The organism is Streptomyces sp. NPDC101178 (assembly GCF_044767965.1).
In the GTDB taxonomy this organism is placed as follows: Bacteria; Actinomycetota; Actinomycetes; order Streptomycetales; family Streptomycetaceae; genus Streptomyces.
Window position 1 is genome coordinate 223,814 of record NZ_JBIWOZ010000001.1, and the last position, 57,671, is coordinate 281,484.

The 57,671-nt window shown below is 71.5% G+C and carries 41 protein-coding genes and 2 pseudogenes (2 of these 43 running past the window's edge); 20 read left to right on the forward strand and 23 right to left on the reverse strand.

From position 1 onward, the window contains the following. From ACIRR8_RS01020 to fabF, 5 genes are all read left to right on the forward strand, one after another. On the forward strand, positions 1 to 784 hold the 3' portion of the coding sequence (locus tag ACIRR8_RS01020) for a helix-turn-helix domain-containing protein (protein WP_356169500.1). The gene continues 416 nt to the left of window position 1, outside the view; the window shows 784 of its 1,200 coding nt (coding positions 417-1,200); the start codon falls outside the window, past its left edge; the stop codon is at positions 782 to 784. 89 nt (positions 785 to 873) lie between these two features. Then, on the forward strand, positions 874 to 1,791 hold the full coding sequence (locus ACIRR8_RS01025; RefSeq protein ID WP_404058669.1) for an ACP S-malonyltransferase: 918 nt from the start codon (positions 874 to 876) through the stop codon (positions 1,789 to 1,791). An 11-nt stretch (positions 1,792 to 1,802) separates the two neighbouring features. Then, positions 1,803 to 2,834: a ketoacyl-ACP synthase III gene (locus ACIRR8_RS01030; RefSeq protein ID WP_404057593.1), complete on the forward strand. Its 1,032-nt coding sequence runs from the start codon at positions 1,803 to 1,805 to the stop codon at positions 2,832 to 2,834. Between the two features lie 63 nt (positions 2,835 to 2,897). Then, positions 2,898 to 3,146 (forward strand): acyl carrier protein, encoded by a 249-nt coding sequence (locus tag ACIRR8_RS01035; protein ID WP_014045780.1) that lies wholly within the window; start codon positions 2,898 to 2,900, stop codon positions 3,144 to 3,146. Positions 3,147 to 3,222: 76 nt separating this feature from the next. After that, positions 3,223 to 4,485: a beta-ketoacyl-ACP synthase II gene (gene fabF, locus ACIRR8_RS01040; RefSeq protein WP_404057595.1), complete on the forward strand. Its 1,263-nt coding sequence runs from the start codon at positions 3,223 to 3,225 to the stop codon at positions 4,483 to 4,485. Between the two features lie 113 nt (positions 4,486 to 4,598). Here the strand turns inward: fabF and ACIRR8_RS01045 are convergent, their stop codons facing one another. After that, on the reverse strand, positions 4,599 to 5,093 hold the full coding sequence (locus ACIRR8_RS01045) for a DUF3145 domain-containing protein (RefSeq protein ID WP_084745747.1): 495 nt from the start codon (positions 5,091 to 5,093) through the stop codon (positions 4,599 to 4,601). 387 nt (positions 5,094 to 5,480) lie between these two features. On the opposite strand from ACIRR8_RS01045, the gene ACIRR8_RS01050 reads away from it, so the two are divergent. Next, positions 5,481 to 6,422: an SGNH/GDSL hydrolase family protein gene (locus ACIRR8_RS01050; protein WP_404057598.1), complete on the forward strand. Its 942-nt coding sequence runs from the start codon at positions 5,481 to 5,483 to the stop codon at positions 6,420 to 6,422. Between the two features lie 28 nt (positions 6,423 to 6,450). Next, a pseudogene (locus tag ACIRR8_RS01055) lies at positions 6,451 to 6,759 on the forward strand (amidinotransferase); the annotation flags it as partial. 19 nt (positions 6,760 to 6,778) lie between these two features. Here the strand turns inward: ACIRR8_RS01055 and ACIRR8_RS01060 are convergent. Beyond that, a complete protein-coding gene (locus tag ACIRR8_RS01060) occupies positions 6,779 to 9,259 on the reverse strand; it encodes a glycoside hydrolase family 3 protein (protein ID WP_404057600.1) in 2,481 nt (826 codons plus the stop codon). Between the two features lie 171 nt (positions 9,260 to 9,430). Between ACIRR8_RS01060 and ACIRR8_RS01065 the strand changes: the two genes are divergently transcribed. Then, a complete protein-coding gene (locus ACIRR8_RS01065; RefSeq protein ID WP_404057602.1) occupies positions 9,431 to 10,009 on the forward strand; it encodes a TetR/AcrR family transcriptional regulator in 579 nt (192 codons plus the stop codon). Between the two features lie 39 nt (positions 10,010 to 10,048). On the opposite strand, the gene ACIRR8_RS01070 is transcribed toward ACIRR8_RS01065, so the two are convergent. The 4 genes from ACIRR8_RS01070 to ACIRR8_RS01085 all read right to left on the reverse strand — a co-directional run bounded on the left by ACIRR8_RS01070 (position 10,049) and on the right by ACIRR8_RS01085 (position 13,093). After that, positions 10,049 to 10,657, reverse strand: a complete 609-nt coding sequence (locus tag ACIRR8_RS01070) for a LysE family translocator (protein ID WP_404057604.1) — start codon at positions 10,655 to 10,657, stop codon at positions 10,049 to 10,051. Next, positions 10,654 to 11,430, reverse strand: a complete 777-nt coding sequence (locus ACIRR8_RS01075) for an EI24 domain-containing protein (protein WP_404057606.1) — start codon at positions 11,428 to 11,430, stop codon at positions 10,654 to 10,656. Before ACIRR8_RS01075 ends, ACIRR8_RS01070 begins: the two co-directional genes overlap by 4 nt. A 92-nt stretch (positions 11,431 to 11,522) precedes the next feature. Next, the gene (locus ACIRR8_RS01080) at positions 11,523 to 11,951 is read right to left on the reverse strand and encodes an organic hydroperoxide resistance protein (protein WP_404057608.1); all 429 of its coding nucleotides are present in this window, start codon (positions 11,949 to 11,951) and stop codon (positions 11,523 to 11,525) included. Positions 11,952 to 12,073: 122 nt separating this feature from the next. Then, positions 12,074 to 13,093 carry an NADP-dependent oxidoreductase gene (locus ACIRR8_RS01085; protein WP_404057610.1) on the reverse strand — a complete coding sequence of 340 codons (1,020 nt, stop codon included), beginning with the start codon at positions 13,091 to 13,093 and terminating at the stop codon, positions 12,074 to 12,076. Positions 13,094 to 13,210: 117 nt separating this feature from the next. Between ACIRR8_RS01085 and ACIRR8_RS01090 the strand changes: the two genes are divergently transcribed. The 4 genes from ACIRR8_RS01090 (at position 13,211) to ACIRR8_RS01105 (ending at position 17,066) form a co-directional block, all read left to right on the forward strand. Next, the gene (locus ACIRR8_RS01090) at positions 13,211 to 13,636 is read left to right on the forward strand and encodes a MarR family winged helix-turn-helix transcriptional regulator (protein ID WP_404057612.1); all 426 of its coding nucleotides are present in this window, start codon (positions 13,211 to 13,213) and stop codon (positions 13,634 to 13,636) included. Positions 13,637 to 13,832: 196 nt separating this feature from the next. Beyond that, positions 13,833 to 14,399 (forward strand): hypothetical protein, encoded by a 567-nt coding sequence (locus ACIRR8_RS01095; protein ID WP_404057614.1) that lies wholly within the window; start codon positions 13,833 to 13,835, stop codon positions 14,397 to 14,399. A gap of 141 nt (positions 14,400 to 14,540) precedes the next feature. Beyond that, positions 14,541 to 15,578: a rod shape-determining protein gene (locus ACIRR8_RS01100; RefSeq protein WP_404057616.1), complete on the forward strand. Its 1,038-nt coding sequence runs from the start codon at positions 14,541 to 14,543 to the stop codon at positions 15,576 to 15,578. 27 nt (positions 15,579 to 15,605) lie between these two features. Continuing rightward, positions 15,606 to 17,066, forward strand: a complete 1,461-nt coding sequence (locus ACIRR8_RS01105; RefSeq protein WP_404058671.1) for a GAF domain-containing protein — start codon at positions 15,606 to 15,608, stop codon at positions 17,064 to 17,066. A 73-nt stretch (positions 17,067 to 17,139) separates the two neighbouring features. Here the strand turns inward: ACIRR8_RS01105 and ACIRR8_RS01110 are convergent, their stop codons facing one another. Next, positions 17,140 to 17,571: an Lrp/AsnC family transcriptional regulator gene (locus ACIRR8_RS01110; protein WP_404057618.1), complete on the reverse strand. Its 432-nt coding sequence runs from the start codon at positions 17,569 to 17,571 to the stop codon at positions 17,140 to 17,142. Positions 17,572 to 17,699: 128 nt separating this feature from the next. Between ACIRR8_RS01110 and ACIRR8_RS01115 the strand changes: the two genes are divergently transcribed. Beyond that, the gene (locus tag ACIRR8_RS01115; protein ID WP_404057620.1) at positions 17,700 to 18,929 is read left to right on the forward strand and encodes a nitrate/nitrite transporter; all 1,230 of its coding nucleotides are present in this window, start codon (positions 17,700 to 17,702) and stop codon (positions 18,927 to 18,929) included. A 66-nt stretch (positions 18,930 to 18,995) separates the two neighbouring features. On the opposite strand, the gene ACIRR8_RS01120 is transcribed toward ACIRR8_RS01115, so the two are convergent. Then, positions 18,996 to 21,152, reverse strand: coding sequence for a ThuA domain-containing protein (locus tag ACIRR8_RS01120; protein WP_404057622.1), 2,157 nt, complete (start codon positions 21,150 to 21,152; stop codon positions 18,996 to 18,998). Beyond that, positions 21,149 to 23,635: a PQQ-dependent sugar dehydrogenase gene (locus ACIRR8_RS01125; protein WP_404057624.1), complete on the reverse strand. Its 2,487-nt coding sequence runs from the start codon at positions 23,633 to 23,635 to the stop codon at positions 21,149 to 21,151. Before ACIRR8_RS01125 ends, ACIRR8_RS01120 begins: the two co-directional genes overlap by 4 nt. Positions 23,636 to 24,006: 371 nt before the next feature. Here ACIRR8_RS01125 and ACIRR8_RS01130 point away from each other — a divergent pair, with 371 nt between their 5' ends. Together ACIRR8_RS01130 and ACIRR8_RS01135 are read left to right on the forward strand one after the other, a co-directional pair. Then, on the forward strand, positions 24,007 to 25,482 hold the full coding sequence (locus tag ACIRR8_RS01130) for an acyl-CoA synthetase (RefSeq protein WP_404057626.1): 1,476 nt from the start codon (positions 24,007 to 24,009) through the stop codon (positions 25,480 to 25,482). Next, positions 25,472 to 26,899: a carboxyl transferase domain-containing protein gene (locus tag ACIRR8_RS01135; protein WP_404057628.1), complete on the forward strand. Its 1,428-nt coding sequence runs from the start codon at positions 25,472 to 25,474 to the stop codon at positions 26,897 to 26,899. The genes ACIRR8_RS01130 and ACIRR8_RS01135 overlap by 11 nt, the downstream gene beginning before the upstream one ends. 13 nt (positions 26,900 to 26,912) lie before the next feature. Here ACIRR8_RS01135 and ACIRR8_RS01140 read toward each other — a convergent pair whose 3' ends face one another. The 7 genes from ACIRR8_RS01140 to ACIRR8_RS01170 form a co-directional block, all read right to left on the reverse strand. After that, positions 26,913 to 28,196: an MFS transporter gene (locus ACIRR8_RS01140; RefSeq protein WP_404057630.1), complete on the reverse strand. Its 1,284-nt coding sequence runs from the start codon at positions 28,194 to 28,196 to the stop codon at positions 26,913 to 26,915. Positions 28,197 to 28,260: 64 nt separating this feature from the next. Continuing rightward, positions 28,261 to 29,853, reverse strand: a complete 1,593-nt coding sequence (locus ACIRR8_RS01145) for a hypothetical protein (protein ID WP_404057632.1) — start codon at positions 29,851 to 29,853, stop codon at positions 28,261 to 28,263. Between the two features lie 200 nt (positions 29,854 to 30,053). Beyond that, on the reverse strand, positions 30,054 to 31,574 hold the full coding sequence (locus ACIRR8_RS01150; RefSeq protein WP_404057634.1) for an AMP-binding protein: 1,521 nt from the start codon (positions 31,572 to 31,574) through the stop codon (positions 30,054 to 30,056). Beyond that, entirely contained in the window at positions 31,571 to 31,867 is a 297-nt protein-coding gene (locus ACIRR8_RS01155; RefSeq protein ID WP_404057636.1) for a phosphopantetheine-binding protein, read from the reverse strand. The genes ACIRR8_RS01150 and ACIRR8_RS01155 overlap by 4 nt, the downstream gene beginning before the upstream one ends. Positions 31,868 to 31,928: 61 nt before the next feature. After that, positions 31,929 to 32,957 (reverse strand): 3-oxoacyl-ACP synthase III family protein, encoded by a 1,029-nt coding sequence (locus tag ACIRR8_RS01160; protein WP_404057638.1) that lies wholly within the window; start codon positions 32,955 to 32,957, stop codon positions 31,929 to 31,931. 10 nt (positions 32,958 to 32,967) lie between these two features. Further along, entirely contained in the window at positions 32,968 to 34,296 is a 1,329-nt protein-coding gene (locus ACIRR8_RS01165; protein WP_404057640.1) for an amidase, read from the reverse strand. Between the two features lie 59 nt (positions 34,297 to 34,355). Continuing rightward, positions 34,356 to 35,747, reverse strand: coding sequence for an MFS transporter (locus ACIRR8_RS01170; protein ID WP_404057642.1), 1,392 nt, complete (start codon positions 35,745 to 35,747; stop codon positions 34,356 to 34,358). A 1,342-nt stretch (positions 35,748 to 37,089) separates the two neighbouring features. On the opposite strand from ACIRR8_RS01170, the gene ACIRR8_RS01175 reads away from it, so the two are divergent. Continuing rightward, on the forward strand, positions 37,090 to 38,490 hold the full coding sequence (locus ACIRR8_RS01175) for a helix-turn-helix domain-containing protein (protein ID WP_404057644.1): 1,401 nt from the start codon (positions 37,090 to 37,092) through the stop codon (positions 38,488 to 38,490). A 25-nt stretch (positions 38,491 to 38,515) separates the two neighbouring features. On the opposite strand, the gene ACIRR8_RS01180 is transcribed toward ACIRR8_RS01175, so the two are convergent. Both ACIRR8_RS01180 and ACIRR8_RS01185 read right to left on the reverse strand, forming a co-directional pair. Beyond that, positions 38,516 to 40,264 (reverse strand): acyl-CoA dehydrogenase family protein, encoded by a 1,749-nt coding sequence (locus ACIRR8_RS01180; RefSeq protein ID WP_404057646.1) that lies wholly within the window; start codon positions 40,262 to 40,264, stop codon positions 38,516 to 38,518. Beyond that, entirely contained in the window at positions 40,261 to 40,605 is a 345-nt protein-coding gene (locus ACIRR8_RS01185; RefSeq protein WP_350675230.1) for an acyl carrier protein, read from the reverse strand. The genes ACIRR8_RS01180 and ACIRR8_RS01185 overlap by 4 nt, the downstream gene beginning before the upstream one ends. A 253-nt stretch (positions 40,606 to 40,858) precedes the next feature. On the opposite strand from ACIRR8_RS01185, the pseudogene ACIRR8_RS01190 reads away from it, so the two are divergent. Beyond that, positions 40,859 to 41,536 (forward strand): annotated as a pseudogene (locus ACIRR8_RS01190) (thioesterase II family protein); the annotation flags it as partial. On the opposite strand, the gene ACIRR8_RS01195 reads toward ACIRR8_RS01190, so the two are convergent. From ACIRR8_RS01195 to ACIRR8_RS01215, 5 genes are all read right to left on the reverse strand, one after another. After that, entirely contained in the window at positions 41,493 to 42,836 is a 1,344-nt protein-coding gene (locus tag ACIRR8_RS01195; protein ID WP_404057649.1) for a cytochrome P450, read from the reverse strand. The pseudogene ACIRR8_RS01190 and the gene ACIRR8_RS01195 sit on opposite strands and share 44 nt — an antisense overlap. An 83-nt stretch (positions 42,837 to 42,919) precedes the next feature. Beyond that, a complete protein-coding gene (locus ACIRR8_RS01200; protein ID WP_404057651.1) occupies positions 42,920 to 43,690 on the reverse strand; it encodes an SDR family NAD(P)-dependent oxidoreductase in 771 nt (256 codons plus the stop codon). A 32-nt stretch (positions 43,691 to 43,722) separates the two neighbouring features. Further along, positions 43,723 to 44,811 (reverse strand): guanitoxin biosynthesis L-enduracididine beta-hydroxylase GntD, encoded by a 1,089-nt coding sequence (gntD, locus tag ACIRR8_RS01205; protein WP_404057653.1) that lies wholly within the window; start codon positions 44,809 to 44,811, stop codon positions 43,723 to 43,725. Positions 44,812 to 45,051: 240 nt separating this feature from the next. Continuing rightward, a complete protein-coding gene (locus tag ACIRR8_RS01210; protein WP_404057655.1) occupies positions 45,052 to 51,555 on the reverse strand; it encodes an amino acid adenylation domain-containing protein in 6,504 nt (2,167 codons plus the stop codon). After that, positions 51,552 to 54,785 carry an amino acid adenylation domain-containing protein gene (locus ACIRR8_RS01215; RefSeq protein WP_404057657.1) on the reverse strand — a complete coding sequence of 1,078 codons (3,234 nt, stop codon included), beginning with the start codon at positions 54,783 to 54,785 and terminating at the stop codon, positions 51,552 to 51,554. The genes ACIRR8_RS01210 and ACIRR8_RS01215 overlap by 4 nt, the downstream gene beginning before the upstream one ends. A 264-nt stretch (positions 54,786 to 55,049) precedes the next feature. On the opposite strand from ACIRR8_RS01215, the gene ACIRR8_RS01220 reads away from it, so the two are divergent. The 3 genes in view from ACIRR8_RS01220 to ACIRR8_RS01230 are tightly spaced (at most 60 nt apart) and all read left to right on the forward strand, a layout consistent with a single transcriptional unit that may run on beyond the window. Then, positions 55,050 to 56,705 carry an AMP-binding protein gene (locus tag ACIRR8_RS01220; RefSeq protein WP_404057659.1) on the forward strand — a complete coding sequence of 552 codons (1,656 nt, stop codon included), beginning with the start codon at positions 55,050 to 55,052 and terminating at the stop codon, positions 56,703 to 56,705. 60 nt (positions 56,706 to 56,765) lie between these two features. Then, the gene (locus tag ACIRR8_RS01225) at positions 56,766 to 57,104 is read left to right on the forward strand and encodes a PadR family transcriptional regulator (RefSeq protein WP_018961692.1); all 339 of its coding nucleotides are present in this window, start codon (positions 56,766 to 56,768) and stop codon (positions 57,102 to 57,104) included. After that, positions 57,101 to 57,671, forward strand: partial view of an HAAS signaling domain-containing protein gene (locus ACIRR8_RS01230; RefSeq protein WP_404057662.1) — the 5' portion only. 368 nt of this gene lie beyond the right edge of the window; the window shows 571 of its 939 coding nt (coding positions 1-571); its start codon is at positions 57,101 to 57,103; the stop codon falls past the right edge of the window. The genes ACIRR8_RS01225 and ACIRR8_RS01230 overlap by 4 nt, the downstream gene beginning before the upstream one ends.

Here is a 57,671-nt window from a genome sequence, read left to right on the forward strand (position 1 = left end):
GATCGCCTTCGCCACCGCCCAGGTCTACGCCCAGGCCGCCGAGGCCCGGGGCGCCTGGGACGCGCGGCTGGAGTCGCTGGTCGTGAACGCGGTGCTGTCCGGGGAGGCCGACGAGGGGGCTGTGTCCCGGGCCGCCGCGCTCGGCTGGAACTCGCCCGAGCACGTCTGCGTCATCCTCGGCACCGCGCCCGACGGCGACAGCGAGCTGACCGTGGAGGCGATCCGGCGGGCCGCCCGCCACGCCAAGCTCCAGGTCCTCACCGGCGTACTCGGCAACCGGCTCGTCGTCATCGCGGGCGGCAGCGACAACCCGCTCCAGGTCGCGAAGGGCCTGATCGGGCCGTACGCGGCCGGTCCAGTCGTCGCCGGACCCGTCGTACCGGACCTGCTGGCGGCCACCCGGTCCGCACAGGCGGCGGCGGCCGGGCTGAAGGCCTGCCTCGCATGGCAGGACGCGCCGCGCCCGGTGCTGGCGGACGATCTCCTGCCCGAGCGCGCGATGGCCGGGGACCCTGCCGCGCGGGACCAGTTGGTGGAGGAGATCTACAGACCGCTGGAGGAAGCCGGTTCGGCACTGCTGGAAACGCTGAGTGTCTATCTGGAGCAGGCGAGCAGTCTGGAGGGGGCGGCGCGGATGCTTTTCGTCCACCCCAACACCGTGCGCTACCGGCTACGACGTGTGACCGACGTCACCGGCTGGTCACCCTCCGATGTCCGCTCCGCGTTCACCCTGCGGATCGCCCTGATCCTGGGGCGCTTGGCCGCGACGGATCCTCAGTCCTAGACTTTTGTCGGACTTCAACAATTCCCCTGACGGTTCTTCGTCCCTGTCCCCACGGGCGTACGGGGCCGTCCACAAGAGAGAGTGTGAGTGTGCTCGTACTCGTCGCTCCCGGCCAAGGCGCTCAGACGCCCGGCTTCCTGACTCCCTGGCTCGACCTCCCCGGTGCCGCCGACCGCATCGCGGCCTGGTCCGACGCCATCGGGCTCGACCTTGCCCACTACGGCACACAGGCCGACGCGGACGAGATCCGCGACACGGCCGTCGCCCAGCCGCTCCTCGTCGCCGCCGGACTGCTCTCGGCCGCCGCTCTGGACGCCGCTTCACCTGACGTCGTCGCGGGTCACAGCGTCGGTGAGATCACCGCCGCCGCGATCGCCGGTGTCATCGACGACGAGGCGGCGCTCCGCTTCGTCCGTACCCGCGGGCTCGGCATGGCCGAGGCCGCCGCGGTCACCGAGACCGGTATGGCGGCCCTGCTCGGCGGCGACCCCGCCGTGACGGTCCCGCACCTGGAGAAGCTCGGCCTGACCCCCGCCAACGTCAACGGGGGCGGCCAGATCGTCGCCGCCGGCACCGCGGCCCAGATCGCCGCCCTGGAGGCCGACAAGCCCGAAGGCGTGCGCCGGGTCGTCGCGCTGAAGGTGGCCGGCGCGTTCCACACGCACCACATGGCCCCGGCCGTGGAGAAGCTGCGTGCGGCCGTCGGGGACCTCACGGTCACCGACCCGGTCGTGCGGTACGTGTCCAACGCCGACGGCCACCCGGTCGCCACCGGCACCGAGGTCATCGCCCGGCTGGTCGGCCAGGTCGCCAACCCGGTCCGCTGGGACCTGTGCATGGAGACCTTCCAGGAGCTCGGCGTGACCGCGCTGGTCGAGCTGAGCCCCGGCGGCACCCTCACCGGGCTCGCCAAGCGGGCGCTGCCCGGTGTGAAGACGCTCGCGCTCAAGACCCCCGACGACCTCGACGCCGCCCGCGCGCTCATCTCCGAGCACGCAGGCGCCTAAGGAGCCCGAGCATGTCGAAGATCAAGCCCAGCAAGGGCGCCCCGTACGCGCGCATCCTCGGGGTCGGCGGCTACCGCCCGACCCGGGTCGTGCCGAACGAGGTGATCCTCGAGACGATCGACTCCTCCGACGAGTGGATCCGCTCCCGCTCCGGCATCGTCACCCGCCACTGGGCCTCCGAGGAGGAGACCGTGGCCATGATGTCGATCGAGGCGTCCGGCAAGGCCATCGCCGACGCGGGCATCGACCCCGAGCAGATCGGCGCGGTCGTCGTCTCGACCGTCTCGCACTTCAAGCAGACCCCGGCCGTCGCCACCGAGATCGCCCACAAGATCGGCTCGGGCAAGCCCGCCGCCTTCGACATCTCGGCCGGCTGCGCGGGCTTCGGCTACGGCCTGACCCTCGCCAAGGGCATGATCGTCGAGGGCTCGGCGGAGTACGTCCTCGTCATCGGCGTGGAGCGGCTCAGCGACCTGACCGACCTGGAGGACCGCGCGACGGCCTTCCTGTTCGGTGACGGCGCGGGCGCGGTCGTCGTCGGCCCCTCGCAGGAGCCGGCCATCGGCCCGACCGTGTGGGGCTCCGAGGGCGACAAGTCCGAGACCATCAAGCAGACGGTGTCCTGGAACGAGCTGCACATCGGCGACGTCTCCCGGCTGCCGCTCGACTCCAAGGGCGAGATCAAGTTCCCGGCCATCACGCAGGAGGGCCAGGCGGTCTTCCGCTGGGCCGTCTACGAGATGGCGAAGGTCGCCCAGCAGGCGCTGGACGCGGCCGGGATCTCCTCCGAGGACCTGGACGTCTTCATTCCGCACCAGGCCAACATGCGGATCATCGACTCGATGGTGAAGACCCTGAAGCTGCCGGAACACGTCACGGTCGCCCGTGACATCGAGTCCACCGGCAACACGTCCGCCGCCTCGATCCCGCTCGCGATGGAGCGGCTCCTGGCGACCGGTCAGGCGAAGAGCGGCGACACCGCGCTCGTCATCGGCTTCGGGGCGGGTCTCGTCTACGCCGCGACGGTCGTTACCCTCCCCTAGGCACACCGGACCTTTTGGTCCGTCACCACGAACCCTGAAGAAACCCACCGAAGGAGCGCCAAGATGGCCGCCACGCAGGAAGAGATCGTCACCGGTCTCGCCGAGATCGTCAACGAGATCGCCGGGATCCCGGTCGAGGACGTCCAGCTGGACAAGTCCTTCACCGACGACCTGGACGTCGACTCGCTGTCCATGGTCGAGGTCGTCGTCGCCGCCGAGGAGCGCTTCGACGTCAAGATCCCCGACGAGGACGTCAAGAACCTCAAGACGGTCGGCGACGCCGCCGACTACATCCTGAAGCACCAGGGCTGATCCCAGCCCGGCTGTGTCGCCACCCGGCGGTGGCGCCGCTGATTCACGACCCTCTACACGTGGAGAAGATTTTCCAGTGAACTCGACCAATCGCACCGTGGTCGTCACCGGTATCGGCGCAACCACTCCGCTGGGTGGCGACTCCGCATCGACCTGGGAAGGTCTGATGGCCGGCCGGTCCGGCGTCAAGCCTCTCGAAGGCGAGCGTTTCGCCGAACTGCCCGTCCGGATCGCCGCCCTCGCGGCCGTCGACCCGAACGACGTACTGCCCCGCCCGCTCGCCCGCAAGCTGGACCGCTCGGCGCAGTTCGCGCTGATCGCGGCCCGCGAGGCGTGGGCCGACGCGGGCTTCACCGCCAAGGCCGGCGAGGACGAGTCCATCGCCCCCGAGCGGCTCGGCTCGGTCATCGCCTCCGGCATCGGCGGCGTGATCACCCTGCTCGACCAGTACGACGTGCTGAAGGAGAAGGGCGTACGCCGCGTCTCCCCGCACACCGTTCCGATGCTCATGCCCAACGGCCCGGCGGCCAACGTCGGCCTGGAGGTCAACGCCCAGGCCGGTGTCCACACGCCGGTCTCCGCCTGCGCGTCCGGCGCCGAGGCCATCGGGTACGCCGTCGAGATGATCCGCACCGGCCGGGCCGACGTGGTCGTGGCCGGCGGCACCGAGGCGGCGATCCACCCGCTGCCGATCGCGGCGTTCGCCAACATGATGGCGATGTCGAAGAGCAACGACGAGCCGGAGAAGGCCTCGCGCCCGTACGACACCGGCCGGGACGGCTTCGTCCTCGGCGAGGGCGCGGGCGTCGTCATCCTGGAGTCGGCCGAGCACGCCGCCAAGCGCGGCGCCAAGGTCTACTGCGAGGTGCTGGGCCAGGGCCTTTCGGCCGACGCGCACCACATCGCGCAGCCCGAGCCGAGCGGCCGGGGCATCGCCGCCGCCATGCAGAACCTGCTGGACTCCAGCGACCTCAAGCCGTCCGAGGTGGTCCACCTCAACGCGCACGCCACGTCGACGCCGCAGGGTGACATCGCGGAGATCAAGGCGCTGCGGAAGGTGCTGGGCGACGACCTGGACCATGTCGCGATCTCGGCGACGAAGTCGATGACGGGGCACCTGCTGGGTGGCGCGGGCGGTATCGAGACGGTGGCCACCGTGCTCGCGCTGCACCACCGGATCGCTCCGCCGACCATCAACGTCGACGAGCTGGACGAGGCGGTCGACGCGGACATCGTGCGCGGGGAGCCCCGGGTGCTGCCCGAGGGGCCGATCGCAGCGATCAACAACTCGTTCGGGTTCGGTGGGCACAACGTGGTGCTGGCGTTCCGCTCCGTGTAGCCCTGCGTTCTACAGGTGAAGCCCGCTTCCCGGTGGCCGGGGAGCGGGCTTCCGTGTGTTTCGGGGCGCTGCCCCGGACTCCGCTCCTCGATCGCCGGAGGGGCTCGGTGCGGTCACACCACCTGGTGCAGCCAGCGGACCGGTGCGCCCTCGCCCGCGTGGCGGAAGGACTCCAGCTCGTCGTCCCACGGCTTGCCCAGGAGGGAGGCGATCTCCGCCTCCAGGTCGCTCTCGCCGCGCGTCGAGCGGGCCAGGGCCGCGCGCAGGCGGTCCTCGGGGATCAGGATGTCACCGTGCATGCCGGTGACGGCGTGGAAGATGCCGAGGCCGGGGGTGGAGCTGTAGCGCTCGCCCTCGGCGGTCGGGCACGGCTCGGCGGTCACCTCGAAGCGGAGCAGGTCCCAGCCGCGCAGGGCGGAGGCGAGCTGCGACGCGGTGCCGGCGCGGCCCTTCCAGGAGAACTCGGACCGCCAGGTGCCGGGGGCGGCCGGCTGTCTGATCCAGTCCAGCTGGACCCGCACACCGAGGACGCCCGCCACTGCCCACTCGACATGTGGGCACAGCGCGCGCGGGGCGGAGTGAACGTACAGGACTCCACGTGTCGTCACCGGAACCTCCCATGTGGGACGAGGTACGCCTTCCCCAGCGGCCTCGCGGCCGTACCGTCTCTTTCCGGACCGTCTCTTTCCGGCCAGGACCCGAGGTTGTCATCAGTAAACAGCATCGGGAGTTAATCTCCTGAAAAGGGACAGTGTGTGACGTGACGTAATGTACCGGAGCCACCCGCCGTGACGAGGTGGGGAACGGTGCCACTGGTTCGACGGGGAAAAGCTACCGTGCGCGGGGGCCGTCCGTGTGACGTACCGTCGGTCCGGACCCCCTGATTCGCCGGCTTTCACCCGGCAGGGCGCGCACGGCCACGACCTGGGGATCGTGGGCTTGCCGGGGGCATGTCCAGCGGCATAGACCAGGGGTTGACCGGAGGGGAACCAGGGATGACGGAGCGTACGACACGCCCACGGATGCGCCGCCGCGTCGCGGGGGCGGCGGCGCTTCTTTTCAGCGCCGTCGCGGCGCTGACCGGATGCGGTGGCGAGAGCTCGGGTGACGGCGTGTCACGGGACGCGCCCGCCGCCTCGTCCTCGTCCTCGTCCTCGCCGACCCCATCTCCCTCCCCCGCCTCCGGCTGGAACCCGAAGCCCGGGTCCGTGGCAGCCGTCGGCGACTCCATCACCCGGGGCTTCGACGCCTGCTCGATGCTGGCGGACTGCCCCGAGGTGTCCTGGGCCACCGGCACCGACAGCCTGGTGCGGAGTCTCGCCGTCCGGCTGCTGGGCACGACGGACGTCACGGACCGGAGCTGGAACCACGCGGTGTCGGGCGCCCGGATGGTCCAGTTGCCGGAGCAGATGGCGCTGGCGGCGAAGGAACGGCCGGAGCTGGTCACCGTGATGATGGGCGCCAACGACGCCTGCCGGGACTCGGTGCGGCTGATGACGCCCGTCGCGGACTTCCGGGCGTCGTTCGAGGCGTCGATGCGGCAGCTGCGGGCCGGGGCGCCGAAGGCGCAGGTGTACGTGGCCAGCGTGCCGGACCTGAAGCGGCTCTGGTCGACCGGACGGCTGGACGAGGGGGCCAAGAGGATCTGGAGCCTCGGCGTCTGCCGGTCCATGCTGGCGGACGCGGACGACCTGGGACCGGCGGCCGTCGCGCGGCGGGACGCGGTGCGGGACCGGGTGGTGGCGTACAACGAGGTGCTGCGGGACGTCTGCGCGAAGGACCGGCGCTGCCGGTACGACGGCGGCGCGGTCTTCGAGTTCCGCTTCACCGGGACCCAGCTCAGCCCGTGGGACTGGTTCCACCCCAGCCGCGACGGCCAGGCCCGGCTGGCGGAGATCGCCTACCGCACCGTCACGGCCACCGAACCGCCCGCGTAGGACCCTCCGTGCGTGGAAGCCTCCGTGCGCGGATTTCGTCCGCGCCGGACGCGATCTCTCCGTGACGCCCTCCAACGTCACCAACGGCATGGGCATCGAGTGGCCGCGCCGCCACCTCGGACCCGACCACCGCATCCACGAGATCGAGAGCCGCTGCCGTACGCCCGTGCACCTCGGCACGACGTTCCTCGTGCTCGCGCCCGGCAAGGCGCCGGTCAACCCCGACCACATCGACGTCGACCGGCTGCCCGCCGTCCTGGACTCCTGGGACATCCTGGTCGCGCCCGAGCCCGAACCGGTCACGGACCTCGTGCTCCGGACGACCTCGATGTGCGGCGGCGCGGGACGCTGGAGTCCTACTTCGGCTGATCCCCGGTGATCTCCACCGTCGCCGTGGCCCGGACGTCCGCCAGGGAGCGGGCCGCCTGGATCTCGTACGTGCCGGGGACGGTCGTCCAGCCGTAGGTCTCCTCGTCCCAGACCTGGTACGCACGGTGCTCGACGGGGACCGTGACCTCCACGCTCTCACCGGGGCCCGCCGTGACCCGCGCGAAGCCGGCGAGCCAGCGGGCCGGGCGCTCGGGGGCTCCCGGGACGGGCTCGGGGGCCAGGTAGATCTGGACGGTGTCGCTGCCGGTGCGGGCGCCTGTGTTGCGGACGCGCACGGTGACCGACTCCGGGGTGGCGGTGACGGCGTCGTACTCCCAGGTGGTGTAGCCGAGGCCATGGCCGAAGGCGTACGCGGGAGTGGTGCCCGCCTGCTCCCAGGCGCGGTAGCCGATGAAGACGCCTTCGCTGTAAGGGAGTTCGCCGCCGGTGGGCGTGGTGGCGGAGACCGGGGCGTCGGCCAGGGTGACGGGCCAGGTGGTGGGGAGGCGGCCGCCCGGCTCCTCCTGCCCGCGGAGTACGTCGGCGAGCGCGTGGCCCGCCTCCTGGCCCGGGAACCAGGTCAGCAGCACCGCGGCGACCTCGTCGCGCCAGGGCAGCTCCACCGGGGAGCCGGAGTTGACGATGACGACCGTACGGGGGTTGGCGGCGGCGACCGCGTGGACCAGGGCGTCCTGGTGGCCCGGGAGCTTCAGGTCGGTGCGGTCGAAGCCTTCGGACTCGACGCGTTCGGTGGTGCCGACGACGACGATCGCGGTGTCCGCGCCGCGGGCCGCCTCGACGGCCTCGGCGATCAGCTCGTCCGGGTCGCGGAGCGGGGCGAGGTGGACGAGCGAGAAGGCGACGCCCTTGAGCGGGTGGCCGGTGGGAGGGCCGGGGCGGTGGTTGAGGGAGACCCGGACCGGAGCGCCTTCGGTGAGCGGGAGGCGGCCGCGTTCGACCGGCTCGTTGAAGAAGGCGCCGAGCGGGTCGGTGCCGGGGGCGCGGTCCTGGGTGCCGTCGAAGAGCGGGCGGTCGTCGACGGTGAGCGCGAAGGAGCCGGTGCCGCGGGTGCCGAAGGTGTGCTCGCCGCTCTCGCGCGGGGTGAAGGTACCGGTGATCTCGACGGTGTCCAGGGTGTCGTGGGTGACGCCTTCGGGCAGGTCGGCGCCGATCCACTGGATCTGGCCGCTGGGCAGCGGGACGGTGGCGAGAACGGTCCCGGAGGCGTCGCGGCAGACGGCGGTGAGGTCGAACCCTGCCTCGGCGATGGCCAGTTCGTCGCTCGGGTCGGCGCCGACCGCGTACGTCAGCGCGCCCTCGGGAAGGGCGGCCACCAGTCCGTCGAGCGGTGGGACCACATGGTCCGGGAAGACCAGCGCCGAGCCGCCGCCGAGCACGCGGGCGTCCCGGGCCAGCGCGCCGGAGAGGGCCACGGTGGTGGCGGGCGCCAGAGGGAGGATGCCGGCCTCGTTGCGTACGAGCACGAAGGAGCGGCGGGCGATCTCGCGGGCCAGCGCCTCGCCGTCCACGGGCGCGGGCAGGTCGGCGGGGTCCACGGCGGGCGGGGCGGTGTCCAGGGCCCCCGTGCGGGCGGCGAGCAGCAGGATGTTCCGTACGGCGATGTCGACGGTCTTCTCGTCCACCTCGCCCGCTCGGACGGCGTCGGCCAGCGCCTCGCCGTAGACCGTGCGCGGGCCGGGCATCGCGGCGTCCAGTCCGCCGGTGATCGCGCCGACGGTGGTCCGGGCGGCGAGCCAGTCGGAGACGATGAAGCCGTCGAAGCCCCACTCGCCGCGCAGCACCGCGTTCTGGAGGTAGCGGTGCTCGGTCATCGTGGAACCGTTGACCTGGTTGTAGGCGGCCATGACACCCCAGGGGCGGGCGTTCTTGACGATCCGCTCGAAGGGCGCGAGGTAGAGCTCGCGCAGCGGGCGCGGGGCGACGACGTTGTTGACGGTGAAGCGGTCGGTCTCGGCGTCGTTGGCGACGAAGTGCTTGACGGTGGTGCCGACCCCGCCGTCCTGGACGCCCTGGACGTAACCGGTGCCGATCTCGCCCGTGAGGTACGGGTCCTCGCTGTACGCCTCGAAGTGGCGGCCGCCGAGCGGGGTGCGGTGCAGGTTGACCGTCGGGGCGAGCAGCACGTGGACGCCCTTGCGGCGGGCCTCCTGAGCGAGCAGGCGGCCCGCGCGCCGGGCCAGCTCCGGGTCCCAGGTGGCGGCGAGCGCGGTGGGCGAGGGCAGCGCGACCGAGGGGTCGGCGGCGGTCCAGCGGACGCCCCGGACGCCGATCGGGCCGTCCGACATCACCAGGGAGCGCAGCCCGATCGCGGGCAGGGCGGGCAGCGACCACAGGTCCTGACCGGCCAGGAGGCGCGCCTTGTCGTCGAGGCCGAGCGCGGCGAGGGCCGTGTCGACGGCGGTCCGACGGAGGGCTTCGGAGTTGCTGGTGCTGGATGCGGCTGCCACGGCCGTACCTCCTGATCGAGTCCGGTGGAGGTCTCCATGGTGTCGCGAAGACCGGTACATCGGTAGGTTTTGTTATATCTTCGTTACGTTGATGAGTGGGGGTCCGGCGATGACGTACGGTCCAGGTGGGCGCGGCCGACGTGGGGCCGGGCGGCACGGAAGGGGCCGGTGATGGCACGGGCCAGGAGCGAGGAGCGGCGGGCCGAGATCCTGCGGGCCACCCTCGAAGTGATCGCCGAGCGCGGCTACCGGGGCGCGACGCTGGGGACGGTGGCCGAGCGGGTGGGGCTGACCCAGCAGGGGCTGCTGCACTACTTCCCGACGAAGGAAGCGCTGCTGGTGGCGGTGTTGGAGGACCGGGACCGCTGGGACACCGGCGGCCGGGGCAGTACCGACGGGGCCTGGCGGCTGGAGCTGCTCGGCTCGCTGGTGGAGTACAACGCGATGCGGCCGGTGATCGTGCGGACGTTCTCGGCGCTGCTCGGCGAGAGCGTGACGGAGGACCACCCGGCCCGGGAGTTCTTCACCCGCCGCTACACCCAGGTCCGGGCCGGCATGGCGGCCACTCTGCGCGCCGAGTACGGCGACACGCTGCCGGGCGGGCTGAGCCCGGAGCGGGCGGCGGTGCTGCTGGTGGCGGTGATGGACGGGCTGCAGTACCAGTGGCTGCTGGACCCGGAGGCGGTGGACATGCCGGAGGCGTTCGCGGACTTCCTGGGACTGCTGGGAGAGCCCGGGGACCCTTCGTAGATTCGTGGAGCTGAAGCTCCTTCGTACAGCTGCCGTTCCTCAGCGCGCCAGGCCCAGCGTGACGCCGAGGCCGACCAGGACCGAGCCGATGGACCGGTTCAGCGCCTTCTGGCGGCGCAGCATCGCGCCGCGCAGCCGGGAGTGCGAGAAGAAGAGCGCGACCAGCGCGAACCAGCCGAGGTGCGCCGCCGACATGAAGAGTCCGTACCCGGCCTGCTGCCACAGGGCGGTCTCCGGACCGACGACCTGCGTGAAGGTCGCGACGACGAACAGGGTCGTCTTCGGGTTGAGCGCGTTGGTCAGGAAGCCGCTGCGCAGCGCGCCGAAGCGGGTGAGGCCCGGCCGGTCCGTGAGGTCGACGTCGAGGTCGGCGCGGGCCAGGAAGGTGCGGACGCCGATGTAGATGAGGTAGGCCGAACCGGCGAGCTTCACCGCGGTGAACACAACGGTGGAGGAGGCGATCAGCAGGCCGACGCCGAGCATCGTGTACGTGACGTGGACCAGGACGCCCGCCGCGACCCCGGCCGCCGCGAGGACGCCGGTCGTGCGGCCGTACAGATAGCTGTTGCGCACGACCATGGCGAAGTCGGCGCCCGGGCTGATGACGGCGAGGACGGTGATGGCGGCGACGGCCAGCAGCTCGGTCATACGGCCCGCTCCTCCGCGGTGGCGGGAAGGCCGGCGGCCGGGTCGACCAGCTCGCGGGCGAGGAGCGTGGCCCCGGCGACCGCTCCCGGCATCAGGAACACCGCGACGAACGGGACCAGGAACGAGAGCGCGAGCGGGACGCCGAAGCCGAGCACCAGCAGTCGGCGGGTGCGCAGCAGGCCGAGCCGCTTCTTCAGGTGCAGCCCGCGGCGCTGGAGGGTCACGCCGGTCAGCTCCTCGGCCAGGAAGTAGCCGGAGACGCAGATGCCGATCGCCGGGACGACGGTCTGGCCGACGACCGGGATGAAGCCGCAGGCGAAGAGGATGATCCCGAAGAGCGCCACGCGCAGCAGGATCCGTACGGAGTCGCGTGCGGAGATCCACAGTTCGCGCCAGAGCGGCAGCCCGGACTCGTGGACCTCGCCGCCCTCGCCCCGTTCGACCTCCTCGGAGAGCGACTCGTAGAACGGCTGGCCGACCAGGAGGGTCACGGCGGTGAAGGTGATGACGGCGAGGAAGAGGCCGAAGAGGAAGACGAGCGCGGTCAGCGTGGTGCGGAGCAGACCGATCCAGGGCGAGGACCAGTCGTCGGCGAACGGGGTGGCCCAGACGACGAAGTCGTCGGCGCCGTAACCGAGTCCGGTCAGCGCGCCCGCGTACACGACGAGGGTGATGAGTCCGGGCAGCAGCCCGAAGCCGAACCACCGGCCGTGTCCGAGGACCCAGCGCTGGCCCTTCATCAAGTAGCCGAAGCCTGCCCCGAGATCGTTCATGGGCGTCAGCGTACTGGCGTACGGATGCGGTACGGAAAACGGCGAGGACCGCACCCCGGAGCGGGGTGCGGTCCTCGCGCTGAGCCGGTGCGTCAGGCGACGGAGAGCTCGACCTTGATGTTGCCGCGGGTCGCGTTCGAGTAGGGGCAGACCTGGTGGGCCTTCTCGATGAGCGACTGGGCGGTGGCGGCGTCGACGTTGGGGATGGTCGCGCTGATGGCGACCTCCAGGCCGAAGCCGCCGGCCTCGGTCTTGCCGATGGAGACCGAGGCGGTGACCGTCGAGCCGGAGATGTCGGCGTTCTCCTGGCGGGCGACGACGCCGAGCGCGCCCTGGAAGCAGGCGCTGTAGCCCGCCGCGAAGAGCTGCTCCGGGTTGGTGCCCGCGCCGCTGCCGCCGAGCGCCTTCGGCGGGTTGACGACGACGTCGAGCTGGCCGTCGTCCGAGGAGACGCGGCCGTCCCGGCCGTTCTCCGCGGTGGCGACAGCGGTGTAGGCGACGTCGATCTTCTGGATGGTCATGATGTGAGGATTCCTCCTGTTGGTGCGCCGCGACTCGCGCCCACGACCGCGACGGCCTGGGATGAGCCTAACGCGTGACCGGAACGGGCCCGGGACGGACCCGGGCCCGGCCCGGGGGCGGGTCAGACGAGCGAAACGATCATCTTCCCGGTGTTCTCACCGCGCAGGAGGCCGACAAACGCGTCGTAGCCGTGTCCGATGCCTTCGACCGTCGTCTCGCGGTACTTCAGCTCACCGGAGGCCAGCCAGCCGGCCACCTCCTCGACGAACTTCGGCTGGAGGTCGGCGTGGTCGCCGACGAGCATGCCCTGGAGGCGCAGCCGCTTGCCGATGATCAGCGCCATGTTGCGCGGGCCGGGGGTCGGCTCGGTCGCGTTGTACTGCGCGATCATGCCGCAGATGGTGGCGCGGCCGTGCACGTTGAGCGCGCCGATGGCGGCTTCGAGGTGTTCGCCGCCGACGTTGTCGAAGTAGACGTCGATGCCGTCCGGGGCGGCTTCCTTGAGCTGGTCGCGGACCGGCCCGTCCTTGTAGTTGAACGCGGCGTCGAAGCCGTACTCCTCCGTAAGGAGCTTGACCTTCTCGTCGGAGCCGGCCGAGCCGATGACCCGGGAGGCGCCCTTGAGCTTGGCCAGCTGGCCGACCTGGCTGCCGACGGCACCGGCGGCGCCGGAGACGAAGACCGCGTCGCCCTCCTTGAAGGAGGCGACGTCGAACAGGCCCGCGTAGGCGGTGAGTCCGGTCATGCCGAGGACGCCGAGGTAGGCGGAGAGCGGGGCCAGGTCGGGGTCGACCTTCACCGCGTGCTTCGCGGGCACGTCGGCGATCTCGCGCCAGCCGAGGCCGTGCAGGACGTGGTCGCCGACGGCGATCCCCTCGGCGTTCGAGGCGATGACCTCGCCGACCGCGCCGCCGTCCATCGGGTGGTCGAGCTTGAACGGCGGGGTGTACGACTTCACGTCGTTCATCCGGCCGCGCATGTACGGGTCGACGGAGAAGTACTTGTTGCGGACGAGGATGCGGCCTTCGGCCGGAGCGGCCACGGCGGCCTCACGCAGCGCGAAGTCCTCGGCCTTGGGCCAGCCGTGGGGGCGGGCGACGAGGTGCCATTCGCGGCTGGACGCGGGAAGTGCTGCAGACATGGGCTCGGGGTCTCCTCAATGTCCTACGGGGGAAGCTTCGGGGGAAAGCTTCATGACATGAAACAACCCTGCTCCTTCATATTTCATATTGTCAAGTAAATCGGTACGCTGGTCCCCATGGCCACCCGCACAGACCCCCTGACCCTTGAGGTCGTCGAGCTCATCGGCACCGTCGTGGCGCGCTACCACGAGGAGTACGACCGGGCCGCCGCCGAACACTCCCTCACCGGGGCGCAGGCGCGGGTCCTCGGGCTGCTGGCGATGGAGCCGACCCCGATGCGGAAGATCGCCGTCAAGCTGAAGTGCGAGCCGTCGAACGTGACCGGCATCGTGGACCGTCTGGAGACCCGCGGCCTGGTCGAGCGCCGGGCGGACCCGGTCGACCGCCGCGTGAAGCTGGCTGCCGCGACGGAGTCGGGCCGGCGGACGGCCCGGGAGCTGCGCGACGCGCTGACCTTCGCCCGGGAGCCGCTGGCCGAGCTGTCGGACGCGGAGCGGACGGTGCTGCGGGATCTGCTGCGGCGGATGCTGGGCGAGGCGTAGGACCCGTCGCCCCTGTCGGCACCACCAGAGGGCTCCGTCGAGATGCCGTCGGCACGGGTGGCAGTCATCCATGGCGCCCGCGGATCAGACGTGCGGAGATCACCTCAGGAAGCCGGCCGGGTGAGAATCCGGTGCGGAACGGAGGATTCCGCGGACGGTCGGTCCGATACGCCTGACCTGCGGGAGGATGGGCGGCATGACCGCTCCCACCCCCTTCGGCCCGCGCGAATTCCAGCTCGTCCTGCTCCGCCGGATGGCCGACCACCAGCCGGATCTGGTCGAGGAGGCGCGCCAAGAGCTGAGTGCCTCGCTCGCGGATCTGCGGGAGGCCAACCGCCGCTGGCAGGCCATGGTCCGCGCGCCCCGGGGCCGGGGATCGCTGCGGCGCTACCGCTCGGTGCTCGGTGCGCCGGAGCTGGCGCTGAAGCGGCGCGTGGGCGACCTGGAGTGCGAGGCGCTGCTCTGGCCGGTGCCGCTGTGGCCGGACCTCCGGTTCGAGGTGATGGCCGGGCCGGGCGGGGCCGTGTGGAACGAGTGGCTCGTCCGGGCCCCGGAGGCGGCGGGCCCGCGGCTCACCTCCGTACCGTCTCTCCGCCCCTGGTCGTGCACGGTGGACGAGGTGGCACGGGCCTTTCCGCCGGCGCGGCCGATGGAGGGCAGCGCGCCGACCCGGTGGGCGCTGGCCGTCACCGACCCGGCGAGCGGGGAGGCGTACGTCGCCGAGTTCACCTGGGGCCTGTTCCAGCGGCTGCTGCCGGGGTGAGCTGGCGGGGCGTCAGCTTCTCCCCCTCGTACGGCCTCGTACGGCGCAGCCCAGCGCGCGCGACCCGGCGGGGAACGCGACGATGCGATGAGAGGCCGGCTCCCGCCGGTACCCCCATCCGCGCTCTCGGGAGAACCTGCCGTGACCGTCAGCCTTGAGCAGTTGCAGCGTTGCCATGTCGCCGTCGATCTCGGGGCCGCGAGGACCCGTGTGTACGTGAAGGGGCTCGGGCTCGTCGTCGACGAACCGAGCGTCGCCGCCGTCAACACCCGTACCGGATCGCTCATCGCGGTCGGGGTGCTCGCCGAGCAGATGACCGGCCGCACCCCCGAATACATCCGGGTGGTCCGCCCGGTCTCCGGCGGCTCCGTCGTCGACATCGAGATGGCCCAGCGGATGCTGCGCCATCTGCTCGGCGACAAGCTCCGCCGCCAGCTGCGCCGCAAGCCCCGGCTGCGCGCCGCCGCCTGCATCCCGCACGAGGCCGATCCGCTGGCCCGGCGCGCCACGGTGGAGACGCTCACCGGGCTCGGCGCCCGGCGGGTCGAGCTGGTGGACACGCTGATCGCGGCGGCGGCCGGCTGCGGGCTGCCGGTGGAACAGCCGACCGCGACCATGATCATGGCGTGCGGCGCGGCCACCACGCAGATCGCGGTGCTCTCGCTCGGCTCGATCGTGACGGCCGTACGGATCCCGGTCGGCGGCAACGCGATCGACGAGGCGGTGATCCAGTACCTGCGCCAGCACCACGCGCTGATGCTGCCGAGCCAGTCCGTGCGTCCGCTGCAACTGGCGCTGCACGGCAACGGCCTCCAGCTCACCGGACCCGCCCTCACCGAGATCCACGGCCGGGACGTGGCGACCGGCCTGGCCCGCTCGGTGCGGGTCGACACCGCCGCCGTACGGAAGGCCATCCACACCCCGCTCACCGCCGTCCTGGACGGGGTCGGCAAGGTGCTGCGCGAGTGCCCGCCCGATCTGGTGGCCGACCTCGCGGACCGCGGGATCATGATGGTGGGCGGCAGCGCGCTGCTGCCGGGGTTCGACGAGATGCTCCGGGACGCGACCGGTATGCCGGTGTTCATCGCCGACCGGCCCGACGTCTGCTCGGTGCTCGGTCTCGGGGCGATGCTGGACGGCAAGATCCAGCCGATGGTCCTCAACCCGACCGCGAGTTAGGCCCGGGTGCCGGTGGACCGGCTGCCGATGCTCCTGGAGGCCGTCCTCAGCATCGGCAGCGACCTCGGTCTCCGGGCCACCCTCCAGCAGATCGTGGACACCGCGACCACGTTGGCCGGGGCCCGGTACGGCGCGCTCGGTGTGCTGGAGCCCGACCAGGACCGGACCGAGGCGCTCTACACCACCGGGATGACGGGGGAGGAGCGGCGGCTCGTCGACCGCTTCCTCCCGGAGCGCCGGGCCTCCCTCCCTCCGGAGGAAGGGAGGAGGACACCGCCCGCTCCGCCACACCTCCTGGCCCCCATCCAGGTGCACACCGAACTCTTCGGCCACCTCTGTCTTGCCGGGAGGAGTTCGGGTTCCTTCAGCGAGACGGACCGGGCCCTGCTGCACGTCCTCGCCGCCCAGGCGGGCATCGCGATCGGCAACGCCCGGCTCTACGAGAGCGCCCGGCAGCGCGAGCGGTGGATCGAGGGGGCGGCGGCCGTCACCACGGCCCTGCTGACCGGGACGAACGCGTCCGACGCCCTGATGACCGTGGCCGAGAGGGCCCGGCTGCTGGCCGGTGCCTCGGCCGGGGTGATCCTCCAGCCGACCGAGGCGGGCGGCATGGAGATCGTGACCGCCTCCACGCTCGACGACCCGGCGGGCATCGTCGGCGCGACCATCGCGCCCGGCTCCCCGGTCCTGGTCCACCTGCTCGGCGGCGAACCGGTCTTCATCGACGACTCCGCCACCGACCCCCGGATGACCACCGACGTACGGTCCCGGTTCGGGCCCAGCATGATGCTGCCGCTGCAGAGCGGCGGCCGGCTCATCGGCACCCTCGCCCTGCCCAGGCACCGCGGCGCACCTCCGTACACGGCGGTCGACCGGCTGCTGGCGACCCAGTTCGCCTCGCAGGCCGCCCTGGCGCTGGTGATGGCCGACGCGCAGGCGGACCGGGAGCAGCTCGCGGTGTACGAGGACCGCGACCGGATCGCCCGTGACCTGCACGATCTGGTGGTCCAGCGGCTCTTCGCCACGGAGATGATGCTGGAGTCGACGCGCCGGCGTGCGGCCACGGAGGAGGACGCGAGCGAGCTGCTCGGGCGGGCCGTGGACGAGCTGGACTCCACCATCCAGGAGGTCCGCACCGCGATCTTCGCGCTCCAGCAGCCGCCGGCCGAGGCGCCGAGCACGTTCCGGGGCCGGGTGCTGCGGGAGACCGGTGGCGCGTCGGCGCTGCTCGGTTTTCCGCCGTCGGTGCACTTCACGGGGGCGGTGGACGCGCTGGTGGGTGAGGAGGCGGGCCGGGAGCTGCTGGCCGTGCTGCGCGGAGCGCTGGCCGCCGCGCACCGCAGGGCCGGGGTCTCGGCGATCGACGTGGCGGTGGACGCGACGGTCCGGCTGGCGGACGGGCGGGTTGCCGTGCGGCTGGTGGTGGCGGATGACGGGCAAGGTGAGGGGGACGGCCCGACGGCGGTGACCTGGCAGACGCCGCTCTGACGCGGTGAGCGGCTCGCCACGCTGACGCGGTGAGCGCCCGGTGTGCGTGCTCGCGAGCGGCGCGGCGGAGCCGTCAGTGCTTCGGGGCCGCCCGCAGCGCGATCCGGGTGTTGGAGTGCGCGACCCCGGCCTCCCGTCTCAGCCGCCGCAGCAGCGTGTCCAGCGACACCGGGTCGGCGGCCGTGGCGCGGATCAGGTAGTCGTGGCCGCCCGTCACGTGCACCACCTCCGTGATCCCGGGCAGCATCAGCACCGAGCGCTCGAACTCCTCGTTCGTCGTGTCGAGCCGCAGCGTCACATCGATGAAGACGACCAGGCCCGAACGGGTGTCGGCGGCCGGGTCGACGATGACGGTGAAGCCGCGGATCACCCCGTCCTTGCGCATCCGGCGGACCCGGTCGCCCGCCGCGTTGGCGCTGAGTCCCACCCGTACGCCCAGATCCCGGTACGAGATCCGGGCGTCCTCCTGGAGAATGCCGAGGATTTCCCTGTCCAGCCGATCCATACCGCGATTGTCCCAGCTTGCGGCGATATCGGCTGAGCAGAGCGGGTACCGGCGGACGGGAGCGCGCTGTCGCCCGGTCGGCGCAGTCCGGCGGGCCGTGCGCTCCGCCGCGCCCTTGACTTACGGGTGTGAACACCGCCGTCAAGCAGTCCCCCGAGCCGCCGGACACCTCCGCACCGGCCGCGACACCGTCCGCCGCCGCGTACCGCAATCTCGCCATGGCCACGATCGGCTTCGCCCTCACCTTCTGGGCGTGGAACCTGATCGCGCCGATGTCCGGCGACTACAAGGACCGGCTCGGGCTCAGCTCGTTCCAGCAGTCGTTCCTGGTGGCCGTGCCGGTGCTGGTCGGGTCGCTCGGCCGGATCCCGGTGGGCGCGCTGACGGACAAGTACGGCGCGAAGCTGATGTTCCCGCTGGTGTCGGCGCTGACCATCGTGCCGGTGCTGCTGCTGATCCCGGCGAAGAACTCGTACGGGGCGATGATCGCGGTCGGCTTCCTGCTCGGGCTCGGCGGGACGACGTTCGCGATCGGCGTCCCGCTGGTGAACTCGTGGTTCCCGCCCGCCAAGCGGGGCTTCGCACTGGGCGTGTTCGGGATGGGCATGGGCGGGGTGGCGCTGTCGGGCTTCTTCACCCCGCGCATCGCGAAGCACGGGGACAATCTGCCCTTCCTGGTGGTCGCGGGGGCGCTGGTGGTGTTCGCCCTGCTCTCCGCCGTCCTGATCAGCGACCATCCCGGCCGGAAGATCCCCACGGACACGCTGGTGCACCGGCTGGGCGAGGCCGGGAGACTGCGGGTGACGTGGGAACTGTCGGCGCTGTACGCGATCGGCTTCGGCGGGATCGTGGCGTTCGGGGTCTATCTGCCGACGTACCTGAAGACCTGGTACGAGATGTCACCGACCGAGGCGGGCACCAAGGCGGCCGGGTTCGCGCTGGTCACGGTCGTCTTCCGGCCGATCGGCGGCTGGCTCTCGGACCGGATCCACCCGGCGCTGGTGACGTCCGGCGCACTGCTGCTGGCGGCCCTGATGGCGGTCGTCCAGGCCTTCGAGCCGCCGCTGAACCCCATCGGCACCATCGCTCTGCTGGCCATGGCGGCCGGGCTCGGCACGGCGAGCGGCAGCGTGTTCGCGCTGGTCTCGCAGGTGACCCCGCAGCCGAAGGTGGGCAGTGTGACGGGCATCGTCGGCGCCATGGGCGGGCTCGGCGGCTTCGTACCGCCGCTGGTGATGGGCGCGATCTACAGCGCCAAGGACAGTTACGCGATCGGCTTCATGCTCCTGTCCGATCTGGCGCTGGCGGGATGCGTGTACGCGTACGGGCGGATGCGGACCATCCAGCGCGACGGGTGAGGTCCTCGGACGTGAAGAACGGCCGCGTTCCCGCCGGAACGCGGCCGTTCGTGTGAGGGCCCGGCTCTACCCGCGCCGCTGCTCGAAGCGGTCCGCCCAGTACGCGGTCCGGTCCAGGTACGCCGTCTCGGCGGCCGCCCCGGTCTTGCCGTAGGCCCCCTCGAAGGTCTCGTAGCCGTGGCCCGGGGGCGGGTCGGAGGCGGCCGGTTCGATGGAGCTGCCCTCGTGCCACTCGTTGAACGAGGTGACGGAGACCCAGGTGGGGTCACCGCCGATCGCCGGGTCCAGGGCGTTGTTCCACTGGCGGTCGTACGAGGCGCCGTCCGCGCGGCCCAGGGTGGGGGTGGTGTTGCCGGGTACGGCCCGGTCGTCGATGTAGCCGGGGGCGACCGAGGGGGCCCAGACCAGGCCGTTGGCCTTGGCGTAGTCGCCCGCGTTCTTCCAGCCGGGCGCGGTTGCGCCGGCGATGCCGTCGTAGGTGTAGAGACCGCCGAAGTGGGCGACCTTGCTGGTGTCGGTGGTCTGGGCGAGGACGATGGCGGTGTCCTTGACGGCGTCCAGCGCCGACCAGTCCTGGATCCGCAGGCTCTCGAAGACGTAGTAGGCGTTGCGGTCGCCGTGGGCCGCGTCCCGGTAGAAGGCGGGGTGGTCGCCGAACTTCCCTTCCAGGTAGGTGATGTCGTCGACGACGGAGGCGGCGGTGCGGCCGGTGTACGGCTCGATGTGCCAGGCGACCTCGATGCCGTGGCGGGCGGCGGCGTCCATCACGTCACCGGCGAGGCCGTCCTCGTAACTCCCCCGCCCCCACCAGCTGTAGACGATGACGCCCGCGCCGGACCGATTCACCCACTCCATGTGCTGGTCGACCGCCCCGGCGATGTCCCCGGAGTCGTACGGGCCGAGCTTGGGGTAGAGGTCGGCGCCGATGGAGGCCGGCGGGGTGTGGCCGCCCTGCTGCCAGTGGCGCCAGCTCCCCGCCGGGCCTTCCGGGGTGCCGTACCAGGGGTAGTAGAAGAGGTGGACGTCCGAGGAGCCCTCGTCCTCGGCGGCCGGGGCGCGGGTGAGGGTGAAGCGGTCGACGTCGAAGAGGGCGCCCGCTCCCCCGGTGAACCGCAGGAACAGCGGGCCCGACCCGGCGGTCAGCGTGGTGGTGACCTCGGTGAAGGTCTCCCAGCCGCCGGTCGGGGCGACGTCCACGGAGCCCAGGAGCGGCCCGGTGGCCGAGCCGGAGCGGATCTCGACCGTGCCGCCCGCACCGGCCGAGGAGACGGTGGCGGTGAAGGCGGTCGCTCCGGCGGTGTCGAGGGAGGAATACCCCGCCCAGTCGCCGTCGTCGATGTAGCCGAGGGTGGCGCCGCCGCTCGCCGCCGCGTGCGGGGCGGCCTGGACGCCGGAGGAGGAGGTGTACGCCTCCGCCTCGGCGCTGTCGCCATCAGGGCCGGGGGCTCCGGTGGAGGAGCAGTCCGCCTCGACGGCTCCGGCCGCGTACTGGATCCCGCCCAGGAGGAGTTGGCGGAAGTCCGGGTCGGCGAAGGACTCGATGGTGTGGCCGAGTCCGGTGTAGAAGGAGCGGCCGTCCTGCTGCTCGTGGCACCAGGTGATGGGGTGGTCGCCGGCCATCTCGCCGCCGCTGTAGCTGGATTCGTCGAGCGACTGGAGGACGTGGACGTCTCCGCGCGGGTTGGAGCGGTAGTTGTACCACTCGTCCGTCCGCGTCCAGGTGTCGTCCAGGTGCGCGGTGGCCGGGTGGACGTGGTCCTCGGTGGTGAGGCGGGCCTCCTGGATCGCCGGATGGCTCTTGAACCAGGCGCCGACGAGGTCCTCGTACTCCGGCCAGTCGTACTCGGTGTCGGCCGCCGCGTGGACGCCGACGAAGCCGCCGCCTCCGTCGACGTACCCCTTCAGGGCGTCCTGCTGGCTGTCGTCCAGGACGTCGCCGGTGGTGGAGAGGAAGACGACGGCCTCGTACGTGGCCAGGTTCTGCGGGGTGAAGGCGGTCGCGTCCTCGGTGGCGGTGACGGTGAAGTCGTTGGCCGCGCCCAGCTGTTGGATGGCGGTGGTGCCCGCCGGGATGGAGTCGTGGCGGAATCCGGCGGTCTTGGAGAAGACGAGGACCTGGTACGGGTCGGCCGCTGCCGCGCTCGGGACGGCCGGGCTCAGGAGGGCCGCTCCGAGAGCGAGCGCCGCGGCGCAGGCCAGGCGGCGGATGCGGGATCGTCTCATCGGTTGCTCACCCGTGCTCCCTGAGTGGTGAAGGTGAAGGCGTCCAGGTCGAAGAGGCTGCCCTGGCCTGTCGGGCCGGTGAAGACGAAGAACAACTCGGTGGACCCTGAAGGGGCGTTGTTCACGTCGGCCGTGACGTCCACGTAGTTCTCCCAGCCGCCGGTCGGGGCGACGGGCAGAGACGCGAGCAAGGTGCCCGTCGGAGAGCCGGCTCGGACCTCCAGGGTGCCGCCGGCGCCGCCCGAGGCGACCCGCGCCGTGATGGAGGAGGCGTTGGACAGGACGTACGGCTTGAAGGAGACCCAGTCGCCGTCGTCCGTGTAGCCGACCGCCGCGCCGCCCTCGGCCGGCCCGTGCGTGGCGACCTCGATGCCGGAGTGGGCGGCGAAGTGCTCGCCCTGGCGGTGGCGGGGCTGGAGGATGGAGTCGCTGTGGGTGGTCAGCCCGCCCGCGTCGGTGTACTCGGCGTCGAAGACCCCGTAGATGTTGGCGGCGCTGTCGTGCTCGCCGTCCACGGGCACGTCGATGGTGCCGGAGCAGCCGTTCTTCGAGGTGATCTGGTGGCGGTGGCTGTCATGGCCGAGGAGGTAGGTGACCTTGACCTTGGAGCAGTCGACCGTGCCGTCCTCGGGGTCGCTGACGGTCACGGTGAACGGGACGGAGTCGCCGAAGGAGAAGAGGGTGCCGTCCGCCGGGGTCGTGAGGGTGACCGTGGGCGCGGTGTTGCCCGCCGTCACGACCAGGCTGGCGGTGCCGGTGAGCCCTTCGGGGTCGGTGACGGTGAGCGTCGGGGTGAAGGTCCCGGCGGTGGTGTAGGTGTGGTCGGGGTTCGGGTCGGTGGAGGTGGACCCGTCACCGAAGTCCCAGGCGTAGGTGAGGTCTCCGCCCTCGGGGTCGTTGCTGCCGGCCGAGGAGAAGGAGACCGCGAGCGGGGTGGGTCCGGAGGTCCTGTCGGCGGTGGCCCTGGCGACCGGGGAGCGGTTGCTGCCCGCGAGGTACTCGATGCGGTAGAGAGCCTGGTTGCTCGCGCCGGTTCCGTAGTCGAGGACGTACAGCGCCCCGTCCGGTCCGAACGCGGAGTCCATCACCTGGGTGCCGGTCCACGGGAAGGTGTCGATCACCCCGGGTGATCCGTCGGCCTTCACCTCGACCGGCTTGATCCACTTGCGGCCGTACTCGGTGGCGAAGAACCGGCCGTCGAGCGAGGCCGGGAACTTCACGGCGGAGTCGAGGTCCGGGTCGAAGTTGTATACGGGTCCGGCCATCGGGGACTCGGAGCCGCTGCCGAACTCCGGCGGAGAGCCCGCGTCACCGGCGTACCGGATCCAGGCCGGCTGAGCCGGAGGGAGGGTGGCGAGGCCGGTGTTGCGGAAGGAGTTGTTGGCCGGGCCGGCCGCGCAGTCGTACTTGGCTCCGGCGGGGCCGCTGGGGAAGGTGTACTCGCCGTACGTCTCCGTGGGCGTGTTGGTGCCCGTGCAGTACGGCCAGCCGAAGTTGCCGGGCTCGGTGACGCGGTTGAACTCGACCTGGCCGCTGGGGCCCCGGTTCGGGTCGGTGGTTCCGGCGTCGGGGCCGTAGTCACCGATGTAGACGGCTCCGGTCGACTTGTCGACGGACATCCGGAACGGGTTGCGGAAGCCCATCGCGTAGATCTCGGGGCGGGTGTCCGCGGTGCCGGGGGCGAAGAGGTTGCCCGCCGGGACGGTGTAGCCGCCGTCGGCGGTCGGCTTGATCCGGAGCAGCTTGCCGCGCAGGTCGTTGGTGTTGCCGGAGGACCGCTGGGCGTCGAACTGCGGGTTGCGGTCCGTGCGCTCGTCGATCGGCGCGTAGCCGCTGGACTCGAAGGGGTTGGTGTCGTCGCCGGTGGTCAGGTAGAGGTTCCCGGCGGCGTCGAAGTCGATGTCCCCGCCGACGTGACAGCACTGGCCCCGGTCGCTCTCGACTTCCAGGACGACCTTCTCGCTGGCGGTGTCCAGCGTCCCGTCGGCCTTCAGCACGAAGCGGGAGAGGTTGAGGTGGCCCTTCCACGGCTCGAAGTCGGCGGCCGAGCCGGTGGTGGGGGCATCGCCGGGCGGGGTGTCCAGGGCGGGCGAGTAGTAGAGGTAGACGTACCGGTTGGCCGCGAAGTCCGGGTCGACACCGACGCCCTGGAGGCCTTCCTCGTCGTGCGTGTAGACGTCGAGCTTGCCCGCCGTCTTCGTCGAACCGGCCGCGTCGGTGAGGCGCAGTGTGCCGTCGCGGGCGGTGTGCAGGACGGACCGGTCGGGCAGCACGGCGAGGGACATGGCCTCGCCCAGTTCGGCCGGACCGAGGGCGAGTTGGACCTGCTGGTAGTCGGCGGCGGGGATGTCGGCCGCGGCGCGTGGGGCGCGGGCGTCGGGGTCGTCGGCCGTGGCCGTGGCGGTGGGGACGGCCAGGGCGGTGGCCAGCAGGGCGGCGAGCGCGGTGGCGTATCTGGACCAGCGTGGGGGTGCGGGTGACATGGTGTGGGGTCGTTCCTTCCTGACGGTACGTGGGGTCTGTCAGGCAAGGCGCTGTCGCGCTTTGCGACGTGCAGGGGATCTCGGGCGCTCGGCTGCAGGCGGCATTTTTCTTCCGGAGAGCGCTCCAACACCCTTGTGGGGCAGGCTTTTTGCATGCTGGCAACGCAAAATTAATTTGTCAATGCTGTATCGAAATTGCGGTTCGATGCTCCGTGCAGCCATGTGGCAGGCGGGGCGGGCCCTCCGGAAGCCCGACCCGGGTGCCCCGAAAGCCCGACCTGGGGGCTCCGAAAGCCCGACCTGGGGTGACGCTGCCCTCATCGGCCTCCGGGTCCCGGCGCGGCCCGCGCCGACGCCCTAGGCTTCCCGGCGTGACCCTCCTTCTCCCCGCGCTCCAGTCCCCCACCGGCCCGGCAGCCTCCCGGGAGGCCGTCCGCTTCGGCGCCCTCTCCCTGACCTACGGCGAGCTGGCCGCCGCCTCCACCGCACTCGCCGCCCGGATCGCGGACGCGGGCCGGGTCGCCGTCTGGGCCACCCCGACGGCCGAGACGGTGATCGCGGTGGTGGCGGCGCTGCGGGCCGGGGTGCCGGCCGTGCCGCTCAACCCCCGTACGGGGGAAGCCGAGTTGGCGCACATCCTGGCCGACAGCGAGCCCACGGCCGTCCTGGCGGGTCCGGACGACGCGCTGCCCCCGGCGCTGGAGAAGCTGCGGCGGGTGACGGTCGACGCGCGGGCGTCCGAGCGTACGGACGGTCACCCGGCGGTCGAGGCCGATCCCGAGGCCCCCGCCCTCATCGTCTACACCTCAGGCACCACCGGCCCGCCCAAGGGCGCCGTCCTGCCCCGCCGGGCCATCGCCGCGTCCCTGGACGCGCTGGAGGACGTCTGGGGGTGGACCGGCGGCGACGTCCTTGTCCACGCCCTGCCGCTGTTCCACGTCCACGGGCTGATCCTGGGCGTCCTCGGCCCGCTGCGCCGGGGCGGCTCGCTGCGCCACCTGGGGAAGTTCTCCGCCGATGGCGTGGCCCGTGAACTCGGCTCCGGGGGCACGATGCTCTTCGGCGTACCGACGATGTACCACCGGCTCGCGGAGGTGCTGGACACACCGGCCGGCACCGGCGAACGGGACGCACTGGCCGAGGCGTTGAGCGGGGCGCGGCTGCTGGTCTCCGGTTCGGCGGCGCTGCCCGTGCACGACCACGAGCGCATCGCGGCGGCGACCGGGCGGCGGGTGATCGAGCGGTACGGGATGACGGAGACCCTGATGAACACGGGAATCCGGGCGGACGGCGTACCGCGCCCGGGCACGGTCGGCCCGCCGCTCGCCGGGGTGGAGCTGCGCCTGGTGGAGGAGGACGGCACGGTGCTCGACGAGCCCGGGGCGATCGGCGAGATCCAGGTGCGCGGCCCGAACCTGTTCACCGGATACCTGAACCGGCCCGACGCCACGGCCGCCGCCCACACGGCCGACGGCTGGTTCCGTACGGGGGATGTCGGCACGGTGGACGAGGACGGGTACGTCACGATCGTCGGGCGCAAGGCCACCGACCTGATCAAGAGCGGCGGCTACAAGATCGGCGCGGGCGAGATCGAGAACGTGCTCCTCGCCCACCCCGGCGTCCGGGAAGCGGCCGTGACCGGCGAGGCGGACCCGGACCTCGGCGAGCGGGTGGTGGCCTGGGTGGTCGCGGCCGACCCGGACTCTCCGCCACGGCCCGAAGAGTTGGCGGACCATGTGGCGGGCCAGCTGGCCCCGCACAAGCGCCCGCGCACGGTGCACTTCCTGGACGCGCTGCCCCGTAACGACCTGGGCAAGATCATGAAGAGGTCGCTCGATGCCCGCTGAGCCGTCGGCCCGGATGACGGCCCGGGAGGCGATCGCGCTGCTCACCGGCGCGGCGGACTTCACCGAGCACCGCCCGCCGCCGCGCACCCTGCCGCCGGACGGCCCGCTCGGCTGGACCGGGTACGACGCGGCGCGGGAGCGGGCGGTCGAGCGCACGGGCGAGGCGGAGTCCGTGGTGTACGGGACAGGAGTCGTGGGCGACCGGGAGTGCGTGCTCCTCTCCTTCGAATTCGGCTTCCTGGGCGGCTCTTTGGGCCTGCTGACGGGTGACCGTCTGGAGGCCGCGTACGAACTGGCCCTGGCCCGGCGCCTCCCGCTGCTGGCGCTCGTCGCCACGGGCGGCAGCCGGATGCAGGAGGGCATGGTCGCGCTCACCCAGCTCCAGCGGGTGGCCGCCGCCTCCACCCGGCTGCGGGCGGCCGGGCTCCCGCAGATCGCCGTGGTCCGCGATCCGACGACCGGCGGCGGCTGGGCCACGGTGGGGGCGGGCGCGGATGTGGTGCTGGCGCTGCCCGGCGCGCAGGTGGGCTTCGCCGGTTCCCGGGTACGGCCGCCGGACGCCGACCCGTACGCGTACAGCGCCGAGGGCCAGTTCGCGGCGGGCCAGGTGGACGCGGTCGTCCCGGCCGACGAGCTGGCCGCCACGGTGACGCACTGGCTGCACGCGCTGGGGCCGCACGAAGATCTGCCCGCCGCGCCGGTGCCCCGCGCACTGCCGGCGGCGCGGGCCGGGTCGGCGGCCGGAGCCGGTACCGGGACGGGAGCCGGTGCGGGATCGGCGGCCGACAGGAACCCGGCGGCCCCGCTGCCCGAGACCGGGCGGGAGGCGGTGGCGCGGGCCCGCGATCCGCAACGCCCGCGCGCAGAGGCGTACTTGGCCGACTACTTCACCGTACGGCTCCCCCTTCACGGCGACCGCTCCGGCTCCACGGACTCCGGGCTGCTGACCGGCTTCGGGCTGCGTGCGGACGGGCAGCCGGTCGCGTACGTCGCCCAGTGCGGTACCCCGACCCGCCCGGCCGGATACCGTACGGCGGCCCGCACGATCCGGCTCGCGGACCGGCTCGGCGTCCCCGTCCTCACCCTGGTCGACACCCCCGGTGCGGCCAACGACGCCGAGGCGGAGCGGGCAGGTGCGGGTGCCGCCATCGCGGACACCTTCGCGGCGATCGCGGCGGCCCGGGTCCCGGTGACGACGCTGGTGATCGGCGAGGGCGGTTCTGGCGGGGCGCTGGCGCTCGCGGCACCGGACAACACCCATGTGACGGTGGACAGTTACTTCTCCGTCATCGCTCCGGAGCTGGCCGCGGCGATCCTCAAGCGGCCGACGGAGGAGACCGGCGCCACCGCCGACCAGTTGCGGCTGCGCCCGCAGGACCTCGTGGATCTGGGCTTCGCCCGCTCGATCGTCGGGTGAACCGGAGGCGTGGTCACGGCTGCGGGTCCCGGGCGTCGTAGCGGGCGAAGCCGCGCCACTTCAGCGCGAGCAGGGTCACGGCGGTCACGCACAGGATGCCGCCGCCGGTGACGGCGACGGTGGGCGAGGCGAGGTCCGCCACCGAGCCGGCCAGGAAGTCGCCGAGGCGGGGTCCGCCCGCCACGACCACGATGAAGACGCCCTGGAGGCGGCCGCGCAGCTCGTCGGGGACGGCCGCCTGGAGCATCGTGTTGCGGAAGACCATGGAGACGGTGTCGGCGCACCCGGCGAGCGCCAGGAAGAGCAGCCCGAGCCAGAGGTGTCGGGTGAGCCCGAAGACGGCGATGGCGGCGCCCCAGCTGCCGACGGCCAGCAGGACGGCGAGGCCGTGCAGCCGGACACGGCCGAGCCAGCCGGAGAACACCCCGCCCAGGAGTGCCCCGAGCGCGGGGGCGGCGACGAGCATGCCGGTGGTCCGGGCGTCACCTCCGTACCAGACGATGGCGACGACCGGGAAGAGCGCCCGGGGGTGGGCGAGGACCATGGCGCACAGGTCGGTCAGGAAGGTCATCCGGAGGTTGGGCCGGCCTCCGAGGAAACGCAGCCCGTCCAGTACGGAGGCCCGCTTGCGCGCCCCGCCGTCCTCCCGGCCCTCCTGGCCGTCCCGGTCGGGCAGCATCGCGGGCAGCCGCCACATCGCGTAGAGGGAGGCGGTGAAGGTGACGGCGTCGACGGTGTACGCGGCGCGGTACCCCCACCAGCCGACGATCAGCCCGCCCAGCATCGGCCCGACGAGCGCGCCCGTCGTACTGGTCATGGAGCTCAACGCATTGGCGGCGGGCAGCTGTTCGGGCGGCAGCAGCCTGGCCACCATCGAGGAGCGGGCGGGTGCGTTGAGCGCGAAGCAGACGGCCTGGAGGGCGACGATCGCGTACAGCAGGCCGACGTTCTCGACGCCCGCGAAGGTGGCGGCCATCAGGACGAGGGCCAGGGAGAACGAACCGGCCGCGCTGAACAGCCCGAGCTTGCGCCGGTCGACGGTGTCGGCGACGGCCCCGCCGTAGAGCCCGAAGACGACGAGCGGCACCAGCGAGCAGAACCCGATGAGCCCGACGGAGAACGCGGACCCGGTGATGTCGTAGACCTGGAGCGACACGGCGAGGGCCGTCATCCCCTGTCCGATCCAGGACACGGTGTTCCCGAACCAGAGCCGCCGGTAGTCGGGGTAGGACCGCAGCGGGGTCAGGTCGGCGAGTATCCGCGTGCGGTGTACAGGTGGTTCGCTCGTTTCGGTCACAGAGGATGGTAGCTACGGCCTGTTCCGGCGGATCCGACGGGCTCCGGGGCGCGGGGCACCGCCCCTAGCGGCAGTCCTGGTTCTCCGCTGCGGCGGGCCGTGCCAGCGTCACATCCTCCAGCCGCACGCTCATGGCTCTGCCCTGGTCGGACCCGCTTCCCTGCCGGGACGGCGCCCAGAGCCAGACGCGCTCGCCGGAGGCGCCGAAGGTGACGACGGGACGATCGGTGACGAGCGGGCCGTTGTAGACCGGGATGTCCGGCCCCTTCGGCTCCACGCACATCAGGGTGCCGCTCAGTCCGTAGTACCCGGGAGGCGTCCGGCCCGCGCGCACCGCGTCCACGGCGTCCCCCCACGCGTGTCCGGCGGACAGCACTCCGAAGAGGAGCGCGGTGACGACGTACTGCAACGCGGACAGCGGAAGGAGGAAGGTGGGGGCCGACTCACCGGGCATCCGGCCCCAGTAGGTGTGACGGGCCCACCCGGCCACGGCGACGAAGAACAGAGCACAGCCCGCCGCCACAGCCATCGGCTTCAGCGCCGCGTACATCATCGAGTACGTCGTCAAGGGCACCGCTTCCACCGGGATCCCGAAGCCGATGGTCAGGTAGACCGTGTACAGCAGCCGGCCGAACCAGGGCAGGAGCAGCAACAGGGGTGCCAGGAGCGCGGGCACCAGCCAGCTGGCGTGCCGGCTGAACCACGAGGGCACCAGCGCCCAGTGGACGCCGTACCCGATGGCCAGCGCCAGGAGCACTGCCGGAGGAGTGATCACCGCCCTCAGCACGATGCTGCCGCCGAGTTCGCTCATCTCGCCGAGCAGCATGTGGCCGATGTAGACGAGCAGCGCGCAGAAGGCGGCGCTGCCGAGCAGGGCGAGCGGCTTCGGGCGGCGCACGGGCGGACCGCCGACGAACACGGCACCGGCCACCGCGGCGGCCGCCACGGGCAGGAGGCCCAGCCAGCGCCAGGCAGTGTCGAGCGCCAGGACGAGACCGCCGGCAGCCAAGCAGACCACCACACCGAGGACGTAGGCGGCCGCCGTGAGCGCCAACGACCAGAGGCCACCGGGCGTCTCGGGGTCGAGCCACGCGGTCGGCGGCGGAGTGGTGGCGTCCGGCAGATCGGGGGGGCCGGTCAGCTCCTCCCGGTCGGCGTCGAAGGGCCGTCCACCCAGCCGGCTCGCCCCGAGCTCGCTCACGGCACGCGCCCGGTCGGGCGGACCGGCCAGGGACAGCGCACGCTGATCGTGCGAGCCGTTGGCCTGCCGTACGAAGCGGAGCAGCCACCGGGCGGCGGGGGTCCCCTGGTCCGGCGGGCGCAGGCGGGTCCGGTACAGGGTCCGGCGCTCCTTCGGGTTCTCCAGCAGGACCGACTGCCGCACCCAGAGCGGCGCCTTGGCCCGGGAGGCGAGGGACTCCACCCTGCGCACCGCGGCCCGGCGCGCTCCTCTGCGCGCACCCCGCAGACGCACCTCGACGATCATCCCCGTACGGGGAAAGGCTATGGAGGCCCGCTCCTCGACGGTCGCCTCCCGCACCGGCCACCCTTGGGCCGTCAGCAACTCCTCGACCAGTGCGGTCTCGTCCGGTTGATTCGGAACCTCGATGAGGAGCCGGACGCGCCGGTTGAAGGAATGCCCCGTGTCGTGATCCATGAAGGGATTCTGCCGGGCGGTCCGCGGAACACCGATCCCCAGGTCAGAACGATTCTGCCTGGGGACACTCGGTGGGGCGGGTGGACTCGAACCCAACGACGTGACGCCTCTCGCCTGCGACGCCGCCGGGACACCCTGTGGAGCAGCCCATTTCCGTCCGGCAGGATCCCGCTGGATATGACCGACCGGGCTGCGGCGCCTCAAGGTCGCGGCGTCCGGGCCCGCTCCTCCTCGGCTGCGAGAACGCAGGCCTTGATCCGATTGCGGTCGACTTTGCCGGTGGAGGTCCTGGGCAGCGGGTCCGTCACCATCTCGATCACGCTGGGGATCGCCGCGCGCACCGTTCGCTCCGAGCAATGCAGGCGCAGCGAAAGGCTGTTCACACTTCCCGCATCGGTCAGCCGAAGGCGGGCATGCAGGCGATGACCGGCGACCGGATCGGGGAGGGCGATGACGGCGGCCTCGGCAACGGCCGGGTGGTCCAGAAGGATCTGCTCCACACTCTGGGTGCTGACCTGGAAACCACGCACCTTCACCAGGTAGTCGGTCCGGCCGATCACGCTCACGGCGCCGTCCTCGTGCAGGGTGACCACGTCGCCGGTGCGGTAGTAAACAAGGCCGGGTGCACCGTCCGGGTGCGGGGCGAAGGTCTTCGCGTTGGGCGCGTTCACGTATCCCGCACTCTGGAAAGGGGTGTTGACCAAGAGCTCACCCTGACCGGGACCGGTCAACGCCCGGCCGTCCTGGCCGATGATCAGCCAGCGCACACCGGCCAGCGGCCGGCCGATCGGCAGCGGGGTACGGAGGGGCCGGTCCTGGTCCACTTCGTGGAGGAAGCTGTTGTTCGTCTCCGTGCAGCCGTAGTTGTTGTACCAGCGTGCCTTGGAGAAGGTGGTGGACACCCCGGCCAGCACACGAGCGGGCATGCTGTCACCGGCGAAGATGACGTGCTCGGGTGTGTCGAGAGGACGGCTCTCCGCTGTCGCCTCTGCGAGCAGTTGGAAGAGCAACGGCACACCCTGGACCACGGACACCGCGTGATCGGCGACCAGATCACGCAGGTAGCCGGCCGAGGTGCCCCTGTCCGGGTCGACCAGCACGACGGTGCCGCCGTGCGCCAGCGTCGTCCACACGTCCAGCATGCAGAGATCGAAGTTGAGCGGCGCGTAGTTGAGGACAGCGACGCCGGTCGCGATCCCGAAGGTGTCGGCCGCCCAGTCGGTGAAACGGCCGACCGCCCCGGACGACAGCGGAACGACCTTGGGCAGACCGGTCGAGCCGGACGTGGTGAGCATGAAGGTCACGGCTTCGTCGTCGACGGCCGCAGCCGGGGGGCACTCCTCACCACCCGTAGGAGCTCCGGCTGGATCCACCACCCGGTCGACGGGTGGAGCGTCGGTGAGGCCGAGCACCACCGCGCATCCCGTTTGCTGGAAGAGGGCTTTCAGGGGCGCCTCGGGCAGCTCGTGCGAGGGCAGGAGGAAGGAGCGGCCGGCCATCAGGCAGCCGAGCACCAGAGCCACGGCTTCCGGTGACTTGCGTACCAGCAGACCGACGGGACGGTCGGCGTCCGGCGCCGCCTCCTCGACCTGGGTGCGTGCCCTGACCGCCATGGCGTACAGATCGCCGTAACTTACGGGCCGGTCCTCCCAGATGAGCGCGGGTGCGCCGGGCTGGGCGGCCGCGCGAGCCGTGAACGATGCGACGAGTGAGCGGGTCATGCCGCACCACCCGCTCGCGACCGCTCGGCCGTCGCCCGGATGGTCCGCACGGAACGGAAGTTCCCGGCCGTCAGTTCAGGGCCGGTCAGAGTGATGCCGTGCTGCTTCGCCAGCCAGCTCGCGATCTGCAGCACCCCGAGGCTGTCGATCACTCCCGTCGCCAACAGATCGTAATCCGGGTCGAGTTCGGTCCACTCGACATCGGACAGAAAGCGCTCGACGACGAATCGGGCGATCTGATCGTCGGAGATCCTGATCAGTTCCTCCGGCTCGATCCCGGACTCGGTGGTCATTTCTGTTTCCCATCCTGGGGTCGTGACATGGGGAGCACAGCCTTGTCTCGATGCTTCGGTCTCACACCTCGAGGAGCGTGCAGAACCAGTGCATGCCGGGGGAGGCGACACCCGCGAGGGCGACGAGGTCCCCCGGCGCCAGCTCTCCGGCCTCCGCGTGCAGGTGAAGGGAGACCAGTTGATCGGCAGCGCCCATGTGGCCGAATCGGCGGGCGAGTTCGGCGTTGGTGCGGGCGAGGTGGATGCCGATCGCGTCGGCGGCACCGTGGATCGCCCGTTGGCTGTCGTTGAAGTAGACGAGCCGGGTCAGTTCGCTCCGGTCACGGCCGGCCCGTGCCAGAGCCTGATCGACGACGTCGGTGAAGCGTCCGACGACCTCCCCGATGAACCGCCCGAAGCGCTCGGGGTCCGCGCCGAAGTGCTCGTAGACCGCGATCATCGGGTCCAGGTCGCGGTGGGTACGGCCCGGGGGCGGTACGGGGTGGGCGGAACCACCGATCTCGATACGGAACAGATCCGCGAACTCAGGATTGGTGAAGCTGGCGGAGGAGAGCCGGCGGAGGCGTGGATGCCCCCGGCGCAGGACGGCGGCGGCGGCTCCGTCGCTGGCGATGGTGCCGTTGAAGTCCATCCGGTTGGTGTGCGTCTCGCTGACCACGTTGACCATGGCCACCAGTACGGTGCCCGTGTCGGGCGAGAGCGCCATCGCACCGGCCGCGTGGTCGAGGGCCAGCGACCACGCGGCGCAGGACTGGGTGAACAGCACGGTCGGGGTGCCCTGGGCGTCGAGCGCCCTGGCCACCGCCGCCGAGGGGTCCCATCCCAGGTACTGAGGGATGTCGGAGTGGCCGAGGACGATCAGGTCCACGTCCGCGATGCCGAGGCCGGCGTTCTTCAGGGCGACGCGGCACGCCTCAGCCGCCAGGTCGACCGCGGTCACCCCGTCGGCCACCCGGTGATAGCTCTCGTAGCCCAGTTTGGTGACAGCGTCAGGATCGGGAAGGTACTCGTGCGCGGTTCCCGCCACATCACGTGGAGTGCCGAAAGCGGTACCGGTCGCGACGATGCCCATCTCCGTCGGAGTCTCCACTGGCCGTCCTTCAGTTCTCACGGGTATCGGTCTCCTGGGCGGTGAGTACAGCTTCGAGCCCCAGGCCCCAGTGCAGCAGGGACTCGTCCTCACCGGCACGGCCGACGCACTGGAAACCGAGCGGGAGGGCGCCCGCGGGACGGGCGGTGGGGATGGTGAGGCACGGGAGGCCGACACCGCTCCACGGCAGGGACATCACCGAGTCTCCGGCGCTCTCCAGGCCGAGCGGAGCCGGTCCGGTGGCGGCAGGGGTGATCCACAGGTCGACGCCGTGCTCGGCCGTGGAGGCGGCCAGCCGGTCTCGGAACGCGTCGCGTCGCGCCAGTGAGTCGGCGTGGTCGGACGCCTGGGCGCCCTGGCCCTGGCGGATGGCCTCGGCGGTGCGCTCGTCGTAAAGCTCCTCGTAGCGTGCGAACCGGTCGGCGTGCGCCTGGGACAGCTCGTAGAGATTGATCACGAAGAAGTCGAAGACCTCTTCCTCGAAGTTCTCGAACATGGGGACGCTCACCACGTCGTAGCCGGCCGTGCGCATCGCGGCCACCTGCTCGTCGAAAGCGCTGCGCGCCTCCGGCTCGGCGAAGTTCATGTACGGACCCTCCGGGATGCCGAGCACCGGCCGGCCGGGGGCCGCACGGTCGGACCGCCAGTCGTCGCACAGACAGCTCGCGGCCAGCGCGACGTCGGCGACCCGAGCGGTGATCATGCCGACGGTGTCGAAGGTCGGGGCGACGGGGAGGACACCGTCCAGCGGAATGCGTCCGTGGCTGGGCTTGAAGCCGACCACTCCGCAGTACGCGGCGGGGCGGATGAGCGACCCGATGGTCTGGGTGCCGATGGCGAGGGGCACCAGGCCCGCGGCGACGGCCGCGGCGGAGCCGCTGCTCGTTCCGCCCGGGGTGTGCTCCGGACGGTGCGGGTTACGCGTGGGCCCCGGCGCCGTCACGGCGAACTCACCCGTCACCGTCTTTCCCGCGATGACCGCCCCGGCCTTGAGCAGCCGGTCCACGACGGTGGCCTGCCCTCCTGCCATGGCCTCGGGCGGCAGTGCCGAACCCGCCCCGGTGGGCAGCCCCTCGACGTGGATGATGTCCTTGATCCCGACCGGAACGCCGTACAGCGGAGGCAGGTCTCCCGGCTCCTTCCCGCGCCGGCCGGACTCCTGGGCGGCGTGGGCCAACCGGTCCGACCGGCCGGGCTCCGCCACGAAGGACTGGACCGTACCGTCCACTTCCGCGATGCGCTCGATGGTTCTCGCCGCGTACTTCTGCGGCTCGACAGCACCCGTCCGCAGGCTTTCGGCGGCGTCCGTCAGCGATATGGGCCGAACAAGATCTTCCATGGTTTCCTTCATACGTTCCGGTCGGCGGGCATATGTTCCGGTCGGCGGGCCGGGGCCCGTCACCGCTGCTGTGCCTCTCCAAGCGTCTTGGTACCGGTCGCCGGAGTGGGGATGTCGTTCTTCTGAGGAGCCGTCGGTCCGCTCTCCTCGCCGGGGGGCGGGACGCCCGGCGGGAGCAGTTCCTCCACGTCGGCCAGCGGGATGTCGAGCACCCTGAGATACCGCCGCGCCGCGTGCAGGGTGACGGCCAGCAGGGCCATGGCGGCGGCCAGCACCAGGATCGCCCTCTCCACGCCCGCCGCGTCGGCGAGGATGCCCGCTCCCAACGGGCCGATCCACTGGACCCCTTGGACGAAGAAGCGACTGGTCGCCGCGACTCTGCCCTGGTACTGGTCCGGGACCAGCCGGACCTCGTACGACTCGGTCACGACGTTCATCGGCACCATGCTGATCATGGCGACCATCACCACCAGGCCGATCTGCCACGGCTGGGAGACCGACACGACCACGGCGAAGGAGGCCATGAAGACCCACGCGGAGATGATCAGGACCCGCCGTGCGCCCAGCTTGCCCATCAGCAAGGGACCGAGGACCGCTCCGATGACACCACCGGTGACCGCGAGCGAGGTGGCGAGACCGACCGCCGTGGGCCCGCCTCCCCGGTGCTGTATCAGCACCACGAAGAGCAGGATGAAGCCCTCGGCGACGGCGTTGAGCACAGCGCCCCAGATGAGCGTGAACACCAGGTAGTCGCTGCGCCTGATCATGCGCAGGCCGTCGCCCACGTCCTTGGCCAGGCTGGACCTGGGCCCGTCGCCCGGGTGCCGATCCGGGCCGAGGGGCCGGCGGATCAACAGGGAGCCCAGGGTGACGAAGAGGAAGGAGACCGCGTCGAAGAGGAACGGGATCCAGCGGCCCATCGCGTAGAGGAGGCCACCGAGCGGAGCGCCGACCAGCTGGGCGACCATGTCGCGCCCCATCCCTTGGGCCGTCGCGGTCGCTATCTGCTCCTTGGGGACGATCCTGCGGAGAACCGGCATCGAGACAGCGACCCGCAGGCCGGCCGCCAGACCACTGACCAGGGCCATCGCGCCGATCGCGGTGATCGAGGGGGCGCCCCGGTACACCAGCAGGGCGACGACGCCCATCGACACCGCCTGGACCAGCGGTGCGAGACACAGGATGGCGCGGCGGGACACCCGGTCCGCCAGCGCCCCGCCCACCGCGAGGGTGGCCAGCTTGCCGACCATGTGCAGGACGGTGATGACGCCGGCTTGGGCGGCGGATCCGGTCAGGTGGAGGACAAGCAGCGGGAAGGCGAGCGTCGACACGCTGGTGCCCAGCGTCGACAGGCCGTTGCCCGACCACCAGTACATGTAGTCGCGATCCCGCCACAGTGACGGGGGGCCGACCGAAGCCGGCCCGGTCTCCTCGGGACGCGCCTGCGCCATGGCTAGTCGTCCCCTGTCCTTTGTTCTCCACGCTCGTCCGGGCGTATGCCGCCGACCTGCGATGCATGCTGGTCGATGGAGAACAGGCCGGGCCAGGCAGCGCACCGGCAACTCACGGGGCGGGAATTGCCGCTCGACCGACCGGACCACGGTCGTACACCTCGATGGTCCCGGCGCGGATCCGGCCCGCCCTGCCACCGGATCGAACCCCCGACGGCGGGACCGGCGCACCGCTACCGGAAGAATCGCGACGCCGCGTAACCCGTTGTCCAGCAGGAGGAGGCGAGGCGTGATCGCTGAGGTGGTGCCCGCCGAGGTGCGAGCACGGGAGGCGTTCGACGACGACGGCCCGGACGGCCGTCACCCTCTTCGCCACCGAACAGGCGGTGGTGGAAGGGGTGCTCGACGAGCGGCGCAAGGAGTTCACCTGCGCCAAAGAGGCTTCCTACAAGACGCTCTCGCCGTGGACGGGAACCCGTTTCGGCTTTCGGGACTTCACTGTTCGACTGCGGCCCGACGGCACGCTCCTCGCAGTTCTCCCGACGCCTCAAACACCCATTTCATCCCGCGGCCCAGCTGGGTTCACCGGCCGCTGGGCGGCACGTTCCGGCCTCCCCCTGTTCGTAGTGGCACTTTCGGCCAGCTATGTACCGTCCGACCTCCTGGACGATTTGGCGTCGAAAGCAGGGAAAAATTGGGACAATCAGGAACAAGCAATCCGATGGAACTGGCGATCTTCATCATGCGGCAATGTCATTTCAAGCCAATCTCGCCCGTCCGGGAGCACATCGATGCGGTACTTTCAAGCCGTCATGAGCGTTCGTCGACTCGGTCAGCGCCCCTTCGGGGACGGTAGCCCCCGTCGACCTCGGAAGAGTGCGGCGTTTCTTGTCCGGGCGCCCGGAAGGACGACGTGTTGGACGGGCGCTGCGCAGGCGGTACGAGCAAGCACGCCCTTGCCGTACCCAGGCCTCCCCATGCACGTGCTCCACAAGGAGCGAATAGGCACATGCTGATGATTACAGCATGTACACCGGTGGGCCGTGCGATTGCCGACGAGTTACAGCCGGCCGAAGCCGGAGCGACCCGAGCCGTCCCGCTCAGCCGAATTTTCTGCCACCTCCGCATCTCCCACTCGGATGAGGTCTTGGAGTAGGGTCCTCCGTAATTGCAGGAGATGTTTCACAGAGCCGCTCGTCAGCGCATACGCGAACCTCACAGCGCCACAAACGCCACGGCTCGCCTATCGGTACCACCGCTCTCATAAAGAATGCGGCGACCGGATTTTCGCATCGCACGGATGCGCACGACTGGCACTGTTAATAATTCACGGGGGGCTTACATGCCGATTCTGAAGGAACACTACTCTTTCGACAGAACAGACATTCATCAGCTCCGCGACTTCCTGGTCAATCAGCGCAGACTGTCCGGCTGGACGCAGGAGGAGCTCTCCGACCGCTCCGGCGTCAGTGTCCGGACCATCCGCAATCTGGAGACCGGTTCCAACACCAATCCACGTCGGACGTCCGTCAGCCTGCTGCTCACCGCGCTCGGCGCCACCGCCACCGCGTTCCCCGAGCCGGCGCCCTGGGACAGCGGGCGCAGGCCGGCGCTCGGGCAGTCCCCGGACCTCCACTCCGACCCGACGGCACTCCCGCCGTGGCAGGGCCCCCGGCCCTTGGGCGACGCGTTGGTGGGCCGCCAGGCCGACCTGGGGCACGTCCTCTCCGCCGCGCAGCGCAGCCGGCTGATCGTTCTCACCGGGCCCGGAGGAGTGGGCAAGACCCGCATCGCCCTGGCGGCGGCGTCCCGGCTGCGCCCACTGTTCCAGGGCGGAGTGGCCGTCGCCGAACTGCACGACGTCCCGCCACAGCATCTGGAACCCGCCGCCTCGGCAGCCGAGTTGACGCGTGTAGTGCGGCGCCTGACCAGCGGCAACGAAGGCGGCGTGCGGGGCAGCGCCGGGCTCGGACGGCGGCTCCTGGTCCTGGACAGCGCCGAGCATGTCTCGCAGCAGACGGCGCGGATCGCGCGGCAACTCCTCGACGAGCATCCGGGGCTCCAGATCATCGTGACCTCGCGCCGCGCCCTGGCCGTCGGCGCGGCCGAGACCTGGGAGGTCGAGCCGCTCTCGTGCGACCGGCGGGACGACTCGGACACCGAACTCCCCAGTGCGGTGGAGCTGTTCGTGCGCCGGGTCCGGGCCAGTCTGCCGACGCTCGACCTGGGCAACCGCCTGCCGCTGGTGCAGCAGCTCTGCCGGCTCCTCGACGGCATGCCACTCGCGATAGAAGTGGCCGCGCGAGGACTCAGATCGCTCCCTCTCACCACTCTCCTGCACGACGGGACGCTCTTCCACCTGCTCGCACACGTCGACGCCGGTGACCTGTCGCGGCACCGCACGCTGTCGGACAGCGTGCGGTGGAGCTACGAACTGCTGCCCGCCCCTCATCGCGAGCTGCTCCGTGAGCTGTCCTCGCTGCCCGGCACGTTCTCCCTGGACGCGATCCCGGCCCGGGCGGGCGGGGGATTCGGCAGCACACGCGTAGCCCACCTCCTGGCCGAACTCGCCGACGTCTCACTGGTCCAGATCAATCGGGGGCAGCAGTACAGGTACGGGGTCCACGCACTCGTACGCCATTGGGTCACGCAGGAGGAAGCCTCGACGGACCTCGGACGGTCCGCCGAGCAGGCCCGCGAACAGCCTGTACTGGCGGGCAGCGCCTGGCGCCGGGCCATCTGACGCGCCACCGGGGACGGCGGCCCGCTCATGCGGGCGCCGGCCCGGCGGCTGACCTGACCGTCTGGAGCGAGAAGTGCCGCGGGCCTTCGAGGCTCGACAGCATCAGCTCCTCCAGCCACGGCAGGCAGCTCTCCTCCAGCTCGGTCGTGTGGTCGAGCCGCCGCAGCAGTCGCTGGAGCGCCAGCACCAGCCATCCGCTGCCGCCCGGCTCCGCCCGCTCCCGCTCGAAGGAGTAGAGCCAGGTGTAGAGGCAGGAGGCAGCCGCGTGGTGGACGCTGTGCTCGGTGGCCTGATCCTGCCCGTGCGTGGAGGCGGCGTCGGGCGCCTCGGCGGCGATCCGAGCGTAGAAGTCGGTCCGGCGTCGGGAGAGTTCGCTGAGAACCTTGACGAGGGCGGCGCCCTCGGGCCCGACGAGTTCGCGTTCCGCGATCCGGCTGGCCTCGGCGGCCGCCGGACCCCAGCCCCGGGTGATCTCGTCCTCACTGGCGTTGGTCAGCCGCAGCGCCCTGCCCGACGGATGCCACTGCGGGGCGTCCTCGGACCAGTCGAAGAGCTGCCGCAGGACCTCTTCCCCGCCGACGGCGGGACGGTCGGCCACTCGCGCCACCGCGGGAAGCTGTGCGGCGATGCTGTGGAGGTTGACGTGTGTGGTCCCCTCGAAGATGCTCGCTATCGCATGGTCGCGCTGGAGCTTCTGGAACGCGCCGGAAGCCACGCCTTCCCGCAGATAGCTCCGGGCTCCGAGAACCCTGGCCGCCTCCTGCACCACCTCCTCGCCGAGGGTCGGGACGAGGTATTTGACCACGGACGACCACAGGCTGAGCCGGGACGGCACGATGGAGAGCGAACGCGCCACCGGCAGCGCCGTGCACTCCGCGATCAGCAGGTCCACATGGGAGTGGACCAGATGCCGCCGGATGACCGGAAGCCGGTAGATCTCCTGTCCGTAGAGCACCCGCTCACGCGCGTGACGCAGAGCGATCCGCAGCACCGAGTCCATGGTGCCGATGGACAGTGCTCCGATCGCCGTACGGGTGATCTGGAGCACCTGGAGGATGCCGACCAGTCCGGCACCGGGACGCCCGAGGAGTGCGCCGGCGGGCACCCTGGTGCGGTCGAAGGTGATCCCGCTGAGGTCGTGGCCACGCAGCCCGACCGTTTTCACGAACGGGTGGTTGGTCCAACTCCCTTTCTCCAGCTGCTCCTTGTCCAGGAGCAGCAAGGAGGACCGCGAACCGTCGATCGCTGCGTAGACGGTGACGAAACGGCCCCGGGTCGCATTGCCGACGGGCCACTTCTCGCCGGTCAGGAGGAAATCGTCACCGTCCCGCTCGGCCATGGTCTCGTTGGTGCCGAGATCGCTGCCGTGGTCGGGTTCGGAAACCGCGAAGCAGGCCAGTTCTCCGTCCAGGAGAGCACCCGCGACCCGTGCGCGCTGCTCGTCGTTCCCCCACAGCCAGACCGAGTTGACCCCGAGGAGGGCAGAGCCGAACATCACCGCGAGCGTCAGATTGCGGCGCGCGAGCGTACGCGTGAGCAGGAAGAGGTCTTCAAGGTTCCGGAGCCGGCCGCCGAAGTCCTCGGGCACCAGGTAACCGGAGAATCCCCACGATCTGAGCAGCTCCACCGCCCCTGGTGGAAGACTGTCGTTCTCCTCGTGCGCCACGATCTCGGCGAAGCTGAAGGGACCGCTCCCGGCGGCCGGGTCACCGAGCGTCCGCTCCAGATCGGCGACCAGCGCGTGGGCCGTGCGCTCGCCTGCGGGGCCGCTCATACCAGGGGGCTGTCGACGCCGTAGCGGCTGAACATGCCGTCCAAGGCTTCCGCGTCGGGCAGCTCCGCCCGGCCCGCGACCACCTCGGCGCTGACCAGCTCGATCACATCACTGACCCGCTCCAGCTTCATGGCGGCCTCAGGGTTCAGCGCCTGGAGGGTGAAGAGGTCCTCCAGGTTGTATCCGAGCTCCGCGAGAACCAAGGAGTGGAAGCCGAGGTCACCGACGAGCCGGTGGTCGAGGTCGATCCGGTCCAGCTTGCGAGGCGCGACCACCTGGACCATACCGATCACCACGGGAGCGATGGCCTCGGTGCCGATCGCGGCAGGAGTGTGAGTCATGCCGTCGACGCTAGGACCTGCCGATGACCGGGCCCAGGCAACGAGCCCGGCAAGCGCGCGGCAACTAGCAGCCTGTCGGGCAACCCGCCGACCGTCCAGGGCATCATGACGCCTCGTCGGTCGTCATGACCCCGTGGAGGTGGACCCGGCCCGGCCGTCGAGGCGTGAACAGCGCTCCGAGAACCCGCCGCCCAGACGAAGTTGCCGCCCGCCTGCCTTGTCGTGACCGGGCTCGGCGATGAGGCTGACCGGCATGAGCACAGCGGACAGCACGCCGGCGGTCGACTGGGTCAGCGCCCGGTTCACCGTCGGGAACCCGCGCCTGAGGCTGATATGCCTTCCGCCGGCGGGCAGTGGCGCGGGCGCCTTCCATGCCTGGCGGCCTTACGTCCCCGAGCACATGGAGCTGGTGCCGGTGGAGCTGCCGGGCCGCGGCTCGCGGATCGACGAGCCCGTACCGGACGATCTCGACGCACTGGTCGAGGCCCTTCTGCACGGCCTTGAGCCCGAACTGAATGTGCCCTATGCCCTGTTCGGCCACAGCTTCGGCGCCGTGGTGGCGTACGAGCTGGCGCTGCGGATCGAGCGGGCGGGGCTGCGGCCGCCCAGCGCCCTGCTGGCCTCGGCGTCCCGGGCGCCGCATCTGCCCCTGATGCGTGAGCCGATCTCGGCGGGCTCCGACGACGAGCTGATCGCCTGGCTGCTGAGTACCGGCGGGCTGCCGCGCGAACTCCTGGCCTTCCCCGACTTTCTGAGCGATCTGCTGACGGCCGTCCGGGGCGACCTGGCCCTCGCCGAGGGCTACGTCATTCCGCACCCGGTCGCCGTGAGCTGCCCCCTCTTCACCTTCGCCGGCGAGGACGACACGGTGGTCCCGGTGGCACAGGTCAGACCATGGGCCGCGTACACACCGGCGGAGCACCGGACCCGGGTGCTGCCCGGCGGTCACTCGTTCCCGGGCACCCACCCCCGGCAGACGATGTCAGCGGTGCTCGACTCCCTGCCGGCTCTCCGGTGAGGCTCACCGGCTGAGACGAGAGACCGCTCAGGAAGTTCGAGTACACGTAGGTCGGCGGGCCTGTCGGACGAGCCTGGGCGACCAGGTCGCACAGGCTCTCCAGGAGGGCCGTCAGCTCGGCGCGGGCCAGGAACGCGCCGAGGCAGAAGTGGGGCCCGTAGGCGAACGACAGGTGCTTGTTGGGGGTCCTGGCCAGGTCGAACTCGTCGGGCTCGGCGAAGACGCGGCCGTCGCGGTTGGCGGAGGCCAGCCAGGTGGTGACGATGTCGCCCTCCTCGACGAACTGGTCGCCGAGGAAGAGGTCCTGGGTCGCGGTCCGCCCGCTGTGCAGGGCGGGGCTCGTCCAGCGCAGTACCTCCTCGACCGCCGAGCTCGTCGTCACTTCGCCCGACTTGAGGGCCCGGAACTGGTCGGGCCGCTCCATCAGCGCCTGGAGCCCGCCGACCATCGAGAAACGGGTCGTCTCGTGGCCGCCCATGATGATGCTGTAGCAGTTGAAGACGATCTCCTCGTGCGTGAGGGGCCGCCCGTCGATCTCCTTGGTCACCAGCAGGCTGACGACGTCGTCGTACGGTTTGTCGTGACGGGCGGCGGCCAGCTCCGAGAAGTAGAGCAGCAGTCCGTTGCGCGACGCCCAGGTCGCCTCCTCGTCGGGGCGCCCGTCCTCGGTGGACAGGGCGGAGGAGGTGAGTTCGATGATGTGCTGCCGGTCGGTGGGCGGCACGCCGAGCAGGTCGCAGATGGCGGCGAGCGGGATGTGCGCGGCCACGTCGGCCGCGAAGTCCACCTCGCCCCGCTCCACCGCCTCCTCGACCAGCCGCCGGGTACCCCGCCGTACGCTCTCGACCACCACGTCGAGGGATCGCGGCGAGAACGGCTTCAGCAGGGCGCTGCGCAGCGCCTTGTGCGGCTGCCCGTCCGTGACGGCGAGCATCCTCCCGGCCGCCGAGTCACCGCCGGCGAGCAGGGTGTCCAGCACGTTTCCCCGCTCAGAGGTGAAGCTCGCGCTGTCGCTGAGCACCGAGACGACGTCCGCGTGACCACTGATCACCCAGAACCCTGGACGGCTGTCGCTCTCGGGTTGCCAGTGCACCGGCGCCTCGTCCCGCAGGCGGCGCCACAACGGCCCCAGGTCGTGGTTGGCGTGCAGGAGCGGATCGGCCAGATCGACGGCGTCGAGCGGGCCCTGATCGAGCGCGGGGCGGGTGTCCATGGGGCGGTTTCCTCGGACTCGGTTACGGGCGGGCGACAGCGGAAGCGCGCGATGCGGACGGCGGCCGGGCGCCGCCGTCCGGGTCAGCGCATCGGCTCGGTGGGGCCGGGGAAGAACGCTGTGGTGGCACCGGCTGTCTCCGCGCCGTCCACGGTGAACTGCTGACCGGAGATGAAGGACGCCTGCGGCGAGGCCAGGAAATGGAACACGTCCGCGATCTCCTCGGGCAGGGCGTGCCGCCGGGCCGGGATGCGTTCGTTGACCTCGTCGAGCATCGCGTCGGTGTATTCGGCGCGCTGCATGGGTGTCAGTACGGCGCCGGGGGCGACACACGCCGTCCTGATCAGCGGGCTCAGCTCCACGGCGAAGGTCTGGCACAGCGAGGCGACACCTGCCTTGCTGGCGTTGTAGTCCGCGTAGAGGGGGTAGCCGCGCGACCCGTTGACGGACGCCGTCGCCAGGAGCACCCCGCGTCCTTCCCGCAGCATGTGCGGAACGGCGTGCCGCCACAGGGCGAGGACACCCATCAGATTGACATCCAGGGTGCGCCGGGCGTCCGCCTCCGTGAGGTCGAGGATGGAATGCCGGACGCTGATGCCCGCATTGGCGATGACGACGTCGATGCGGCCGCGCTCGGCGTGCACCCGGTCGACGGCCTCACCCACGGCGGTCCAGTCGGCGATGTCGAGCATGACCGTACGGATCTCGCCTCCCCCCTCGCGAGGGCCGTCCGCCGCGTCCCCGGTGAGTGCCTGGATGTCGAGATTGACCACGTGGTCGCCCGAGCGGGCGAACCGCTCGGCGGTGGCGAGTCCGATACCGCTGGACGCGCCGGACACGATGACTGTGCGCATGATGCCTTTCCTGTTCCTTCCGCCCGACCGGCTCAGACGATGACGCGGTGGTTGCCGAGTACGTATCCGCTGAAGTTGCGGCGCAGGTTGCGGCTGACCGTGAGCTTCTTCAGCCAGCGGTCGGTGCCGTCGTACCGAGCCGTGAACGACCGGCGGCCGTGCACAGCCCGGTAGTTGTCCACGATGAGCAGCGAGCCGGGGCCCACGGCGACGTCCCGCTGTACCCGGTGCAGCTCGGCCATCAGCCGGTCGAGCGCGCCCTCGGCCTCGGTGTCCCCCGGTGCGACATCCATGAACGGCCGGTCGATGCGCAGGTAGGGATTGAACCGGTCGCCCGACAGAACGGCGGTCGGAACGGCGCTGTCGATCATCCCGTACAGCTTCTCCAGCGCGGGATGTGCGGGGTCCAGGGCCTCCAGCTGCCGTATGTGCTCGGTGTCCGGCATGATCCGGAAGCGGGCCTCGGCGAGTACCGCGCGGTCGTGGTCGCTCAGCCGGACGTCACGGACGGAGGCGACGATGGTCGGCACCAGGTCGGGGTTGCGCAGCCCGAAGAGCAGGAGGTAGTCGCAGCGGTTGGGGTGGAAGCCGTCCTCGGTGTGGAACTCCAGCAGGCTCTCGCTGCCGTAGCCGCTCTGCCGCAGCTCGTCGCCCCGGATCGGCAGGATGTTCTGGATGATGCGCCCTTCCTGAAGGGTCTCCCAGCCGAACGGGTCGCCCAGCGCCATGCCGCACATCGCCAGCCACAGCTCCTGGGACCGGGCCGCGTCGGAGCGGATGGCGTGGCGCCAGTGGTCGGGGGTGGGTCCGATCAGCGCGTCGTCCACCGGGAAGCCGTGCACCAGGCATGCCGCGGACCTCTCGGTCCTGCGGTAGGAGAGGAGGAATCTGCGCAGACCGGCGGGGAGAAGCTCCTCTGCCGTGTGGGCGTGGTCGTAGAAGTCCGGCAGGCCGGGTGCCCCGTGGGCGTCACGGAGCCGTGCGGCGGCCTCCTCCAACTGAGTGACCTCGGTGGCGTCCAGGTGGTATTCGGCAGGAGTGTCGCCGCGGTCCTTTCCCGGCAGGGCCGCCGCGGCCACGTCCGGGGAAGGTACGTCAACAGTCGGGGTGCTGCTGGTCATGTCGGTTGTCCTCACCTGGTCGTGACCGCTCGGGTCGTCCGTCGTTCGGTCCTGTGCGGTCCGCGCCGGGTGGCCGGGCCGCGTGGTGGTGCCCACCGGACCGGCCTGGCAGGGTCCAGGCCTTTCGTGGTCCGGGGATGGCGCTCGGTGCGGTGGTGGGTGTTCGGTGCTGGGTGTTCGGTGCTGGGTGTTCGGTGCTGGGTGTTCGGTGGTGCGTCGGCCCCGTGTGCGAGGGGCCGGCTACCGCCAGTCCTCGGCGAACTCGTCGAGTTCGCTCTGGTCCAGGGTGATCAGCGGTTCCTGCGAGTCGGCCTCATCGGCGTCCGCCGCCGGAACCAGCTCCTTGACCGCGGTGGCGAGCGCCGCCACGGTCTTGTGGGCGAACACGTCGCGCGGGGCGATGTCCAGGCCCTCCGCGTAGGCCATCGTGACGAGCTTGATCGAGACGATCGAGTCGCCCCCCAGGTCGAAGAAGCTGTCGTCGATACCGACGCCCTCCGTGCCGAGTGCCTTCTCGAACAACGCGCACAGCAGCTTCTCGCGCTCGCTCCTCGGTGCCCGGCCGCCGCCGGCTCCGGAGAAGTCGGGAGCGGGCAGGGCGGCGCGGTCGAGCTTGCCGCTCGGCGTCACCGGCAGTCGGTCGAGGGCGACGACGGCCACGGGCACCATGTGCTCCGGCAGCACGGCGGCGACGCGTTCACGGAGCGCGGCCGGGTCGAGCGGGCCGGCCGCCACCGGGGTCGCGTACGCCACCAGGCGTGGTGAGCCGGGGGTGTCCTCCCGTACGACCACGACGGTCTGCCCCACCGAGGGGTCGGCGGCGAGCACCGCCTCGATCTCCCCCGGTTCGATACGGAAGCCCCGCACCTTGACCTGCTCGTCGACGCGGCCCAGGTACTCCAGGCCCCCGTCCGCCGTGCGCCGCGCCACGTCGCCCGAACGGTACATCCGCGCGCCCGGGGGTCCGAACGGGTCGGCCACGAAACGCTCCGCGGTGAGCCCGGACCGCCGCAGATAGCCGCGGGCGAGGCCCTGGCCCGCCAGGTAGAGCTCACCCGCCACCCCGACGGGCGTCGGCCGCAGGGAGCCGTCCAGCACATGGACCCCGGCGCCGACGACCGGCCCGCCCATCGGCGGAGCGGTCCGCCCGGACAGCGGGCGGCTCATCGTCGCCATGACGGTCGCCTCGGTGGGACCGTACGCGTTGACCATGCGGCGCCCGGCCGACCAGCGTGCGACCAGGTCCGGCGGGCACGCCTCGCCGCCCACGACGAGGGTGACCCCGTGGGGCAGGGCGTCCTCGGGCAGTACGGCGAGCGAGGACGGCGGCAGCAGGAGCGCGGTCACACCGTGGCGCTCCACGGTCCGCGCCAAGGCCGGTCCGGGGAGCAGCTCGTCGGGGTCCGCGGTCACCGCACTCGCCCCGGTCAGGAGCGCCGTGGCCAGTTCCCATACTGACGCGTCGAAGCTCGGCGAGGCGAACAGCAGCACCCGCTCCTGCGGACGGAGCGCGAGCCCGACACGCTGCTGGGCGATCAGAGCGGCGATCCCGAGGTGGGACACCACCACGCCCTTGGGGCGGCCGGTCGACCCGGAGGTGTAGATCAGATAGGCGGCGTTCGCCGGCCGCAGCGGCGCGATCCGGTCGGCGTCGGTGAGAGCCGCCCCGGACAGACCTGCGGTCAGCTCCGCTTCCGGGTCCAGGAGTTCGGTGACGTTCCCGGCATCCGGCCCAGGCCCGTCCAGGCACAGCACCTTCCCCGCACCGGCCTCGGCCATGACCGCCGCTCCCTCTCCGGTGGTGACGACGAGATCCGGCCGCGCGTCACCGATCAGGTAGCGGAGCCGGTCCGGCGGGTAGCCGAGGTCCAGTGGAAGATAGGCCGCGCCGGCCTTGAGGACCGCCAGCACCGCGAGGACGGACCGTGCCGACTTCGGCATCGCGATCGCCACGACACGCTCCGGGCCGATGCCCCGGTCCACCAGCGCGCGGGCGAGCCGGTTGGCCTGGACATCGAGTTGCCCATAGGTGAGGGCCAGCTCGTGGTCGTACACCGCGACGGCGTCGGGTGTGGCCCGTACGTGCTCCTCGAAGAGCTCCGGGAAGGTCGCCGTCCGCTCGTGGGCCGGCCCTTCCGCCGCGGCCAGGAGCTGACCGCGTTCCCGGTCCGTGAGCAGGTCGATCCGGCCCAGAGGGACGGTCCGGTCGTGCACGAAGCAGTCGAGGACCTTGCGCACCCGGGCCAGCAGCGCGCCGGCCGCCTCGGCCGTGAACAGGTCCGCACGATAGCTGAGTTCAAGACTGAGACGCTCGTCGGGCATGACGACCAGGCTGAGCGGATAGTGCGAAGCTCCGGGTACGGGCTCCTCGTCGAGGGAGATCCGCAGGCCCGGGACCTGCTCCTGGATGGCCGCCCCGTCGAAGGGGGTGTTCTCGAAGCCGATGACGGTGTCGAAGAGCTCCCCCAGTCCCAGAGCCCGCTGTACGTCCGGGAGCCCGACATGGTGGTACGGGCGCAGCTCGGCCTGGCGCGACTGGAGGTCGGTCAGGATCTGGTCGAGCGATCGTGCGGGGTCCAGCCGTACCCGTACGGCGACGGTGTTCATGAACAGGCCGACGATGTCCTCGACGCCGGCCAGTTCCGGTGGGCGCCCGGCGGTCGTCGCACCGAACACGACGTCGGCCCGTCCCAGTTGGTGACCGAGTGCCACCGCCCAGGCGCCTTGGACGACCGTGTTGAGCGTCAGGCCCGCGCCGCGCGCCGCGGCGGTGAGCGCGTCCGTCCCCTCCGCGTCCAGGGCCTCCGTGACCAGGTGGGGCACGGTCGCGGTGGCCGCGTCGGCGCCCGGGGCGACCAGCGTCGGTTCGTCGATACCGGCCAGGGCCTCGCTCCAGGCCCGCATCGCCCCCTCATCGTCCTGGCGGGTGAGCCAGCCGAGGAAGCCGGTGAACTGAGCCACCGGCCGGTCCGTGTCGGCTCCGCCGCGGGCGTAGAGGGAGAAGACGTCACGGAAGAACAGTGGCAGCGACCATCCGTCGAGCAGGGCGTGGTGGTAGGAGGTCAACAGGGCATGGTCGTCGGTCCCGAGCCGGACCAGGGTGACCCGCATCAGCGGAGGAGCGGTGAGGTCGAAGCGGGTGACGCGGTCCTCGTCGACCAGTTCCGCCAGTCGCCGGCGGCGTTCGTCCTCACCGTGACCGGAGAGGTCGATCTCCCGCCACGGGACGCGCAGGCCCTCGTGCACCACCTGGACGGAACGGCCCGATGCCAGGAGCCGGAAGGAGACGCGCAGCGCGGTGTGGCGGGCGAGAGCCGCGTCGAACGCTTTGCGCAGCACGGCGGGCGTCAGTGGTCCCTCCAGCCGTGCGGGCGCCTGGGCGGTGTAGACGTCGATGCCGTCGGCGGCCAGCAGGGCGTGGAAGTGCATGCCCTGCTGCAGCGGGGTGAGAGGCAGTACGCCGGTCAGCTCGTGTCCGTCGGCGGTGATCTCCGCCCGTTCGGCATCGTTCAGCGACAGCAGCGGCCCGGCGCCGGAACCGTCCGCCGCCGTGGGGGCCTCCGCCTCGATGTCCTCGGCCGCCTCCGCGAGCTTGGCGATGGTCTTGTGGACGAAGACGTCCCTGACGGTGACGGCGAGGCCGGCGCGGTGGGCGCGGGCCGCGAGCTGCATCGAGATGATGGAGTCGCCGCCGAGGTCGAAGAAGCTGTCGTCGACACCGATACGCGGCTGCCCCAGCACCTCCGCGAACACCTCGTGCAACACCAGCTCCCGCTCGGTGACCGGAGCCCGGTACACCTCCGCCGCCCGGAACTCCGGCACCGGCAAAGCCCCCCGGTCCACCTTCCCGTTCGGCGTCAGAGCGAACGACTCCACCACCATCACCACCGCCGGAACCATGTACTCCGGCAACCGCCCCGCCACGAACTCACGCAACGCCCCCACATCCGGCCGCTCACCGGAGACCGGACGTACGTATCCGACGATCCGCCGTACGCCCTCCGCGTCGGCGGACACCGCCGCGACCGCCTGGCCCACCGTGGGATGGTCGGCCAGAACGGCCTGGATCTCGCCGAGTTCGATGCGGTGGCCGCGTACCTTGACCTGGAAGTCGGACCGGCCGCGGTATTCCACGACACCGTCGGGCCGGCGGCACCCCAGGTCGCCGGTCCGGTACATCCGGGCGCCCGCCGGGCCGAAGACGTCGGCCACGAAGCGCTCCGCCGACAGACCCGGGCGGCCGAGGTACCCGCGGGCGACCCCGTCACCGGCGATGTACAGCTCGCCGACGACCCCGGCCGGCACCGGCCGCAGGAACGCGTCCAGGAGATAGACCCGGGTGTTGTCGGCGGGGACACCGATGGCGGGCGGCTCCGCCGCGCCGGTTGAGCCGCGAGGGTGCCAGAGCATCGCGTCGACCGTGCACTCGGCGGGACCGTAGAGGTTGTAGACCGACAGGCCGGGTACGCCGTGGAGTTCGGCCCACAGGTCGTCGCCCACCTCCTCGCCGCCGAGCGCGAGGACTCGCACGCGGTGCCGCTCCCCCGCCGCTTCGAACATGCCCGCGTCGAGCATCTGCCGTGCGACGGAGGGGGTGGTGTCGACGACGTCGATCCGTGCTTGTGCCGCGTGGCGGACGAGTGCCAGGGAATCCTTGCGCACGGTGTCACCGACGATGTGCAACTCGTGTCCGGCCACCATCCACAGGAGCTGGCTCCAGGAGGCGTCGAAGCCGAGCGAGTTGGTGAGCGCGGCACGAAGCGGCCGGCCGCCCGCCCTCGCCCACTCGGGTTCGAAGAAGTTCGCCCGGTGGCTGTGGAACATGTTGGCCAGGTTGCGGTGTTCCACGGCCACACCCTTGGGGCGCCCCGTGGAGCCCGAGGTGTAGATGACGTACGCGAGGTGGGCGGGCAGCAGCGCGCCGGTGCGGTCGTCGTCGTCGAGGTCCGTCCCGTCCGCGGGCGGAAGGGTCTCGTCGAGCAGCAGCGCCGGCACCGATTCGGGTACGTCGCCCACGGTGGCGACGGAGGCCAGGACGAGGGCCGGTCGGGCCTCCGCGCAGATCGCCGCGATGCGCTCCGCGGGGTGGTCGACATCGATCGGAAGGTACGCCGCACCCGACTTGAGGACCGCCAGGATCGCCACGACGGCGTCCGCGGATCGCGGCACGGCAACACCGACGAGGTCGCCCGGTCCCACGCCGCGGGCTGCGAGCAGTCGGGCCAGACGGTTGGCGTCGGCGTTGAGCAGACCGAAGGTGAGGCTGGTCGTGCCGTCCGCGACGGCCACCGCGTCGGGCGTCGCGCGGACCTGTGCCTCGAACAGACCGGGCAGCGTCCCGGCCGGCCGCTCGACGGCGTGTCCGCTCGCCTCGCGCAGGATCTCGCGCCGCTCGGCGTCCGTCCGCGAGGGGAGCCGCCCGGCCTGCTCGTCGGGCCGGGCGGCGATGTCCTCCAGCAGACCGGTCAGGCGCCGCAGTACGCCGCTCGCGGTATCGGCGGTGTAGACGTCCTCGCGGTGGTTGAGTTCGAAGCGGAGCCGGCTGCCGGGGTGGACGGCCAGGCTCAGCGGGTAATGGGTGCCCTCGAACGCCTCGTCGACGGCGTCCCGCAGAAGGCCGACGTCGAGCCCGGGCACCGAGGCGCCCTGGACGGCCCGTTCCACGGGAACGTTCTCGAAGGCGACGGTGGTGTCGAAGAGTTCGGTGGCGCCCACGGCGCGGTGGATCTCGGCGAGGCCGAGGTATTCGTGACCCATCACGGCCGTGTGGTCGTGCTGGATACGGGCCAGCAGGTCCGCCACCGGCTCTGCCGGGTCGATCCGGACCCGGGTGGGCACGGTGTTCATCATCAGGCCCACCATCCGGTCGCTGCCGGGGAGCTCCGGCGGGCGGCCGGCGACGGTGTTCCCGTAGACGACGTCCTGGCGCCCGGTCAGCTCGGTCAACAACAGCGCCCAAGCGCCCTGGACCAGGGTGTTGACGGTGAGTTCGCGGCTCCGCGCCAGGGCCGTGAGTTCCGCCGTGGTCCGCTCGGACAGCTCCGTCACGACGCGCCGCTGTCCCCGGTCCGAGGAGCCGGTGCCTGCCCCGTCCGCGACGAGCGTGGCGCCGTCGACCCCCGAGAGCACGCCCTTCCAGGCCCGCTCGGCCTGGTCCCTGTCCTGCTCGCCGACCCAGCCGAGATAGTCCTGGAAGGGCACCGTCGGCTCCAGCCGATCCGCCGTGCCGCCGTCCCCGTAGATGCGGAACAGATCGCCGAGGATCAGGGGAAGCGACCAGCCGTCCAGCAGGATGTGGTGGTTGGTGATCAGCAGGATGTGCCGGTCGGGTGCGAGCCGTATCAGCGTGAACCGGAGCAGCGGCGGTTTCGCCATGTCGAAGCGCCTCGCGCGCTCCTCGGTGAGCAGCCGGGAGAGGCGTGGCTTCAGTTCGTCCTGGCCGAAGCCGGAGAGGTCGATCTCCTCCCACGGTGGCTCGACCACCCGCGCGACGGCCTGGACGGCCTCGCCTGAGCGACGGCGCAAAAATCCTGCCCGCAGGCTCGCGTGCCGGCCGACCAGCGCGCCGCAGGAGGCACGCAGCAGGTCGGTGTCGAGTGCCCCGGTCAGCTCCAGCGGCGTCTGGACGTTGTAGAAGTCGATGTTCCCGCTGTCGGCTTGTCCCTCCTCGTAGAGGGCGTGGAAGAGAATGCCCTGCTGCAACGGCGAGAGCGGCAGGACCGCTTCCAGGGATGTCTGTCTCACAGTGCTGTCCCCCACTGGGCTTCGAGCTCGTCGAGTTCTTCCGCGTCGATCCGCACCAGGCTCCCGGCACGGGGTGTCGCGGCCCGCTCGCCGACGTCCTCGGCCGCCTCGGCGAGCTTGGCGATGGTCTTGTGGACGAAGACGTCCTTGACGGCGATGGCGAGTCCGGCCCGATGGGCCCCGGACGCCACCTGTACGGCGACGATGGAGTCGCCGCCGAGGTCGAAGAAGCTGTCGTCGACACCGATACGCGGCTGCCCCAGCACCTCCGCGAACACCTCGTGCAACACCAGCTCCCGCTCGGTGACCGGAGCCCGGTACACCTCCGCCGCCCGGAACTCCGGCACCGGCAAAGCCCCCCGGTCCACCTTCCCGTTCGGCGTCAGAGCGAACGACTCCACCACCATCACCACCGCCGGAACCATGTACTCCGGCAACCGCCCCGCCACGAACTCACGCAACGCCCCCACATCCGGCCGCTCACCGGAGACCGCCGGGGTCACATAGGCCACCAGGTGCCGGTGGCCCGGCCGGTCCTCGCGGACGGCCGCCACGGCCCGGCCGACTCCGGGTGCCTCGGCGAGAACGCTCTCGACCTCGCCGAGTTCGATGCGGAAGCCCCGAACCTTGACCTGGCTGTCGGCACGGCCCAGGTAGGACAGCTCGCCGCTCTCCGACAGCCGTGCCACGTCTCCCGTCCGGTACATCCGGGTGCCGGGCGCGCCGAAGGGGTCGGCGACGAAACGTTCCGCGGTGGTTCCGGGTCGGCCGAGGTAGCCGCGGGCGAGCCCGTCACCGCTCAGATACACCTCGCCCGCCACTCCGGGCGGCACCGGCCGCAGCGCGTCGTCGAGCAGCCGGACGCGGGTGCCGGGGACAGCACGGCCCATGGGCGGGACGGTCCGCCCGGACAGCGCGCCGGTCTGGGTCGCGATGACCGTCGACTCGGTGGGGCCGTAGGCGTTGACCATGTGCCGGCCGGGCGACCAGCGTGCGACCAGGTCCGGCGGGCACGCCTCTGCGCCGACGACCAGGTTGATGCCGTCCGGAAGCCCCCCGGCCGGCATGGCCGCCAGCGTGGACGGGGCCAGCAGCAGGCAGTCGACGCCGAGTTCGGCGACGAGCTCGACCAGTGGCGGCCCGGGCGTGAGCCGTTCGGCCGGCGCGACCACCGCGGCGGCGCCGGTGAGCAACGCCGCACACAGCTCCCATACGGAGGCGTCGAAGCTGGGCGAGGAGAACTGGAGTACGCGGGTCCGGGGGGTCAGGCGCAGCAGGTCGCTCTGGTGGCGCGTCAGCGCGGCGAGACCGGTGTGCGTGACGACGACGCCCTTGGGCCTGCCGGTCGACCCTGAGGTGTAGATGACGTACGCCGGGTGGGTGAGGCGCAGGGACGTGCGGCGGTCCCGGTCGTCGAGATCGCCGCCGTCGGTGTCGCCGTCCGCCGGCGGGTGGTCGACGGGAGCGGCCGCCTCGTCCAGGTACAGGCGCGGCACCTCGGGGGCGAGCGTGGCGTCGTCGGCGGCGCGGGTCGTGAGCAGCAGCAGCGGTGCGGTGTCGTCGAGCATCGCGGTGACCCGGGACCGCGGGTAGTCGAGGTCGACCGGGAGACAGGCCGCGCCCGACTTCAGCACCGCCACCGTGGCGGTCAGGGCGGCACCGCCGCGCGGGAGGGCGACCGCCACCAGCCGCTCGGGGCCGGCACCTTGCCCGACCAGCACCCTTGCCAGCCGGTTGGCACGGACGTTGAGCGCCGCGTAGTCGAGGGATTCGGTCGGGGAGAGCACGGCACAGGCGTGCGGGGTCTGCCTGACCTGCTCCTCGAACAGTTGCGGGAAGGTACGCGGGACGACGGGTTCCGGGTCCTGTCCGGGGCTGCCCGCGGCGAGTGCCCGGGTGCGTTCCGACGCGGTCAGGACGTCGAGGCGGGCGAGCGGCACATCTGCGGGGCCGGCGAGGAAGCGGGAGAGGAAGTCCGTGAACCGGTTCTGGTGGGTGCGGAGTTCGGCGAGGCCGTACCGGTCGGGATTGGCCTCGAACTCGATGCGCATGCCCCGGCCGCCCGGATCGGGGTGGCAGGTGATGTTGAGGTCGGTGACGGGTCCGCCGGACAGGGCCATGACCTCGGCCTCGCGCCCGGTGAACGCGGTCTCGGAACCCGACGGCATGATGTTCACGAGCACCCCGAACAACTGCTCGTTGGTACCGAGCATGCGCAGGTCGCGCCGGAGTTCGTCGTACGGGTAGCGCTGGTGGGTGAGCAGTTCCCCCAGCCGCCGCGCGACCTGCCGCACCAGCTGGGCGCGGTCGGCCGCCGGATCGACGGTGATCCGCAGCGGAAGCGTGTTCGACAGCATCCCGGGCACGTTCTGGGACCTGGCCCCGAGCCGCGCGGTGGTGGGCACCCCGATCGTCAGGTCCTGAGCCCCCGTCATCCCGTGGAGATAGGCGGCGACCGCCGCCAGCATGGGCACCGTCCAGGGAGTGCGGGCCGCCCGTCCGGCGGTGTGCAGCGCCCGCAGTCCGTCCGGGGGGAGCACTGTCGTCGTGGCGATCGCCATGCCCGCCGCGGTCGTCGGCGCTCCTGGCGCCAGACCGGCCGTCTCGGGCCGGTCGGCGAAGACTCCCGCCCAGTACGTCCGGTCCGCGGTGTACTCCGCCGACGCGCGGTAGTCGCTCTCGTCCGCCAGCAGGTCCTGGAGCCGGCCCAGCGGTTCACCGTCGGGTTCCGTCCCGGCGGCCAGCGCCTCGTAGCACGCGGAGATCCGGCGCGAGTGCAGCACCGACCCGAAGGCGTCGGACAGGATGTGGTGGCTGCGCTGGTACCAGACGTGGTGATCGGCTCCGACCCGTATCAGGATGTGCGCCGACAGCGCGTCCTTCTCCAGGTCGAGCGCGGTCGCGCGGTCGCGGTCGATCAGCGTCCGCGCGGCGGCGAGGGGGTCCGGCTCGTCGCTGAAGTCGTACTCCTGCCAGGTCGAACAGCCGGGTGGGACCGGCCGCTGGTACGTACCGTCCGGCCGCTCCACCAGTTCGACGTCGAAGCTTCCGCTCTCCCCCTCGGCCCGGCGGATCGCGCGCTGGAGCAGGCCGCCGTCCAACGGCCCGCGTACCTCCATGGCGACCATGGTGTTGTAGGCCGGGTTGGCGGGGTCGAGCCGTTGGGCGAAGAACACCCCCCGCTGGGCCGCCGTCAGCGGCAGCAGACCGTTCTCGGCGCGTGAAGTCATCGGGTCGTAACCGCTCTCTCGTGCATCCCCGCGAGCCTGGAGGCCCGGATCTCGCGACGATGCTGCATCGCCCGCCCGTGCGGTAACCAGGCAACCGAACCGGCAATCAGCGGCGCTGGTCGAAATGCCGCCCGGACCGGGCCGAGTTACCGGGCGCTTGCCTGGTTCTCGTACGCAAGGCGGGTGATGCTGCGGCGAGCCGGGCACGGCGCCACGCCTCGCGTGTGCCGGAAGTGCCGTGAACCATGGGAGAGGACAGGGACGTTGGGAGACCGGAACCGAGGCCTGCTCGATTGGCTGGACCAGCCGTCCACCGAGCGCGGCCTGTACTACGCGGATTCCGCCGACGGCTGGGACTTCTGGTCCTATCGTGATCTGGCCGCGCTGGTGCTGAGAACCGCCGCCGCCCTGCGGGCGCAGGGGGTCGGGCAGGGCGACGTGGTAGCCCTGGTGCTGCGCTCCAGCCCGGGCTTCGTCGCCGGGTTCTTCGGCGCGCTCGCGGCCGGCGCGACGCCGTGCTCCATCCCGCCGCCCTTCGCCTTCCAGCGTGCCGACGAGTACGAGAAGCACGCGAGCCATCTGTTCGCGACGGCCGCGCCCCGGTTCACCGTCTGCGACGACGAGTCGCTGGAGCAGATCCGTAAGGTCGCGAGCGGACTGGGGCTCCAGGAGCCGGTCGCCTTCGACGAACTCGTGGCCGGGGCGGAGCCGTTGGAGCGGCCGATGCCGCTGCCGGAGACCGCGCTGATCCAGTTCACCTCCGGGTCGAGCGGCTTCTCGCGCGGCGTGCTGATCTCCGCCGACGCCCTGGAGACCAATCTCGCCGGAATGGGGCAGTGGCTGGGCTGCGCGCCCCAGTACCCGGCGATCAGCTGGCTGCCGGTCCACCACGACATGGGTCTCGTCGGGTTCCTGCTGAACGTCGTCGTCACCGGCTTCGACGGCTGGATGATGCAGCCGGACGACTTCATCCGCTCTCCGCTGCGGTATCTGCGCTGCATCAGCGACCAGGGTGCCGTCATGACGGCGATGCCCAACTTCGGGCTGGCGTACATCCTTCGCCGGGTGAGACCGGCCGACCTGCGGGAGCTGCGCTTCGACTCGGTCCGGTGCGTGATCATCGGCGCGGAGCGGGTCGACCAGCAGGTGCTGGAGGACTTCCACGCGCTGCTGGGACCGCACGGTCTCGACCGCGGCGCGCTGCTCCCCGCGTACGGCAGTGCCGAGGCGACCCTCGCGGTGACCGGTCTGGCCCCCGGTGCGGGCTGGTCGGCGCAGGCACCGGACGCCGGAGACGCGGCGTCTCTCGCCGGAGCGGCGGTCGTCGGCTGCGGCCGTCCGCTGGAGGGCAGGACGGTGCGGATCCTGTCCGAGGAAGGTGAGGAACTGCCGGACGGACGGGTCGGCGAGATCGTCGTCACCGGGGTGTCGATCGCGAGCGGGTACATCGGTGCCACCGGGTCCGCCTCGGGTACCAGCGTCGATGACGGGGGCCTCGCCACCGGTGACGCGGGCTTCCTCCGGGACGGGCAGCTCTTCGTGATCGGCCGGCTCGGCGACGGGCTGAAGGTGAACGGCAAGATGGTCTTCGCCGAGAGCCTGGAGGCCCTGCTGCACCACCGGGGCATTCCCGAGCGGCGCGTCGCCGTCCTGCTGGGGGTACGCGGCGGGGTACCGACCGGCGTGGCGGTGTTCGGCGGCGTGCGGCCCGGCTGGCGGGAGGCCGCCCACGAGGTTCTCTCCGAATGGCTCGGCGACGCGGCGCTCCACATGGTCGAGCTGCCCCGTGGCGGTGTCTCGGTCACGTCGAGCGGAAAACCGCGCCGGAGAGTCATCTGGAAGGCGCTCTGCGCGGGCGAGTTCGACGCGACGACCCGACCGCTGACGGCGGAGGCGGACGCGCCGGTCGCAGCGGACTGATCGGCCCTCGACGAACCGTGCGCGTGACAATAGTGTGTGCCGCACAGTACAGTGCAGTGCATGGCTACAGAAGAGATCGCTCTTGGCCAGGCCCAGGAGCTGCGGCGCGGCACGGTCGTCCTGGCCTGCCTCGCGCTGCTCCGCAAGCCGCAGTACGGCTACGCACTGCTGGAGACACTCAACGACGCGGGTGTCACCGTCGACGGCAACACCCTCTATCCCTTGCTGCGCCGACTCGAGAAGCAAGGCCTGCTCACCAGCGAATGGAACACCGACGAGTCCCGGCCACGGAAGTTCTACCGGGTGAGTCCCGAGGGCTCCCGGGTACGCACCTCACTGGTGCGCGAATGGCAGGACCTCGTCGCCTCGATCTCACGGCTTACCAAGGAGAATGGATGAGCACGAACACGCTCACCGAGCGCTACGTGCACGAGGTCGTCAGGCGGCTGCCCGCGGATCAGCGCGACGACATCGCCGACGAGCTGCGCACCACCATCGCCGACACCATCGAAGCCCGCGACCCGGCCCGTCCCGAGACGGTCGAGCGCGAGGTGCTGAGCGAGATGGGCGATCCGATCCGGCACGCCGCGCGCTACGCCGACCGGCCGCTCGCCCTGATCGGCCCCGATCTCTACCCGACCTACATCCGACTGCTGGCCTTCCTGCTGACCACCGTACTGCCGGTGATCACCGCCGTGTTCGTGCTGCTGGAGATCGTGGACGGCAACGGCCTCGGGGCGGCCGTGGGCGCCGGCGTCGAGACGGTGTTCACGGTCGGCGCCCAGATGGTCACCGTACTCACCGTGCTGTTCGCCGTCGCCGAGCGCGCCGGCCACCGGAAGGGGACTCTCATCCGTACCACCGACTGGACCCCCGACGACCTGCCCGAGACCCGTGAGCCCCAGAAGGTCGGCATCGGTGCCGTCCTGACGGCGGTCTGGTACGCGCTGCTGCTCGGCCTGACCG

What these genes read in the sequence shown, in the direction of transcription:
- ACIRR8_RS01030 (WP_404057593.1), top strand. Translation starts at nt 1,803, where the DNA reads ATGTCGAAGATCAAGCCCAGCAAGGGCGCCCCGTACGCGCGCATCCTC.
- ACIRR8_RS01035 (WP_014045780.1), top strand. Translation starts at nt 2,898, where the DNA reads ATGGCCGCCACGCAGGAAGAGATCGTCACCGGTCTCGCCGAGATCGTC.
- ACIRR8_RS01050 (WP_404057598.1), top strand. Translation starts at nt 5,481, where the DNA reads ATGACGGAGCGTACGACACGCCCACGGATGCGCCGCCGCGTCGCGGGG.
- ACIRR8_RS01065 (WP_404057602.1), top strand. Translation starts at nt 9,431, where the DNA reads ATGGCACGGGCCAGGAGCGAGGAGCGGCGGGCCGAGATCCTGCGGGCC.
- ACIRR8_RS01070 (WP_404057604.1), bottom strand. Translation starts at nt 10,657, where the DNA reads ATGACCGAGCTGCTGGCCGTCGCCGCCATCACCGTCCTCGCCGTCATC.
- ACIRR8_RS01075 (WP_404057606.1), bottom strand. Translation starts at nt 11,430, where the DNA reads ATGAACGATCTCGGGGCAGGCTTCGGCTACTTGATGAAGGGCCAGCGC.
- ACIRR8_RS01080 (WP_404057608.1), bottom strand. Translation starts at nt 11,951, where the DNA reads ATGACCATCCAGAAGATCGACGTCGCCTACACCGCTGTCGCCACCGCG.
- ACIRR8_RS01085 (WP_404057610.1), bottom strand. Translation starts at nt 13,093, where the DNA reads ATGTCTGCAGCACTTCCCGCGTCCAGCCGCGAATGGCACCTCGTCGCC.
- ACIRR8_RS01090 (WP_404057612.1), top strand. Translation starts at nt 13,211, where the DNA reads ATGGCCACCCGCACAGACCCCCTGACCCTTGAGGTCGTCGAGCTCATC.
- ACIRR8_RS01095 (WP_404057614.1), top strand. Translation starts at nt 13,833, where the DNA reads ATGACCGCTCCCACCCCCTTCGGCCCGCGCGAATTCCAGCTCGTCCTG.
- ACIRR8_RS01105 (WP_404058671.1), top strand. Translation starts at nt 15,606, where the DNA reads ATGCTCCTGGAGGCCGTCCTCAGCATCGGCAGCGACCTCGGTCTCCGG.
- ACIRR8_RS01110 (WP_404057618.1), bottom strand. Translation starts at nt 17,571, where the DNA reads ATGGATCGGCTGGACAGGGAAATCCTCGGCATTCTCCAGGAGGACGCC.
- ACIRR8_RS01120 (WP_404057622.1), bottom strand. Translation starts at nt 21,152, where the DNA reads ATGAGACGATCCCGCATCCGCCGCCTGGCCTGCGCCGCGGCGCTCGCT.
- ACIRR8_RS01125 (WP_404057624.1), bottom strand. Translation starts at nt 23,635, where the DNA reads ATGTCACCCGCACCCCCACGCTGGTCCAGATACGCCACCGCGCTCGCC.
- ACIRR8_RS01135 (WP_404057628.1), top strand. Translation starts at nt 25,472, where the DNA reads ATGCCCGCTGAGCCGTCGGCCCGGATGACGGCCCGGGAGGCGATCGCG.
- ACIRR8_RS01145 (WP_404057632.1), bottom strand. Translation starts at nt 29,853, where the DNA reads ATGGATCACGACACGGGGCATTCCTTCAACCGGCGCGTCCGGCTCCTC.
- ACIRR8_RS01150 (WP_404057634.1), bottom strand. Translation starts at nt 31,574, where the DNA reads ATGACCCGCTCACTCGTCGCATCGTTCACGGCTCGCGCGGCCGCCCAG.
- ACIRR8_RS01155 (WP_404057636.1), bottom strand. Translation starts at nt 31,867, where the DNA reads ATGACCACCGAGTCCGGGATCGAGCCGGAGGAACTGATCAGGATCTCC.
- ACIRR8_RS01165 (WP_404057640.1), bottom strand. Translation starts at nt 34,296, where the DNA reads ATGGAAGATCTTGTTCGGCCCATATCGCTGACGGACGCCGCCGAAAGC.
- ACIRR8_RS01170 (WP_404057642.1), bottom strand. Translation starts at nt 35,747, where the DNA reads ATGGCGCAGGCGCGTCCCGAGGAGACCGGGCCGGCTTCGGTCGGCCCC.
- ACIRR8_RS01175 (WP_404057644.1), top strand. Translation starts at nt 37,090, where the DNA reads ATGCCGATTCTGAAGGAACACTACTCTTTCGACAGAACAGACATTCAT.
- ACIRR8_RS01180 (WP_404057646.1), bottom strand. Translation starts at nt 40,264, where the DNA reads ATGAGCGGCCCCGCAGGCGAGCGCACGGCCCACGCGCTGGTCGCCGAT.
- ACIRR8_RS01185 (WP_350675230.1), bottom strand. Translation starts at nt 40,605, where the DNA reads ATGACTCACACTCCTGCCGCGATCGGCACCGAGGCCATCGCTCCCGTG.
- ACIRR8_RS01195 (WP_404057649.1), bottom strand. Translation starts at nt 42,836, where the DNA reads ATGGACACCCGCCCCGCGCTCGATCAGGGCCCGCTCGACGCCGTCGAT.
- ACIRR8_RS01200 (WP_404057651.1), bottom strand. Translation starts at nt 43,690, where the DNA reads ATGCGCACAGTCATCGTGTCCGGCGCGTCCAGCGGTATCGGACTCGCC.
- gntD (WP_404057653.1), bottom strand. Translation starts at nt 44,811, where the DNA reads ATGACCAGCAGCACCCCGACTGTTGACGTACCTTCCCCGGACGTGGCC.
- ACIRR8_RS01215 (WP_404057657.1), bottom strand. Translation starts at nt 54,785, where the DNA reads ATGACTTCACGCGCCGAGAACGGTCTGCTGCCGCTGACGGCGGCCCAG.
- ACIRR8_RS01225 (WP_018961692.1), top strand. Translation starts at nt 56,766, where the DNA reads ATGGCTACAGAAGAGATCGCTCTTGGCCAGGCCCAGGAGCTGCGGCGC.